The 41,092-nt window shown below is 65.9% G+C and carries 43 protein-coding genes and 1 tRNA gene; 24 read left to right on the top strand and 20 right to left on the bottom strand.

Annotation, left to right across the window (positions count from 1 at the left end; genetic code table 11):
• The 4 genes from RWO33_RS06995 to RWO33_RS07010 form a co-directional block, all read right to left on the bottom strand.
• On the bottom strand, positions 1–732 hold a 732-nt coding region (locus RWO33_RS06995; RefSeq protein WP_314103595.1), incomplete at its 3' end, for a PH domain-containing protein.
• Positions 729–1,250: a PH domain-containing protein gene (locus RWO33_RS07000; protein WP_314103597.1), complete on the bottom strand. Its 522-nt coding sequence runs from the start codon at positions 1,248–1,250 to the stop codon at positions 729–731. The genes RWO33_RS07000 and RWO33_RS06995, both read right to left, overlap by 4 nt.
• Before the next feature lie 87 nt (positions 1,251–1,337).
• Entirely contained in the window at positions 1,338–2,474 is a 1,137-nt protein-coding gene (ribA, locus tag RWO33_RS07005; protein ID WP_145479060.1) for a GTP cyclohydrolase II RibA, read from the bottom strand.
• A 107-nt stretch (positions 2,475–2,581) separates the two neighbouring features.
• Positions 2,582–3,499: a lauroyl acyltransferase gene (locus RWO33_RS07010; RefSeq protein ID WP_314103601.1), complete on the bottom strand. Its 918-nt coding sequence runs from the start codon at positions 3,497–3,499 to the stop codon at positions 2,582–2,584.
• Between the two features lie 73 nt (positions 3,500–3,572).
• Here RWO33_RS07010 and dtd point away from each other — a divergent pair, with 73 nt between their 5' ends.
• The 6 genes from dtd to RWO33_RS07040 all read left to right on the top strand — a co-directional run bounded on the left by dtd (position 3,573) and on the right by RWO33_RS07040 (position 9,163).
• Positions 3,573–4,013 (top strand): D-aminoacyl-tRNA deacylase, encoded by a 441-nt coding sequence (gene dtd, locus RWO33_RS07015; protein ID WP_314103603.1) that lies wholly within the window; start codon positions 3,573–3,575, stop codon positions 4,011–4,013.
• Positions 4,014–4,103: 90 nt separating this feature from the next.
• Entirely contained in the window at positions 4,104–5,954 is a 1,851-nt protein-coding gene (gene rpoD, locus RWO33_RS07020; protein ID WP_145479063.1) for an RNA polymerase sigma factor RpoD, read from the top strand.
• 398 nt (positions 5,955–6,352) lie between these two features.
• Positions 6,353–6,428: transfer RNA gene (locus RWO33_RS07025), tRNA-Ile, on the top strand.
• Positions 6,429–6,512: 84 nt separating this feature from the next.
• Positions 6,513–6,887 carry an RHS repeat-associated core domain-containing protein gene (locus RWO33_RS07030; RefSeq protein WP_314103606.1) on the top strand — a complete coding sequence of 125 codons (375 nt, stop codon included), beginning with the start codon at positions 6,513–6,515 and terminating at the stop codon, positions 6,885–6,887.
• Between the two features lie 3 nt (positions 6,888–6,890).
• The gene (locus RWO33_RS07035) at positions 6,891–7,232 is read left to right on the top strand and encodes a hypothetical protein (RefSeq protein WP_314103608.1); all 342 of its coding nucleotides are present in this window, start codon (positions 6,891–6,893) and stop codon (positions 7,230–7,232) included.
• A 971-nt stretch (positions 7,233–8,203) separates the two neighbouring features.
• Positions 8,204–9,163, top strand: a complete 960-nt coding sequence (locus tag RWO33_RS07040) for a hypothetical protein (protein ID WP_314103610.1) — start codon at positions 8,204–8,206, stop codon at positions 9,161–9,163.
• Between the two features lie 144 nt (positions 9,164–9,307).
• Here the strand turns inward: RWO33_RS07040 and dmeF are convergent, their stop codons facing one another.
• Positions 9,308–10,276 (bottom strand): CDF family Co(II)/Ni(II) efflux transporter DmeF, encoded by a 969-nt coding sequence (gene dmeF / locus RWO33_RS07045; RefSeq protein ID WP_314103613.1) that lies wholly within the window; start codon positions 10,274–10,276, stop codon positions 9,308–9,310.
• Positions 10,277–10,325: 49 nt separating this feature from the next.
• On the opposite strand from dmeF, the gene RWO33_RS07050 reads away from it, so the two are divergent.
• On the top strand, positions 10,326–10,598 hold the full coding sequence (locus tag RWO33_RS07050) for a metal/formaldehyde-sensitive transcriptional repressor (protein WP_314103616.1): 273 nt from the start codon (positions 10,326–10,328) through the stop codon (positions 10,596–10,598).
• A 156-nt stretch (positions 10,599–10,754) separates the two neighbouring features.
• Here the strand turns inward: RWO33_RS07050 and RWO33_RS07055 are convergent, their stop codons facing one another.
• Entirely contained in the window at positions 10,755–11,228 is a 474-nt protein-coding gene (locus RWO33_RS07055) for a DUF2442 domain-containing protein (protein WP_314103618.1), read from the bottom strand.
• Between the two features lie 758 nt (positions 11,229–11,986).
• On the opposite strand from RWO33_RS07055, the gene RWO33_RS07060 reads away from it, so the two are divergent.
• Together RWO33_RS07060 and RWO33_RS07065 are read left to right on the top strand one after the other, a co-directional pair.
• Positions 11,987–12,466, top strand: coding sequence for a hypothetical protein (locus RWO33_RS07060; RefSeq protein WP_314103620.1), 480 nt, complete (start codon positions 11,987–11,989; stop codon positions 12,464–12,466).
• Between the two features lie 188 nt (positions 12,467–12,654).
• Complete coding sequence (locus RWO33_RS07065; RefSeq protein ID WP_314103623.1) at positions 12,655–12,924, top strand: DUF333 domain-containing protein; 270 nt, start codon at positions 12,655–12,657, stop codon at positions 12,922–12,924.
• A 92-nt stretch (positions 12,925–13,016) separates the two neighbouring features.
• Here the strand turns inward: RWO33_RS07065 and RWO33_RS07070 are convergent, their stop codons facing one another.
• The 3 genes from RWO33_RS07070 to RWO33_RS07080 form a co-directional block, all read right to left on the bottom strand.
• Positions 13,017–13,796 (bottom strand): alpha/beta hydrolase, encoded by a 780-nt coding sequence (locus RWO33_RS07070; protein ID WP_314103624.1) that lies wholly within the window; start codon positions 13,794–13,796, stop codon positions 13,017–13,019.
• Between the two features lie 138 nt (positions 13,797–13,934).
• Entirely contained in the window at positions 13,935–14,717 is a 783-nt protein-coding gene (locus RWO33_RS07075; RefSeq protein ID WP_314103627.1) for an SDR family oxidoreductase, read from the bottom strand.
• Positions 14,714–15,043 (bottom strand): nuclear transport factor 2 family protein, encoded by a 330-nt coding sequence (locus tag RWO33_RS07080; protein WP_314103630.1) that lies wholly within the window; start codon positions 15,041–15,043, stop codon positions 14,714–14,716. Before RWO33_RS07080 ends, RWO33_RS07075 begins: the two co-directional genes overlap by 4 nt.
• A gap of 101 nt (positions 15,044–15,144) precedes the next feature.
• Here RWO33_RS07080 and RWO33_RS07085 point away from each other — a divergent pair, with 101 nt between their 5' ends.
• Both RWO33_RS07085 and RWO33_RS07090 read left to right on the top strand, forming a co-directional pair.
• Positions 15,145–16,089, top strand: coding sequence for a LysR family transcriptional regulator (locus tag RWO33_RS07085; protein ID WP_314103632.1), 945 nt, complete (start codon positions 15,145–15,147; stop codon positions 16,087–16,089).
• Positions 16,086–17,051, top strand: a complete 966-nt coding sequence (locus tag RWO33_RS07090) for a hypothetical protein (protein WP_314103635.1) — start codon at positions 16,086–16,088, stop codon at positions 17,049–17,051. Before RWO33_RS07085 ends, RWO33_RS07090 begins: the two co-directional genes overlap by 4 nt.
• On the opposite strand, the gene RWO33_RS07095 is transcribed toward RWO33_RS07090, so the two are convergent.
• From RWO33_RS07095 to RWO33_RS07105, 3 genes are all read right to left on the bottom strand, one after another.
• A complete protein-coding gene (locus RWO33_RS07095) occupies positions 17,042–17,968 on the bottom strand; it encodes a hypothetical protein (RefSeq protein ID WP_314103638.1) in 927 nt (308 codons plus the stop codon). The genes RWO33_RS07090 and RWO33_RS07095 overlap by 10 nt on opposite strands.
• A 150-nt stretch (positions 17,969–18,118) precedes the next feature.
• Positions 18,119–19,072 carry an alpha/beta hydrolase gene (locus RWO33_RS07100; RefSeq protein ID WP_314103640.1) on the bottom strand — a complete coding sequence of 318 codons (954 nt, stop codon included), beginning with the start codon at positions 19,070–19,072 and terminating at the stop codon, positions 18,119–18,121.
• 122 nt (positions 19,073–19,194) lie between these two features.
• A complete protein-coding gene (locus tag RWO33_RS07105) occupies positions 19,195–20,115 on the bottom strand; it encodes an MBL fold metallo-hydrolase (protein ID WP_314103643.1) in 921 nt (306 codons plus the stop codon).
• A 196-nt stretch (positions 20,116–20,311) separates the two neighbouring features.
• On the opposite strand from RWO33_RS07105, the gene RWO33_RS07110 reads away from it, so the two are divergent.
• Positions 20,312–21,082 (top strand): oxygenase MpaB family protein, encoded by a 771-nt coding sequence (locus tag RWO33_RS07110; RefSeq protein ID WP_314103645.1) that lies wholly within the window; start codon positions 20,312–20,314, stop codon positions 21,080–21,082.
• Positions 21,083–21,486: 404 nt separating this feature from the next.
• On the opposite strand, the gene RWO33_RS07115 is transcribed toward RWO33_RS07110, so the two are convergent.
• On the bottom strand, positions 21,487–24,042 hold the full coding sequence (locus tag RWO33_RS07115) for a TonB-dependent receptor (RefSeq protein WP_314103648.1): 2,556 nt from the start codon (positions 24,040–24,042) through the stop codon (positions 21,487–21,489).
• 311 nt (positions 24,043–24,353) lie between these two features.
• Between RWO33_RS07115 and RWO33_RS07120 the strand changes: the two genes are divergently transcribed.
• The gene (locus RWO33_RS07120) at positions 24,354–25,505 is read left to right on the top strand and encodes a Fic family protein (RefSeq protein ID WP_314103650.1); all 1,152 of its coding nucleotides are present in this window, start codon (positions 24,354–24,356) and stop codon (positions 25,503–25,505) included.
• A gap of 3 nt (positions 25,506–25,508) precedes the next feature.
• Here the strand turns inward: RWO33_RS07120 and RWO33_RS07125 are convergent, their stop codons facing one another.
• Positions 25,509–25,703 carry a hypothetical protein gene (locus RWO33_RS07125; RefSeq protein ID WP_145479082.1) on the bottom strand — a complete coding sequence of 65 codons (195 nt, stop codon included), beginning with the start codon at positions 25,701–25,703 and terminating at the stop codon, positions 25,509–25,511.
• 58 nt (positions 25,704–25,761) lie between these two features.
• Positions 25,762–26,424, bottom strand: coding sequence for a helix-turn-helix domain-containing protein (locus RWO33_RS07130; protein WP_314103653.1), 663 nt, complete (start codon positions 26,422–26,424; stop codon positions 25,762–25,764).
• Positions 26,425–26,552: 128 nt separating this feature from the next.
• Here RWO33_RS07130 and RWO33_RS07135 point away from each other — a divergent pair, with 128 nt between their 5' ends.
• Both RWO33_RS07135 and RWO33_RS07140 read left to right on the top strand, forming a co-directional pair.
• Positions 26,553–28,835: a TonB-dependent receptor gene (locus tag RWO33_RS07135; protein ID WP_314103655.1), complete on the top strand. Its 2,283-nt coding sequence runs from the start codon at positions 26,553–26,555 to the stop codon at positions 28,833–28,835.
• A 16-nt stretch (positions 28,836–28,851) separates the two neighbouring features.
• On the top strand, positions 28,852–29,769 hold the full coding sequence (locus RWO33_RS07140) for a tyrosine-protein phosphatase (RefSeq protein WP_314103657.1): 918 nt from the start codon (positions 28,852–28,854) through the stop codon (positions 29,767–29,769).
• Between the two features lie 59 nt (positions 29,770–29,828).
• On the opposite strand, the gene RWO33_RS07145 is transcribed toward RWO33_RS07140, so the two are convergent.
• The 5 genes from RWO33_RS07145 to RWO33_RS07165 all read right to left on the bottom strand — a co-directional run bounded on the left by RWO33_RS07145 (position 29,829) and on the right by RWO33_RS07165 (position 35,254).
• Complete coding sequence (locus RWO33_RS07145) at positions 29,829–32,231, bottom strand: PAS domain-containing protein (protein WP_314103659.1); 2,403 nt, start codon at positions 32,229–32,231, stop codon at positions 29,829–29,831.
• Positions 32,224–32,697, bottom strand: a complete 474-nt coding sequence (locus tag RWO33_RS07150; RefSeq protein ID WP_145479084.1) for a response regulator — start codon at positions 32,695–32,697, stop codon at positions 32,224–32,226. The genes RWO33_RS07145 and RWO33_RS07150 overlap by 8 nt, the downstream gene beginning before the upstream one ends.
• Positions 32,694–33,314: an ATP-binding protein gene (locus RWO33_RS07155; protein ID WP_343229907.1), complete on the bottom strand. Its 621-nt coding sequence runs from the start codon at positions 33,312–33,314 to the stop codon at positions 32,694–32,696. Before RWO33_RS07155 ends, RWO33_RS07150 begins: the two co-directional genes overlap by 4 nt.
• Positions 33,202–34,839, bottom strand: a complete 1,638-nt coding sequence (locus RWO33_RS07160) for a GAF domain-containing protein (protein ID WP_314103664.1) — start codon at positions 34,837–34,839, stop codon at positions 33,202–33,204. The genes RWO33_RS07155 and RWO33_RS07160 overlap by 113 nt, the downstream gene beginning before the upstream one ends.
• Before the next feature lie 253 nt (positions 34,840–35,092).
• Positions 35,093–35,254, bottom strand: coding sequence for a hypothetical protein (locus RWO33_RS07165; RefSeq protein ID WP_314103666.1), 162 nt, complete (start codon positions 35,252–35,254; stop codon positions 35,093–35,095).
• A 168-nt stretch (positions 35,255–35,422) separates the two neighbouring features.
• Here RWO33_RS07165 and RWO33_RS07170 point away from each other — a divergent pair, with 168 nt between their 5' ends.
• The 9 genes from RWO33_RS07170 to RWO33_RS07210 all read left to right on the top strand — a co-directional run.
• The gene (locus RWO33_RS07170; RefSeq protein WP_145479086.1) at positions 35,423–36,385 is read left to right on the top strand and encodes an acyl-CoA dehydrogenase family protein; all 963 of its coding nucleotides are present in this window, start codon (positions 35,423–35,425) and stop codon (positions 36,383–36,385) included.
• Positions 36,373–37,131: a PIG-L family deacetylase gene (locus tag RWO33_RS07175; RefSeq protein ID WP_314103669.1), complete on the top strand. Its 759-nt coding sequence runs from the start codon at positions 36,373–36,375 to the stop codon at positions 37,129–37,131. The genes RWO33_RS07170 and RWO33_RS07175 overlap by 13 nt, the downstream gene beginning before the upstream one ends.
• Positions 37,128–37,715, top strand: a complete 588-nt coding sequence (locus tag RWO33_RS07180; protein WP_314103672.1) for an SAM-dependent methyltransferase — start codon at positions 37,128–37,130, stop codon at positions 37,713–37,715. The genes RWO33_RS07175 and RWO33_RS07180 overlap by 4 nt, the downstream gene beginning before the upstream one ends.
• A complete protein-coding gene (locus tag RWO33_RS07185) occupies positions 37,712–38,413 on the top strand; it encodes a glycosyltransferase family 2 protein (RefSeq protein ID WP_314103675.1) in 702 nt (233 codons plus the stop codon). The genes RWO33_RS07180 and RWO33_RS07185 overlap by 4 nt, the downstream gene beginning before the upstream one ends.
• On the top strand, positions 38,413–38,715 hold the full coding sequence (locus RWO33_RS07190; RefSeq protein ID WP_145479090.1) for a PQ-loop repeat-containing protein: 303 nt from the start codon (positions 38,413–38,415) through the stop codon (positions 38,713–38,715). Before RWO33_RS07185 ends, RWO33_RS07190 begins: the two co-directional genes overlap by 1 nt.
• Before the next feature lie 148 nt (positions 38,716–38,863).
• Positions 38,864–39,721: an STAS domain-containing protein gene (locus RWO33_RS07195; RefSeq protein WP_314103677.1), complete on the top strand. Its 858-nt coding sequence runs from the start codon at positions 38,864–38,866 to the stop codon at positions 39,719–39,721.
• Between the two features lies 1 nt (position 39,722).
• Positions 39,723–40,091, top strand: a complete 369-nt coding sequence (locus RWO33_RS07200) for an STAS domain-containing protein (protein ID WP_314103680.1) — start codon at positions 39,723–39,725, stop codon at positions 40,089–40,091.
• On the top strand, positions 40,088–40,489 hold the full coding sequence (locus RWO33_RS07205; protein WP_145479093.1) for an ATP-binding protein: 402 nt from the start codon (positions 40,088–40,090) through the stop codon (positions 40,487–40,489). The genes RWO33_RS07200 and RWO33_RS07205 overlap by 4 nt, the downstream gene beginning before the upstream one ends.
• On the top strand, positions 40,480–41,092 hold a 613-nt coding region (locus RWO33_RS07210; RefSeq protein ID WP_314103682.1), incomplete at its 3' end, for an ATP-binding protein. The genes RWO33_RS07205 and RWO33_RS07210, both read left to right, overlap by 10 nt.

Genomic DNA, 41,092 nt, shown 5'->3' on the forward strand with positions numbered 1-41,092 from the left:
CCAGGTCGCCGGATGCAGCGTGTTGGCGTAGCCGAAGGCCTGGCGCCCGCCGTACTTGATCGCGTCATCCACCGCGCCGCGCGGGAACAGCTGGTACGAGGCACCGATCGCGGCCAGGACCACCACCCAGCCCCGGTTGGAAAGCAGTCCGATCCGGACCACGTCGGCGGTACCCAGCTGCAGCAGCACGGTGTCGGCCGGCGCTGCGGTGGGCGGGGCATCGGCGCCGCTGGCAGCCTCGTCGCCACTGGCAACCGCCTGCTGCCCGCGTTGCCGCACCAGCTGTTCCAGCGCCAGCGCCTGGTCCAGCCGCAGCACGCGCATTTCCGCTTCCGGGCGATTGCCGCCGGCCGATTCCAGGCGCAGCTCGGCCACGCCGAACAGCCGATGCAGCGGGTTCTGGTGCACTACCACGTTGTGGATGCGTGCGAAGGGGATCTCGCGACGGTTGCGCGCGATCACCCCGCTGCGCACGCTGATCGCATCGCGGCCGATCCGGTAATGGTAGGTGAGGTACTGCAGGATCGAGCTCGCCACCAGCACCACGATCACCACCAGCGCGGCCAGGTTCGACCACATCTCCTCGCTGTCGCTGTCACCCCGGCCGCCGAACACCAGCAGTGCCACCAGCGGCAGCAGGAACTGGCGCAGCTGCATCAGCAGCACGAACAGCCACGACCACGGATGCAGGCGCTGGTCGGGCGCGGCGTCGTCAGCTACCGGCGTACTCACAGCGCGTCGTCGTCCTGGTCCAGCTGGCGGCCCAGCGTATCGCGCAGGCGCTCGGCGTCGGCCTGGTCCAGTCCCGCCAGCGACACCGCGCTGAAGCGGCTGCCGGCGGTGTGCACCACCAGCGTGGCCAGCCCGGCGGTGCGCTCGATCGGGCCGCGGCGCAGGTCCAGGTGCTGCACGCGCGACAGCGGCACCCGCGTTTCCAGCTGCCACATGAGGTCACGGCGCACGCCCAGGCCCTGTGCGTCCAGTCGCCACCAGGTGCGGCGCTGCCGGCGGTAGCCGAAGAAGGCGCCGACCAGCGCGCCGGGCAGCAGCATCGCTACCGCCCCCAACCAGCGCATCGGCATGTCCAGCACCACCCACAGTGTTCCCAGCACGCCGCCGATCATGATCGCGCCGGTGATCGCGCCGGCGATGCCGGCCAGCGTGGCCGCGCGGCCCGGCAGGGGCTGCCAGTCGCCCGGCGCGGGCAGCGGTGGGGGCAAGGGCGAAGACGTATCGGCGAGGTCGGACAAGGCGGGTGCTCGGCAGGAGGAAACATGCCGGGCGCTTACGTCAGCTCGGCTGCGCCCGTCGCGCAGACGGTAGCAGGTTGGCGCGGGCTATTGCGCCGCCTGGATCAGCGCGTCCACGTCCAGCAGGTGGCCGGCACGTTCGGCCTTGGTGCGCAGGTAATGCTCGTTTTCGGCGGTGATGTCGCCGGTCACCGGCACGCAGTCCACCACCTCGATGCCGGCGTGGCGCAGGCGCTGGGCCTTGGTCGGGTTGTTGCTGAGCAGCTGCACGCGCTGCACGCCCAGGCCCTGCAGCATCGCCACCGCGCTGCCATAGCGGCGCTCGTCGGCGCCGAAGCCCAGCTGCGCGTCGGCATCGATGGTATCCAGCCCGTCGTGCTGGTAACCGTACGCGCGCATCTTGGCCGCGATGCCGGTGCCGCGGCCTTCCTGGTCCAGGTACAGCAGCACGCCGCCACCCAGCTCCTTGAGCTTGCGCAGGCCGCGCCGCAGCTGGTCGCCGCAGTCGCACTTGAGCGAACCGAACAGGTCACCGGTCAGGCAGGAGGAGTGCACGCGCACCGGTACCACCCCGGCAAGGTCGGGGGTGCCGACGATGATCGCGACCTGGTCGCGCTGCGCCACCCCGCCGCGGAACACCGCAAATTCGGTCATGCCGACCTCGCGCAGCGGCACCGGCGAGCGTGCCACCAGCTCGTAGGCGTGCGCGGCCTGTTCGGCGCCCTGCGCAAGGTCGCACAGCGAGACCTGCGCGCAGCTGTCGAAGCGGCTGTCCCCGGGAGCCAGCAGCACCCCGACCATGGCCGGCAGCAGCAGGCCCAACCGGGCGATCTCCACCGCGCCATCGTCCAGCGCCTGGCCGGCGGTCCACCCGGCCGGCATCGGCTCGGGCTCGCGCAGGTAGCTCAGCGAAGGCAGGGCATCGAAGTCGATCCCGGCCAGCGGCACCCGCGCGCCGTGTTCGGCGGCCACCCCCAGCACCCGCGCGCGGGTGGCGGTGAGGAACAGGTAATGCTGCCCCGCGGCGACCTCGGCAAACGCGCTGTAGCTGCTGCGGGTACTGCTGTCCAGGGCGATGAAGGCCAGGCGCTGGCCATGGCTGTCGTCGATCACCACCGGGCGACCGGCGCGCAGTTCGGCTACCGCGCGCTCGCAGCGGATCGCGGCCGGATCGCCGAACGGGGAAGAAGCAGCTGGGGACATGGCAGGGGCCGTGGGGGACATCGTGGTTTCACAGTGGGGTCGGAAGGCGCCGAATCAATCGCGGCCGGCGCGACGCAGCGTCGCGCTCCGGTTTTCAATCGATGTGGCGGCTCTTGATGAGGCGGCACCTAATGAGGATGTTCCTCGGTAGCGTACGGGTCCACTTCGTCGCTCTGCGGCGGGCGCAGCGTGTAACGCTTGTAGGTCCACTGGTACTGGGCCGGATCGCGGCGGGCGATCGCCTCGATCCCGGCATTGAGCGCACTGGCCGCCGTGCGCGGGTCAGGATCGGCCACGGCGGCGTCGGCTGGCGTGATGTGCAGGGCGAACTGCATGCCCGGGCCGGTGCGCTCGCACCAGCCGTACAGCACGGTGGCGCCGGTGCGCTCGGCCAGCCGGTTGACCAGGGTCATGGTCAGCGCCTCCACCCCGAAGAACGGGGCGAACATGCCATCGCCGGCCTTGGGCTGCTGGTCCGGCAGGATCCCGGTGGCGCCGCCGTCCTTGAGTACCTTGAACAGCTGGCGCACGGCCGGCCCTTCGGCCCGCACCTGCTGCACGTTGCTGCCGCCGCGCACCAGCTGCAGGAATTCGTCGCCCACGGCCTCGTCAGGCGCCTTGTAGACGATGGCGATCGGCCCGCGCGAGGCCAGCCACTGGTTCAGCAGCTCCCAGTTGCCATAGTGCGGGGCGGCCACGATTACCCCCTTGCCGCTGGCCAGCGCCGCGTCGTACAGCGCCTCGCCGTGGCGCTCGGTGAGCAGGGCCAGGTTCTGCTCGCGCGGGCGGGTCCACAGGCGCAGGGTTTCCACCGCCTGCAGGGCGGTCGAGCGCAGTACCGCCCTGTGCAGGGCCGATCGCGCCTCGGCCGACAGCTCGGGGTAGGCCAGTTCCAGGTTGCGCCGGGTCACCCGGCTCTCGCGGGCGTCCAGGCGGATCCAAAGCCAGGCCAGCGCGTGGGCGAAGCCGCGCAGCCAGGACCAGGGCAGGCGGGTGAACAGGGCAGCGGCGCGGTAGGCCAGGCGGGCGGTGGTTTGCGGTTTCATCGGGGCAAAGTCTAGCCGGTGCGCGGCCCCAACCCCTAAGGTAGGCCGCCTCCCCCTACCGGAACCGTCCGCCATGCTCGTCCTCATCCAGCGTGTCACCCAGGCCAGCGTCCGCGTGGACGAGGCCATCGTCGGCCAGATCGGGCCGGGGCTGCTGGCCCTGGTGGGCATGGAGCCGGGGGACACCGAGGCGCAGATCCGGCGGATGGCCGATCGGTTGCTGGGTTACCGTGTGTTTGCTGATGAGAGCGGGAAAATGAACCGATCCCTGGGGGAGACAGGGGGCGGCCTGCTGCTGGTCAGCCAGTTCACCCTGGCCGCCGATACCTCCAGTGGCATGCGACCGGGTTTCAGTACCGCCGCGCCGCCCGCCGAGGCTGAACGTGGATTCAACAGATTGGTGGAGATCTGTCGTCAAAAACATGTTTTTGGGGTGGAAACCGGCCAGTTTGGCGCCCATATGGTTGTCAGCCTGGTCAACGATGGTCCAGTGACTTTCCTGCTCAGACCCTGACCCCGGGACCACCGCCCGGGCCAGAAGGGGAGCTGGGCTGGTATAATGCTAGGTTCTATTCCCTATCCCTGCCGGTGGCGCGAGCACTACATGGCCAACGAACGTCCTGCCCAGCAAAACGACATCAAGCTTCTGATCAGCAAGGGCCTGGAACAGGGCTACCTGACCTACGCCGAAGTCAATGACCACCTGCCCGACGACATTGTCGACCCGGAGCAGATCGAAGACATCATCGGCATGATCAACGGCATGGGCATCGATGTCCATGAAGTGGCGCCCGATGCCGAAACCCTGCTGCTCAACGACGGCAACACCGGTAACCGCGAAGTCGATGACACCGCGGCCGAAGAAGCTGCCGCCGCGCTGAGCGCGCTCGACACCGAAGGTGGTCGCACCACCGACCCGGTGCGCATGTACATGCGCGAAATGGGTACCGTCGAGCTGCTGACCCGCGAAGGCGAAATCGCCATCGCCAAGCGTATCGAAGAAGGCCTGGGCCAGGTCCAGGCCGCGCTCGGCACCTTCCCGGTGTCGGTCGAATCGCTGCTGTCCGATTACGAAGCCCACAAGGAAGGCAAGAAGCGCCTGGCCGAAGTGATCGTCGGCTTCAACGACCTGGTGGAAGAAGTCCCGGCCCCGGTCGTGGCTGAAGACACCAGCGATGACGCCGATGCCGACGAAGACGCCGACGAAGAAGACGGCGACGACGTCGAGGAAGAAGCCGGCCCGACCGGTCCGGATCCGGAAGAAGTCGCCCGTCGCATGGCCGACCTGGCTGCGGCCTACGCCGCCTTCAAGAAGGCGGCCGCCAAGGCCGACCGCAAGCCGTTGGCCAAGCTGCGCGATGACATGGCCGCGATCTTCGTCACCTTGAAGCTGCCGTTGCCGCTGACCGACGTGCTGGTCAAGCAGCTGCGCGACGTCATGGCCGACATCAAGGGCCACGAGCGCCGCGTGCTGAACCTGGCCACGGTCACCGCCCGCATGCCGCGCAAGGACTTCATCCGTTCCTGGGAAGGCAACCAGACCAACCTGGAATGGGTGGAAGACGCACTCAAGCGCAAGCAGAAGTGGTCCTCGGCACTGCGTGACGTGAAGGACCAGATCATTGCCGAACAGCAGTCCACCATCGACATCGAGAAGAGCACCTCGCTGGAGCTGGAAGAGCTGAAGGAAATCAGCCGGGCCATGGCCTACGGCGAAGCCAAGGCGCGCAAGGCCAAGAAGGAAATGGTCGAGGCCAACCTGCGCCTGGTGATCTCCATCGCCAAGAAGTACACCAACCGTGGCCTGCAGTTCCTCGACCTGATCCAGGAAGGCAACATCGGCCTGATGAAGGCCGTGGACAAGTTCGAGTACCGCCGCGGCTACAAGTTCTCCACGTATGCGACCTGGTGGATCCGCCAGGCCATCACCCGTTCGATCGCCGACCAGGCGCGCACCATCCGTATTCCGGTGCACATGATCGAAACGATCAACAAGTTGAACCGCATTTCCCGCCAGATGCTCCAGCAGTACGGCCGCGAGGCCACGCCGGAGGAGCTGGCCAAGGAAATGGACATGCCGGAAGACAAGATCCGCAAGGTGATGAAGATCGCCAAGGAGCCGATCTCGATGGAAACCCCGATCGGCGACGACGAGGATTCCCATCTGGGCGACTTCATCGAGGACACCAACGTGGAGTCCCCGATCGAGAACACCACCAACATCAACCTGTCGGAAACCGTGCGTGACGTGCTGGCTGGCCTCACCCCGAGGGAAGCCAAGGTGCTGCGCATGCGCTTCGGCATCGACATGAACACCGACCACACCCTCGAGGAAGTGGGCAAGCAGTTCGACGTCACCCGCGAGCGCATCCGCCAGATCGAAGCCAAGGCGCTGCGCAAGCTGCGCCACCCGAGCCGCTCCGAGCAGCTGCGCAGCTTCCTGGACATCGATTGATTTCCAGGCAGTCGCGTAAATGATAAAACCCCGCTTCGGCGGGGTTTTTTCATGTGCTGCCGCCAGCGACGGACGGATCGGGCTTGCAGTATCGCGCCGGCGCGGCGCGCCGGTCGGGGCACGCAATACGCTCAATGGGTAGGGTCGGTTCCCAAACGACCGCCGACCTCGCCCATCGGCACGGTAACGCATGACCCCAGCCGAAGATCGCTCTTTGCCCGCCCCGGCGCCTTGCCGCGCTGATCAGGCCATTGGCGCCATGTCGCACTGGCTACCTCAAGCGTTCCACGGGCCCGAACGCCTGCCAAAGGCCCTGAAGTGGGGCGTAGCACGCCCTGCTTCCGCCCGTCCCCAGTAGCAAGCCCTGCTTCGCCTCCACTACACTGTGCAACCGCAGAGGGCCTATAGCTCAACGGTTAGAGCAGAGGACTCATAATCCTTTGGTTCCAGGTTCGAATCCTGGTGGGCCCACCACATCCGATCTCTGATAGCGATGTGTGTTCCTTGAACCACGAGATGGCCGCTTTGGCCAACTTATGATTCTCAAAGAACCAAAATATGTCCGACTGGAAGCCGGACCTAGCGCCTGCTCTGAAATCGAATTTGGCCGCGGACCTGGCTTTGAGGCAATTTGCTGGGAGAGAGCTGGATGCGAGTGGGCTCTACTTCTATCGCGCGCGGTACTATCATCCAAGCATGGGGCGTTTCATCTCGGAAGATCCGTTGCACCTGAATGGTGGCCTGAGCTTCTATGCTTATGTTGGCGGCGACCCAATCAACAGGGTCGATCCGCTGGGTCTGGTGGAAGTACATTATCAAGGCAATGTCGATGCCTCTGGTCGGTGCGGATTCAATGACCAATGCCTGCCGATCCGATCCGGTAAAGTGCGCAGAGCTTATCGAGGATCTTGGTGCGCCGTCGTGGGGTGTTGACTGATGGATATCAGGAAGTATCTGGATCTCATGCAGTTCGACCCCAAGTGGATGGAGTATGGGTTGGTGCCACTCGATCATTTGGCTGAGCTCATGGCCACCTACCAGCCTGGGATGGAAGAGGCCTCCGAACACGACAGAAATAGCGTGTTCCATTGGTGGTTGATGCGCTCTCCTTCCAAGGAGACGCTTATCAGATTGGTGGAACTCTCATTTCTCGATTCTGACCAGGTGATGGCCTCTGATATCAGACTGCGTATTGTCGGTAGCGCATGCTTTGACCAGGACGTGGAGCAATCTATCCGAGAAGGTCTGGAGCTATCGGGGTCAGTGCGCGGGGGCTGATGTAAGGGCTTGCGCGTCTGGCAGATGTGCGGCCAGCATTTTGCCGAAGAGGTTTCGATCCATGGTTTCGTCATCAGTTGTTGCGCCATTGCAATCGATGCCGGTCGATACCATCGACGCGGCCAGGCGCTCCTAAGCAAGCAGCGCCAATGCGTCTGCGCGAAGCCCATTCGCGAGGCAACACGGGAAATGGAGGTCCAGCCGTAGACCCGGACGTGTCCGGGCGCGGCATGCGGGCCTTGCCGGTCAACGGAAAGGTCGCGAGGCCTGACAGATGGGAGTGCGCTGTGATGGAAGCACAGGTGGAGCGCGGTGTTGGCTCTGTCCAGGGTCAATCGGAGAGGAAGGCGCGGCGATGATGCGTGCGCCATCGAGGTGGAGTTGGCTGCTCTTGACTGCGTGGATAGTGCTGCCGGCAATGCTCTGGTGGTGCGCGACGCTGCTGGATAACCTGCACTTGCTCATACTCCACCAGGCGTACTATCTGCCGCTTGGGAGTTGGATGGGTGAGCCTTTCTTCCGGCCTGACTCCGAAGTAATTTTCTTCGTAATGCCTGCAGGTCGGTTATTGACGGCTCTCGTTTACGCGGGCATCGCGTGGATGTTGATGGTGGTCTGGCGACGCTGGCGAAGGCGTCGCCGCTAACGGCCACGAGGGCACGGGTCTCCCCATGACCCGCGGCCGCACTGACCGCCGCCATGCTCGCGTCCGCCTGCAGCGAAGCGGCGTTGCCGACGCCAGCGACCGCCTGCCGGCGCACAGTCAAGGCAATGGGCTGGGGCCCCTGCCGATGGTCACGTTGTGGAACCTCCGACGCCATGCTCGAATCGGGCAAATCGTTCGTCACGGAGCATGTCGGATGTCCTTCAGATCCAACGCCACACACTTGGTGTACATCGCGATTCTCCTACTGGTGCCACAGTGGGCCACCGGTCAGCCAGGCGGACCGACGCGTCAGGCGCCTCCGTTGGTGACCGTGAGCTATGAGGAAGCGTTCGATCTGTTCAATCTGCTGGACAACCTTCCTGATTGGCTGCCGGGGTACACCAACGCGATCTACCAGCAGGACTGGGAGCGCAGGTTTGGGCTGGACGTGGAGGATCGTGCCGCGCTCGCGGCTTATGGGCAGTTTCGCCAACGAACTTCCCCCATGGCCCGGAATGACGACGGAGAGCGGCCCTTGGCTGATCGCCTCCTCGCTGGGAGCGATACACGCATCGGCGACCCATATACCGCTTACTTCCAGAACGCGGCGTCATTCACCGCCGCCACCGAGGCCGCCATCGCCGCGCAGGCCCCGGGTGAGCAGGCGTTGTTACGGCGCTACTACGCCCGCTTTGCGCCCCACGCGCGGGAGGTGTTGGCCGGGGAGGATCGTTTCAGCCGGCAACAGGAGGCGTTGACCAGGGAACTGGCGGCACCGGAGGCCGCTGCCTTTGCCACTCGGATGCGCACCTTCTACGGCGCCAATTCCGCGCCCGTCTTCAATGCGAGATTCGTGTGGTGGCCGTACTCGAACCGCACCCAGGCCAAGCTGCGCGGTGGCTCCATCGTGCTGTTCTCGGACTGGGCCGTTGAAGACGACTGGGCGCCGATAGTGCTGCATGAGTACGCGCACTTTCTGTCGGCTGGTCAGCCCGCGGCCAGCCGCGAGGCGTTGGCTGCAGGGTTCGCGCGGCTATGTCCCGGTGCCTTGGCCCTGCCCAACCCGTTGAACGCACTCGAAGAGCCGTTGGCCATCTACTGGGGCCAGTACCGGTTCGAACAGGAAGTGCATGGAAAGGCCCTCTCCAGCGACTCGTCGTGGTATTTCCAGCCCCATGCCGACCGCGCCGCCAAAGCCATTGCCGCCGCGTTTCCAGCTGACCAACCAGCACCGATGCTTGCCGTTGGGCCGTTATTGGAGGCCGCCGCATCTACCTGCGAATAGGATCACCGGCAGGGGTCGCTCACCGCTGCGGTCGGCGGCGGTGTCAAGCGATAGGCCATGGTGGTGCATCCAGGTAACGGCCTGCCGATGTGGGTAGCCACCTGCCTGCTCAGGTGAAGGAGCAACGCTTCGTGCATGGGGTGTTCATGATCTGAGCCTGACTTCTATGGTCACGTGCACGAGCTCTTCGTGAATGCTCAGCGCGCTCCTGAAGTAGTCGGCAGATACCGGCGACTCCGTCACCAGCGCCAGAATGCAGGCGTAGTGATTGCGGCCCACACGCCAAACGTGGATGTCCTCGATCTGTGCAGGGATCTGCGACTCGGCAATGACCTCCCGCACCTCATCGACAACGTCGGCGTCCATTTCCGCGTCCAGCAGCACCTTGCCTGAGTCCCGCAGCAGTCCGACCGCCCAGACGGTGACGAGCACCGCGCCCGCAATGCCCATCACTGGGTCCAGCCAGGACGCACCCCAGAGCTTGCCGCCAAACAGCGCAACGATGGCCAGCACGGAGGTAGCCGCGTCTGCCACAACATGGATGTAGGCAGAGCGCAGATTCAGGTCGTGCGCATGGCCGCCGTGATCATGATCGTGGGCGTGGTGTTGCCCATGGCCGTGCCCGTGCCCGTGATCATGTCCATGATCGTGATTGTCCTTCAGCAGCCAGGCGCAGATCAGGTTCACCGCCAGACCGACGAAGGCGATCGCGATGGCCTGGTTGTAATGAATTTCGGTCGGAGCCAGCAGGCGGTTGACCGATTCGAACGCCATGATCCCAGCCACGCCCAGCAGCAGGATCGCGCTGGTGTAGCCGCCCAGCACTTCGACCTTCCAGGTACCAAAGGCAAAGCGCGGGTTGCTCGCATGCTTGCGTGCGAAGGCATAGGCAAACGCCGACAGGCCCAGGGCCAAAGCATGGGAGCTCATGTGCCAGCCGTCGGCTAGCACTGCCATCGAGTTGTACCACCAGCCGCCGAGGATCTCTACGACCATCATGACCGCCGTGAGCCAGAAGGCCCGGCGGGTGTTCAGTTCCGCAAGGGGGTTGCCTGTTCCGAACTGATGGGTGTGATTCCGCGAGGGGTGGATGCTGCCGGTCGATTCGTTCATAGGGGAGGGGGGTATGCACGGGTACCCCTGCAGGGTATACCATTTATGCATGTCGCATATCCACGCCAACCCCAAAAAGCTTCTTGCCCGCGTCCGGCGCATCGGCGGGCAGGTCGCTGCCCTGGAACAGAGTCTGATGAACGGTGCTGAGTGCGTGGATGTGCTTACGCAGATCGCCGCAGCCCGGGGAGCTATGCACGGCTTGATGCTGGAGGTGCTGAACGACCACCTTCATGCGCACATCGCCGATGAGCCGGAACAGGCTGCGCGCACTGCCGAGATAGAAGCGGTTACCCAGCTGATGAAGACCTACTTCAAGTAGCTCCCCAACCCTCTCCGGTTTAGAACGGCCCCGCCAACGCTGCTTGCCGTGGGGCCGCTATTGGAGGCCGCCGCGTCGACCTGCGAATAGGATCACTGGCAGGCTGCCGCTCTGGCCACGGGAGAGCCACAGACATCCGGGAGCATGCGTCACCTCTTACGCAACCTTATCGTACGCGTCCAAGTGGTGACCGCACTCCTGAGCCTCCCATCCCAGCATCGCCAGCCCTACCGTCTTCGGAATGGGGCGCTCACCACTGCGGTAGTACGCCAGCATGCGGCGACTGATGCCAAGCGCGTCGGCGGCGGTGTCAAGCGACAGGCCATGGTGGTGCATCCAGGTAACGACCTGCTGATGTGAGTAGCCACCTGCCTGCTCAATTGCCATTGCACGCAGGTTGTCGCTGGCCAGAGTCAGATCATCGTCACCGGCGAAGATTACGCCGCGGTTCCACTCATCAGGCGACACGGCACGGAATATGTTCGGATCGGCAAGCCTCGCAAGCGAGGGATGCTTGTTGATTACCTCTCGGAGATCAACAACTACATCAATGCCGTCACCAAACTGCAGCCCGAGGCGACCAGGTGCCAAGGCAGTGACGTTTCGAATCACAAATTGTGGCTGGCTCATGGATTCAACTCCTCCCACTTGGCGCTGAGAACTTGCAGGTTTGCCCCAGCCCACGCGAGGGCTTCGGCTAGTTCGCGAGGCTTGATGGAGCCGGACATTCCCGAATGGCCTGCCTGCGGCCACTGTCCATGAAGCGGGCTCTGGCGGCAGCCGATCATCTGGTACGCAATCCATTCGCGTAAGAGTGCCTCGTTCGTGGACGAACCGGCATCAAGGCATGCTAGGTTGAGGTCGTTGTCCAGCAATTCCAATCACGCAGTACACAGCGTATTTGTATGTAAACCTGAGGGCGGTGCAATGCAAAGTATTGAATCGTACGGCGTAAATGCATGGTACTTGCCTTCGGCTGACGGGGTGAGGCTCTTGCCGATCTAACCTCCGATCTGACCACCATGGAGCCATGACTTTTTCCGTATGCGGAGCTTCTTGGTGGAAAACGTATGCCTGCAGGCCGCGTAAAATTTATGCTTCTACGAACAGCCTCCCCTGCATACGTCTATCGCGTGGAGAGTTGTGGCAAGCCGCATGTCGCGAAAGGCCGGCGACGACAGTGCACGCTTCACATTTCGTGCGGGCCGCTGATACCCCGCGCACAGATCGATGTCCGCCGCGTTGACGCGCGGTCCTCTCAAGAACCAGAATGGCATCGTCACCGCAAAATCGGCGACCGGGATTTGCAGCCCGAAGAGTGAGGCGCATCAGCGTCCCCCCCCCCCGTTGCAGGGCGCTGGATCTCAACTGAACTGAGGAATCCCGCCATGTCATCCGAAAATCTGACCGCGCCTACGCGCACATCCGTCGACTTCACCCACTACTTCGGCCAGATCGCCGATACCCTGGAGTGGGGGAGCTCCGCCTGGCTTACGCTTGAAGAGCATCTGACTGCCAACGACACGCCGTTCGAGTCGCTTGCGCTCAGCGATGTCATTGGTGCCATTCACTCTACCCGCAGCGCACACCCTCACGCACCGGGTACCTTGGTCAACCGGTTGATCGGCGTGGACGATGTATCCAGAACGGATCTGTTCCGGGTCATCCGCGAGCTGCTGCGCATCTATGATCTGCGCATCGTGGAACTGCTGGCACTGATCGACATCCTGGAGCACTGCCCGGGAACCGTGGAAGACCTGACCATCAGGAACCTGCTGGCGTTGATCTCCGTCGTGGATGTCTACAACTCGCCGCTTACGCCTGCGGCTGTTACGGAAGCCACCAAGGCGGCTGCGGCGGTGCACTAGTGCCCTGGAGGTGTCCGCGACTGCCCAGCTGGGGCGCGGATGATGGAAATGCGGCCTGCGCAGGTTGTCGCGGGCTATGTGGAGAGTCGCCGGACCAACGGTCCGGCGCTACCGGTGTTGCTGCTACAGAGCGTTCACAACTCCGGTTCCACACTCCTGAGCCACTAGGGCAGTTCTGGAGATGGCTCATGCGTCGTATCAATGTCGCCTTGCTCGCTGCTGCCATCGCGGTTGCCGGAGCAGCAGGGTGTTCCCAGCAGAACCAGGAGGCACGCGAGAATGGTGTTCCTGTTGGCATGGCCAACCCGGCATCCGAGTACTGCGTGAAGCGCGGTGGCAAGGTCATGATCGAGAAGGACCGGGATGGCAACGAGCGGGGTATCTGCCACTTGCCGGACGGCAAACGGATCGAGGAATGGGAGTTGTTCCGGCGGGACGCTCCGAAGAAGCCGAGCTAGAGCTTTGCGCCGCCGAGCGGAAGGGTAGCTGGCTTCAGCCGGACCAACGGTCCGGCGCTACCCGTGCCTCACAGCTGAAGATCGTGAGCGGCCTACTTGATGTTCTTCCCGACTTCTTTGGCCGCACGATCAATCGTATCGGCCACCACCTTCGGCTGGGTCATGAAGACGGCATGGCTCGCAGGCACCTTGGTGATCTGCGCGTTGATGCGTTCGGCCATGTGGATCAGCATCGCCTGATCAAACGCCTTGTCTTCAGTGGCGATCACCGCCCAGCTCGGCTTGGTGCGCCACGCGGCATGCGTGAGCCTCGTACCGAACGCCGACATGTTGATCGGCACCTGCGAATCGCGCAGGAATGCCGCGTCCCCATCGGTGGTGTCATGCGCAAAGCCTGCCTTGAACTTGTCGGGCTTGATGAAGCCAAAACCGTCGCTGCCGGTTTCGATCACGAACTCAGGCGTGGGCGCAAAACCGGTGTACAGCTGCGCCGTGGTCTCGCCCGCATCCGGCGCCAGCGCCGAGACGTAGACCAGCCCGGCAACGTTGTCGTGCACACCCGCTTCGGTAATCACGGTGCCGCCCCACGAATGCCCGACCAGGATGGCCGGCCCATCCTGACGATCCAGCACGCGCTGGGTGGCCTTCACGTCGTCAGCGAGCGAGGTCAGCGGGTTCTGCACAATCGACACGTGGTAGCCACGCGCGGTCAGGTCGTCGTACACCCCGCGCCAGCCGCTGCCATCGGCGAATGCGCCATGCACCAGCACGACGTTGTGCACCGGTTGGCCGCGAACGGCGTCGCTGGCCTGGGCGGGGGAGAGGGCGGCCGCCAGGGCGACCGCGAACACTGCAGGGATGAGCTTGAACATGGACGACTCCTCGGGACGGTGGGATTGCGTGGGCGGCGTTGGCCGGCAGGGCTACTTTGCCGGCCACGCGCGCACGATCAGTCGAATAAAGTCCTGATAACTTGATCCTGAGTCCAAATCTCCCCGGGCCTGCGTGCCTCACACCGTAGGCACTGTCCCGCCGTCGATGGTGTACTCCGTGCCCGAAATCGAAGCCGCGCGTGGCGAGACCAGGAACGCGATGAGGTCGGCCACTTCGCGGGGCTGCGCCGGTCGCCCCAGCGGGATGCCGCCCAGCCCGTCCATGACCCGTTTCCTGCCGCCTTCGTAATCGGTCTGTGCTTCGGCCGCGATACGTTCGACGAAGGCGACCGAGGCTTCGGTTTCAATCCAGCCCGGCGCGACCCGCACCACCCGCACCCCCTTCGGCGTGACTTCCTTGGACAGTGCCTTGCTGTAGGTGGACAGGGCGGCCTTCGCGGCGGCATAGGCGGTGGTCGCCTCGGGCAGCGGCAGAGTGCGCTGGATCGAAGTGACGTGCAGGATCACGCCGGACCCCTGCGTGATCATCGCCGGCAGCAGTGCGCGATCCAGCCGCACGGCAGGCATCAGATTGAGGTCCAGCGCGTTGGCCCATTCGGCATCGTCCAGCGCGGCGAACCCGCCGGCAGGTGCCGATGAGCCGCCCACCACGTTGATCAGCACGTCGATGCCGCCGAGGTGATGCAGTGTTGCCCCGCCGGCCTGGCGGGCGCCTTCAGCGCTGGCGAGATCTGCTTCCATGTAATGCACACCCTTGATGGGCGCGTGCGGCAAGGTACGCGCTGTTGCCACCACGCGTGCGCCCAGTCCCGCCAGCAGCTCGACCACCGCCGCGCCAAGCCCGCGCGTGCCGCCGGTAACCAGCACGCGCTTCCCGGTCAGTTGCAGATCGAAGTTCATGCCCCGATCTCCAGCCGGGCGATTTTTCCGCGCTCCAGGGTGAAGGCGTAGCGCAGGTCCAGCGGGCTGCCGGGGAAATTGCCGGCCACGGTGCTGGTGACCAGGTAGCTGCGGGCATGCTGCTCCAGCGCGTGCGGCGTGGCGGTGTAGCTGTAGCGGGCGGCGGCATCGGTCTTCCACGCCTCGATGGCCGCAGGCCCGGCATGGGTATGGCCCTCGTCCAGCACCACCCCGTCGCGGGTGAAGCAGCGGGCCACGGCCGCTGCGCCCTGGCTGTCGGCGTGGAAGTAGGCGGCTATCGGCTCGGGCAGGTTCAGGTCTTTCATGGCAGTGCTCCAGTGGGTTCGGGGTGGAGCAAGCGTGAGCCGATCTGGAGGGTAAGAGAATCGCCTATGATCGGATCAGACCATGTAGGGAACAGTGCACAATGCGCGGCGCTGAATTCACGGAACTCAAGGCCTTCGTGGCGGTGGTGGATCGCGCCAGCTTCGCCCGGGCGGCCGATCACCTGGGCCTGTCCCGGTCTGCCCTGAGCCAGGTCATCCGCCAGCTGGAATCCCGCCTGGGCGTTCGGCTGTTGAACCGCACCACCCGCAGCGTGTCGCCGACCGAAGCCGGGCGCCGGTTGCATGAGCGCATAGCGCCGATGCTGCGCGACATGGACCAGGCGGTGGCCGAAGCGGTCGGTGCCAATGCGCGCGCGGCGGGCACGCTGCGCATCAATACGCTGAGCATGGCGGCGAAGAAGGTGATTGCCCCGCGCTTGGGCCGGTTTGCGCAGGCGCATCCGGAGGTGGTGCTGGACATCGTGATCGACGATGGCCTGGCCGATATCGCCGGTGAGGGCTTCGACGCCGGGATCCGGGTGGGTGGGCGCCTGCAGAAGGACATGGTGGCGGTGCGGCTGACGCCGGACATCGAATTGCTGGCGGTGGCGTCGCCCGACTACCTCGCCAGGTCTGGTGAGCCCAGGACACCGGATGACCTAGGTAATCACGCCTGCATCAACTGGCGTTTCCCGGGCAGCGGAAAGGTGGCGGGATGGGAATTCATCAAGCGCGGCAAGCGCGCCGAGTACGTCGGCGAGGGCCCGCTGATCTCCAACCATCAGGACATCGTGGTACCTGCTGCCCTGCAGGGGCTCGGTATCCTGTACGCCTACAATGACGACGGGATCGCCGAGGCCCTGCGCGATGGACGGCTGCGGCGCGTGCTGGCCGACTGGTCGACTACGGTGCCGGGCCTGTATCTGTACTATTCCAGCAGGCGTTACCTGCGTCCTGCGCTGCGCGCCTTCATCGACTGCCTGCTCGACCGCGACCTTGGCAGCGACGATCATGCCTTGCCTTCCCAGCCCCCCGGAGTTCCATGAGCGCCAGCATCAGCGCGTTGTCGCGCATGGCCACACTTCTCGTTGCCGTTCCGCTGCTCCTGGGAGCGTGCGGAAGGACCAGCCGCGAGACCGTTTTATCCGCCGATCCGCTGAAGGTCGTGGCGGTGACGCAGAGCACGCTGGACATCAATGTCAGCGAATACCGGAAGTACACCCGCTATGACCTGTACGTGGATGGCAAGAAGCTGTCCGACGCTGGCTTTGCAGCGCTGCTGCGGGACCCGGAAGCACTGAAGGATCCGGTCGTGCACAGCGACGTGGTGGTGCTGGATGCATCCTCCATCCTGCTGGCATCGCACAACGACACCGGTGCGCGCTGCTGGGCGACGCGGCTCTACGCCAGTGGCGGTGAGGTGCATCTTCAGAAGATCATGAAAAGCAGCATCGACTGCGCGCCCGACCCGGCGCCGCCGGGATGGTCGGCGTTTTACGATGAGGGCAGCAATCTGCTGCTGGTTCGCCACAGGCCCTTCCATGTCTACCCGATCGCAGGGTACTGGTACGTGCTCTGGATCCAGGGCGACGTCGTCGCCGTTTACCAGAAGGACCGAGAGCACGAGCGCCTGGTCGTGAGGCTGGTACGCATGTCGTCCCAACAGGCGCTGGCCGAGCAGATATTGCCGATGGACACCTACGCCGAGCCCGACTTGATGAATGCGTCACCGCAACTACGGCAGCAGTGGCTGATGGATAACTTCGCCGTGGCCACGGCACCCGCCGTGTCGCTGCAGCTGCGCGCGGACAATCGGCTCGAAACCATATCGCCGGAGACGTGGGCCGGGTACAAGGAGCTCGATCGCCTCAACCGCGAGGAGGACGCGCGCGACCAGGCCGCCGCCGCAGCCCGCGAACGGGCGTTTTACGAGGAAGTGCTGAAGGAAGAAGCGGCGAGGCAGAAGCCCACAGTGAATACACCACCCGAATTGCCGACTCAGCGCTGAGCCTTCTGCATGCCAGGCAGCGCAATCTGGTTTGCCGCACGGCGATGCTCGATCACGCGGATCACCTCATAGTCGGTCTTGGCGCCGTGCTGGGTGTGCCACTGGGTGACCTTCACCTCGCAGATCAGCACGTCACCTTTCGAGAACGACGCCTCATTGGCGTCCACGGCGGAGTGGAACGCTGCATCGGAGATTCTGGCATTGATGGTGTGATTCCCATCTGACAGCCGCCATTTGTTGTCTTCCTTGAAGGCCAGCGAGACGATGGAGAACGCCATCGTCCGGGTGTCTTCCAGGAGTGGCTCGTCTGGACCGGTCGGCGCGCAGAAGTACCTGCGTTCTTCCTCCCGCACGATCAACGCGAATGAGTGGTCGTCACCCGCAGCGAATGTGTCGATTCCTTCCCGGTCCAGCGGGGCAAGAACACGGTCGAAGGCCTGGCGGACCGGAATATCGGGTAGCAGCACCAACACCGGGTACTCCACCACAACGGCGTCCTCACCCGAATGCAGCGTGACCTGTCCTTCTTCCGTCATCTCTACGTGGGTGATCCGGCGCCCGCGCAGCCATTGCAGCACCTGGGCGACGCCGGTGTATCCGGTCTTCGCCGCCAGGCCCAGTGCGGTCAGCACAGCAGTGGCGTTGGCAATGGCGGTCATGCCCTCGCCAGCAAAGATGTCCTTCGCGGCCTGCAGCAAGCTGACGGAGGTCGTGAAGTCGACACTGAAGCTGCCTGTCTTGAAAGAGCCCTTTACATTGATCTGTGCCTTGGCGCGATCACCCTGGAGTGCGCGAACGCTGGTGTCCAGAAGGTCTGCCATCGCCATCAAGGCAGGGGCCAGTTCCCTGGCGTCCATCTCGTATGCAGCGAGCGCCGGGCCGTCATAGGTGATGCGTATCTGTGCCATGTCGTCCATGGTATCGCCCGGATTTCTGTCGGGTCACTCTGGGACGAGCGCGCCAGCATTGCCATAAGCGCTTACCCTGCGTGTGCGTAGGCAAAAAGAAGGCGCCGGACCTGCATCCGGCGCCTTGCGCAACACGGCGGCCGTTGGCCGAACGCGACATTACTTCTGCTGCAGGAACGCCAGCAGGTCCTGGTTGACCTTGTCCTTGTGGGTCTCGGTCAGCCCGTGCGGCGCACCCGGATACACGATCAGTTTGGCGCCGGGGATCAGCTTGGCCGACATGCGGCCGCCCACGTTGATCGGCACCACCTGGTCATCATCGCCATGGATGACCAGGGTCGGCACGTTGAAGCGCTTCAGGTCGCCGCGGAAGTCGGTGGCCGAGAACGCCGCGATCGAGTCATAGGTGTTCTTCTGCCCGCCCTGCATGCCCTGTACCCACCACGCGTCGATCATGGCCTGGTTGGGTTTGGCACCGGGGCGGTTGAAGCCGTAGAACGGACCGCTGGGAACGTCCTTGTAGAACTGCGCGCGGTTTTCCAGCTGCGCCTTGCGCATGCCGTCGAAGACCTCGATCGGCACGCCGCCCGGGTTGTCGGCCGTCTTCAGCATGAACGGCGGCACCGCGCTGATCAGCACGGCCTTCTTGACCCGACCGGTGCCGTGGCGGCCGATGTAGCGCGCCACTTCACCACCGCCGGTGGAGAAGCCGACCAGGGTCACGTCCTTCAGGTCGAGGGTGTTGATCACCGTGGCCAAGTCGTCGGCGTAGTGGTCCATGTCGTTGCCGTCCCACGGCTGGCTGGAGCGCCCGTGACCGCGGCGGTCGTGCGCGACCACGCGGTAGCCGTGCTCGGCCAGGAACATCATCTGCGCGTCCCAGCTGTCCGAGTTCAGCGGCCAGCCGTGGCTGAAGGTCACCACCGGGCCATCTTTCGGGCCCCAGTCCTTGTAGTAAAGCTGTACGCCATCGGCGGTGGTGAGGTAGTTGGGCGTGCGCGCGGTGCTGGCAACGGCGGTCGGGCGCGCCGGCTCGGCGGCGAGTGCGGTGGCGCTGATCTGGACGGCGAGGGCAAGCGCTGTTGCGGCTAGCGCACGGTTGAGGGTGTTCATGGGGTGGTTACCTGCGAAGAGTGGGGAGGGATGCGACAGGCGCTACTTTGGACCCCGCGGCTGGACGCGGAATGGCTGGGAGTCCTTCAAACTTGACCGCGGGTCCAATCCAGCAGGCGGGCTCAGAAGTCCCAGAACACCGGCACCCAGCGGAACGCGTCGCCGTCCACTGAAACGCGGCCGATCGACGGGAACGGAAGATGGGTAGCCACCAGCATTTCTCCGGTGCCGGCCAGGTCGTTCAACAGCTTCAGGCGAACGTGGGCCGCTTCTTCCGGGTCGTGTTCAAAACCGTTGTACCAATTCGGCTGGTCGAAGCCGACGGCGAAGATGGCATCGCCGGCGAAGGTCAGTGCGTTGCCGGCGGACGCCACCCGCACGATGCTGTGGCCCGGGGTGTGGCCGCCGGTGCGAACCACCGTCACGCCCGTTGCGATCTCCTGCTGGTCGTCGAAGGTACGCAGGTAGTCGCCGTACTCCGCCAGGAAGTGCAGGGCAGTGGCGCGCAGCGCGTCCGGGAAGCCCGGGGGCATGTTGGTGCGGCTGAAGTCGGGCGACTTCCAGAACTCCACTTCCGACGCTGCAACGTGGATCCGCAGGTCGGGCCGCAGCCGTTCCTTCACCCCGTCCACCAGCAGGCCGCCGATGTGGTCCATGTGCAGGTGAGTGATCACCACATCGGTGATTTCATCCAGGGCGATGCCGGCCGCGCCGAGGCGGCGGATCAGTTGGCCGGCGCGGGGCAGGTTGAGGTCCGGATCCATGCCCAGGCCGGCGTCGATCAGGATGCTGCGTTCGCCGCTGTGAACCACCATCACGTTCAACGCCCAGTCCAGCGCGTCGGCTGGCAGGTACATGTGTTCAAACCACGGCGCGCGTTCGGCGGCGCTGACGTTGTGGCCCAGCATCTGGGTGGGCAACGGCAGCACGCCGTCACTGACCACCAGTACCTCGATATCGCCCACCTTGAGCGCATAGCGCGAGGGAACCAGTTCATCGAGGGCGGGGGCGGGCGGCGCTACGGGGGTGTCGAGCGTAAACATGGGGGATTCTCCGGGAAGCGGCTGGCGGGCAGGGGTATTGAGGACAGCCACGGCGACAGGCCGGCAATACCAGCCTAGGCAGGCCGGGGCTGGCGCAGTAGATCCGCACGCGGGACCACGGTGTTGCCGATCAGGCAGCAATGCGGCGGAAGACCTATCCACACCCGTACCACGTGCGGCTGACTAGACTCGGCGCATGCCCACCCCGCCCTCCGTCCGCCTGGCCGACATCAACATCGAGTCCTACATCTACTTCGGTGCAGGTGCGGCCGTGGCGTGGCAGCTCGCCCATCCAGGTGTGGGGCGTGGCGTGGCGCGGCACAGCCAGACACTGCGACGCCCGTTTTCGCGGTTGCGCGCCACGATGAGCTACATCTATGCGGTGTCGCTGGGCACGGACGAAGACCGGGCCACGATTGCCCGCCACGTCAACCGCGCTCACGTACCGGTGCAGGGCGACGGTTACAACGCATTCAACCGTGATCTTCAGCTGTGGGTGGCGGCCACGCTGTACCGGGGCGGGCTTGAGATGCATGAACTGTTCGTCGGCCCGATTCCTGCGGCCAGCCGCGAGCCGCTGTATCGGGAGGCGTGGGCCTTCGGACGCACCCTGCAGGTGACGGACGAGCAGTGGCCGGCCACGGCGGATGCGTTCGACGCGTGGTGGGAGAGCCGGCAGGCGGAGCTGTGCGTGGATGAGGAAGTGCGTACCTACCTGCATGCCGTGCTGGGCAACGGTGCGCCGTGGTACCTGCGCCCGGCGCTGCCGCTGCAGGCGTTCGTCACCCGCGCCCTGTTGCCGCCGCAGGTCAGGCAGATGTTCGCGCTGCCGTGGACCGCGAAGGACGAGCGGCGCTGGGCGCGCTTCCGGCGCTGGGCGCCGCGGCTGTACTGGCTGCAGCCACGCTGGTTGCGACACCTTCCGGCGCGTTACTTCCTCGGTGAGCTGCGCCGGCAGACAGCATGAGCGAAATCTGAAAGCAGCACCGGTCACTGCATCTTCAAATACGCCTTCGCCGTGTGTGGCGAGAAACCCCGAATGCAGTCGTTGGCAACGGGTTATGGCTGTATGAAGCAGAGAGGATGCGTTGCGGACGCGGGTTCGATTCCCGCCAGCTCCACCACCTGTGCACCGCTGCGGTGCCCAGCTGAAGGGGCTGCACTGGTTTCGACGTGGCGAGCAGTCAATGTGGACAGCCCGAGAGGCGACCGACGTAATCGGCGCAAAAACTGTAATCGCCAATGCTGATTACTACGATCAGAGCGAACAGGACACCCTGCTCGCAGCGTGATTCACGCAAGCGCACGTGATTACCGAACGCGCAACCACCCCGCCGGCAACGGCGGGGTGGCTTTTCTGCGACAGGCGCCCTAGAACTTCCAGCCCACCCGCGCGTAATAGAACCCGCCGTTGAAGCCGTAGGGCGAATGCACCGGGTACTCCGCGCCGGCCACGCCGGACCACGGGTTCTTGGACGGTGTGCGGTCGAACAGGTTCTGCGCGCCCAGGCTGAAGTACAGGCCGGAATCGAACTTCCAGCCCACTTCGGCATCCACGATCAACGCGCTGCCGCCGTAGATCGGCAGGCCGCCGTCCGCCGCGGAGATCACGCCGCTGTCCAGGTGATCCTCATACCACGAGCTGTAGTAGTTGAAACGCAGGTTGGCGTTGAAGATCTGGCGCTGGTGATGGACGCTGAAATAGCCCTTGGTCTTGGGCAGCGATTTCTCCAGTTTGTACACGCGCGCTTCGTCGATGAAGTCCGGGTCGAAGCGGTCGACCTCGGTGCGGTTCCAGTTGGCGGCCAGCGAGTAAGTAGTGTCGCCCCCGAAGTGGGTGCTCTTGAAGCTGGTGACCAGGTCGACACCGGTGGTGGTGGTATCAAACGCATTGCCGAAGTAGGTCACCTGCGAGATCGAGGCCGCTTCCGGATTGCCGCCGGCCACCAGTGCCGCGCGTTCTTCCGGGGTGACCGCGAAGCTGGTGCTCAGCGCGATGCGGTCTTCGACCTTGATCTGGTAACCGTCCAGGGTGATCAGCCAATCGCCTTCGGTCCACACCGCACCCAGCGAGACGTTCTTCGATTCTTCCGGGGTCAGCGGCTGGGCGCCCTTGAGCTGGGCGATGGGATTGGTCGGCGGCAGGGTGGCGATGTCTTCCAGCGCGGTGCCACCGAACACGGTGCTGATCTGGCTGATGTTCGCCTGGCCGGGGGTCGGGGCACGGAAGCCGGTGTTGTAGGCGCCGCGCAGCGCGAAGTTCTCGTTGAAGTCGAAGCGCGCGGTGACCTTGCCGTTGGTGGTGCTGCCGAACGAATCGAAGTCTTCGAAGCGCAGCGCGCCGGCCAGCAGCAGGCGCTCGGTGACCTGCGCTTCCAGGTCCGCATAGGCGGCCCAGTTGCGGCGGTCGAAGGTGCCGGCGGTACGCGTGCTGAAGCCGTTGAAGCCGTTGGAGCCCAGCGCGAAGCCCTGCTCGGTCAGCGGCCCGATCGCGGTCGACGGACCATCGCCGGGACTGATTTCGAAACTCTCCTCGCGCCACTCGGCACCCATGGCCAGGCGCAGCGGCTGGCTGGTGAAGCTGGTGGCGATATCGCGGCTCACGTCGATGTTGGCGCTCTTCTCGGTCTGCGTGTTGCCGCCGGGGCGGAAGTACAGGCCGGCCGGCTGGTCCGGTCCAAGCGAGGCATTGACGGTGTTGTAGATGATGAACTCGATATCGTTGCGGCCCCAGGACCCGCTCACGTCCCAGTACCACTCGCCCCAGTTGCCCTTGGCACCGGCGTAGATGGAGCTGTCTTCCAGCTTGCCGCCGAAGCGCGGGGTGAAACCGCCCGGCAGGCTGGACAGGAAGGTGTAGCAGTTGGCGGGCAGGGCAGCGACCGCGCCGCTCACCGTGCTGTACGGCAGCAGGTTGCCACCGCCGTCGCGCAGCGCGATGGTCGGGCAGGCGCCGGCCCCGGTGAGGTTGCCGACCAGCAGCGTCTCGCCGCCGTCGTTGGAATAGACGCCCGAACGCGCGGTGGGATCGCGGAAGTAGAACCCGCCGTCCACATCGCGCTTGGCGTAGTTGCCGAACAGGTAGAAGTCCACGCTGTCGGTGGTGAGGCCCAGGTTGGCGACCAGCTTGAGGTCATCGTCCACCTTCGGCGATCCCCAGACCTGCGCCGGCTCACCGACACCCGGGTATCCGGCTGCGATGGCGGCCGCCGCGTCATCGCGCTGCACGCTGCGCGAGGTGTCGTCGACCTTGCGCCACTCGGCGGTCAGCGTGGCGAAGCCGCGCTCGGTCAGGGGCAGGCCGATCTGCGCCGAGTACTGGGTGGTGAGTCCGTCGCCCTCGTAATACTTGCCGGTGAACACTTCGGCGGTGCCACCTTCGCGCAGCTTCTTCAGCCCGAAGTTGATCACCCCCGCGATCGCATCGGAACCATACTGTGCCGCAGCGCCGTCGCGCAGCACGTCCACCTGCTCCAGCGCGAGCGAGGGGAACACCGAGAGATCGGGACCCTGCGAGCCATCGGACAGGCCATGGCCAAGGAACGTGATGACCGCCGCGCGGTGGAAGCGCTTGCCGTTGACCAGCAGCAGGGTGTTGTCCGGCGGCAACCCGCGCAGGTTGGCCGGGCGGATGAGGCTGGCTGCGTCGTCGATGGGAATGGTGCTGACGTTGAAGGAGGGCACCAGCACCTTCAGCTGGTCCAAGGCGTCGGTCGCGCCCTGGTTGCGGAATTCTTCGCCGCTGATGATGTCGATCGGAACCGCGGAAGAAGAGACGGTGCGGGGCTTGGTGCGGCTGCCCAGAACCGAGACAGTGTCCAGGGTCGATGTCTCAGGTGTTGCCGGCGGGGTGCTGTCCTGGGCCACCGCGATGGAACTGGTGAGCAGCAGCGCGGCGGCCAGTGCCGCCTTTACTGCAGATGCCAAGGGCGAGATTGCGGTTGGAGCGTGAACACACTTGCCAATGCCGTCGTTCATGCATGCACCTTGCAGTCGGGTTGTAGGTCGGTGATCTCGTCAGGTCTTCATTTGGTTGGTGCTCCTTGCGTGCCAGAGGGCCTGGTGCGCTGCACAAAGAATTAACAGAACGTAAACAGTACTGCAACGTATCTTTCGTTTTGACGTCATATCCGAGACGCAGGGCACGTCATGAGGCGAATATGTGGACTATTCGCCTCATCCAATGAGGCGAATAGGTGGTTTAATCGACTCAGTACGCTGAATAGGGTGGTCGGAACATGACGACGATGTGGATCTGGCAGCGACCGGATTGGCCAACGTTCCGCTGGGAGCAGGCGTCGCTGGCGCCACTGCTTCGGGCCTGCGTGCAGGCGCAGGGTCACCTGGTCGGATTGGCCAGCGCCGAAAGCGAGCCTGAGCGCGCCGACGACGCGCTCGACACGCTGCTGGCCAGTGTCATCACTTCATCGGCGATCGAGGGCGAGCGCTTGAACGTAGCCTCGGTACGCTCCTCGCTTGCACGACGCCTTGGCATGGATGCACCGGTGGCGATCAGCGCGCGCAGCGAGGGCCTTGCCGACCTGACCCTGGATGCCATCACCCAGCACGACCAACCGCTGGACCTGCAACGCCTGCTCCAATGGCACCGCTGGTTGTTCCCCGCGGATGACAGCTTTCTTCCGTCCCGGATCCGGGTTGGAACCTTGCGGGGCACCGAGCCCATGCAGCTTGTTTCGGGGCGCATCGATCGGCCCACGGTCCACTTCGAGGCGCCGCCCCGGGAGGGCCTGGACGCACAGGTGGAGACCTTCTTGGCGTGGTTCGCCGCGAGCCGTGATGACGCAACCCTGGATCCGCTGCTGCGAGCAGGTATCGCGCACTTCTGGTTGATCACCCTGCATCCCTTCGACGATGGAAATGGTCGCCTCAGCCGCGCGGTGACCGATCTCGCACTGGCGCAGGCCCAGCCGCAGGTGATCCGGTTCCACGCACTGTCGGCGAGCATCCTGCACGACCGGGCTGGCTATTACCGGGTCCTTGAAGCCGCTCAGAAGGGCGATCTGGACATCACCGCCTGGCTGGAGTGGTTCCTGTCCACCCTGCAGCACAGCCTGGTGCAGGCGATCCATCGCATCGATGCGGTGCTCGCCAAGGCGCGGTTCTGGCGGCAGCATCGCCAGCTGGTGCTGTCTGCCGCGCAGATGAAGGTCCTCAACCGCCTGCTTGATGGCGGCGAACGCGGATTCGAAGGCGGAATCAACAGCAGTCAGTATCAGGCGGTGGCGAAGGTCTCGCGCGCAACCGCCTCGCGGCACCTTGCGGAACTGGTGGAACTGGGATGCCTGCGGCGCCTGCCGGGAGGCGGGCGCAGCACCCGTTACCAGATCAGCGACCGCCCGTTGGCCGAGTCCGTGTCGCAGGAACGCTGAGGCTCAGGGCGTTTCCAGCGACGCCTGCAGCGCGGTTGCCAGCGCGGCATCGCCGTTTACCAGTGCTTCCCAGCGCAGGTCCAACCCCTTGCGGTGCCCTTTGCGGACCAGCTTCAGGCCTTCCGGATCCACCGTGAGCGTGTAGCTCTCGTCGCCGATCAGGACTTCGCGGCGCAGCGGTTTGTCGAGGGGCGTCATGGCAGCCGGCACGAGGGGAGGGTGGCCCAAGCGTAGCGCCGGCCGTGTGTGACGGGCGTTACGCGGCGGACGCCGAGGCGACGCCAACGACGTGCGCGATGGCGCGCTCCAGCAGGCCGCGCACGGCACCGGCAGACAGATCGGGATCGCGTACCGCGCGCATGGCCAGCCCCTCCACGGTGATCCGGAACAACAGGGTGCGTGCCTGCAGGTCGGCTTCATCGATGGAAACGCCGCGGGCCTGGTCGTGCTGTCTCAGCCAGGCACGGATGTTCTCCGTGGCAGCCTTGTCATGCCGGCGCAGGACCTCTGCCACCAGCGGGTCGCGCTGCGCCTCGGCAGTGATTTCCGCGTACAGCGCAACATTGGCGATGGCCGTGTCGTGACGCCCGATCGACTCGCCGCGTGCCCACAGCTGGTAGCACGTGAGCAGCGCATCGACCAAGCTCAGCGATGCCGGCATGTGCCCGATGGAATGGCGGTCCGCTTCCAGCTGGCGCTCGATGAGCGCCAGGATCATGCCGCGCTTGTTCTCGAAATAGCGGTACATCAGGCCTTGGCTGATCCCCGCCTGCACCGCGATGGTACTGATCGAAGCAGCATGGAACCCATGCGCGATGAAGCAGTGTTGCGCGGCATCGAGAATGCGCGTGCGCTGGCTTTCGGCGCGGGCCTGGGCGGCGGTGGGGGCATCGGAACGGGGAGGATCGGTCGGCGTCATTGTCGGTTGGTGTGGTCGTCCATCTCTACAGGGTAGACCATCGCCAGTGAGAATGAACGGTCATTCATTTGTCATTCGGGGTGCGCAGACTGCGCCGGCTGGCCCACCCCTCACATGACCGGACCCCCATGCGTCTCTCCCTCACCCGTGTCGCCCTGCGTCGGCAGGTGCTTGCCCTCTCCATCGCTGCGGTGCTGCCGTCGCTGGCCTTCGCCGACGCGACCGTGCCGACCGATGCCACTGCCGACGTGGTCGCGCTGGACCAGGTGGTGGTCACCGCCCAGAAGCGCGCGACCAACCTGCAGGAAACACCGATCTCGGTGACCGTGTTTGATGCGGGCATGCTGAAGGACCGCAGCGCCATTTCGCTGGGCAGCCTCGCCGATGGCTCGATTCCATCGCTGCGCGTGACCCCGTTCGCTACCCGCAGTTCGGCACTCAACATCGGCATCCGTGGCATCGGTGCATCCAGCGACGCCAACCAGCCCGCGCGCGACGCGGGCGTGGGTGTCTACGTGGACGGCGTGTTCCTGGGCCGTTCGCAGGGCCTGGGCACCATGCTTTACGACGTGGAGCGCATCGAGGTGCTGAAGGGGCCGCAGGGCACGCTGTTCGGCCGCAACACCGAAGGTGGCGCGATCAGCATCGTCACCAAGGCGCCGACCGGCGAATTCGGCGGCACGGTCAGCGCCGGCGTGTCCAACTACAGCGGCTACAACAGCGGCCTGCACCTGGACCTGCCCAAGGTCGGCGATGTCAGCGTCAAGATCGATGCAGTACAGGCCAAGCGCGGCGGCACCACCGACAACCCCATGCGCGGCGAACAGGACTTCAACAGCTACGACAAGCGCGGTGCGCGCATCAGCGCGATGTGGGAGCCCAGCGACAGGTTCTCGGCGCTGTACGCGTTCGATCGCTCGTATGACGCGACCACGCCGTACCACACCCAGGTGCTGGTGCCCGGCGCCTACCTGAGCCCGCTGCAGAAAGCCGGTGCCAGCGAAGACCGTCGCGACAGTTCGATCCTTGGTGGGCCGCAGGAGGACAACATCGGTCGCACCAGCGGCCACCTGCTCAACATGAGCTGGGCGCTGAGCGACAGCCTGGACCTCCGCTCGATCAGCTCCTACCGCGAACTGGAGCAGGGGCAGTTCGACATGGGCCTGGTGGATGCCATCTCCGCCTATGGCGGCGCCAACACGCCGTTCGGTCGCTACAGCCTGGCCCAGGTGTACCAGCACCAGTACAGCCAGGAGTTCCAGCTGGTCGGCAATACCGCGCAGGTGCAGTACCTGGTCGGCGCGTTCTACTACCACGAGACCGCCGGCGACAACGCGCAGACGCCCAACATGCTGCTGTGGGGGCCGGGCGGCAACAGCTACACGCTCAATCCGGCGACCAATCCGCTGAACCTGGCCAACGTGCGCATCGACCGCGCCAGCAAGGCGTGGACCGACAGCCTGGGCATCTTCGGGCAGGCAACCTGGACGCCTGCCGCGCTGGACAAGCTGCACCTCACCGCTGGTGGCCGCTACACCCGCGATGACAAGAACGGCAGCCTGTACATCGTCAACGGTGCGGCCACCGCACTGACCTTCGACGATGCCTGGGGCCGCTTCGACCCGATGCTCAACGTGGCCTATGACCTGGGCGACAGCAGCATGGTGTATGCCAAGTACAGCACCGGCTTCAAGGCCGGCGGCGCGAACTCGCGTTCCACCACCTACACCGCTTTCGATCCGGAAGAGGTCACCGCGCTCGAGCTGGGCTTCAAGTCGCAGTTCTGGGACAACCGCGCGCGGCTGAACCTGGCGCTGTTCGACTCCAGGATCGAACACAAGCAGATGGACTTCACCCTGCCTTTCGACCCCAACAGTGGCGAAACCCGCACCACCATGGTGACCACCAACGCGCAGGGCAGGAGCACCTCGCGCGGCGCCGAGCTTGAATTCAGCATCATGCCGGTGGACAACCTCACCCTCGGTTTCACCCACGCGTATACCGACATCGACGCGCTGACCACCACCGACCCGTTCGGTGCCGGGGTGGAGGTGACGGTGCAGCCGCTGTTGGCGCCCCAACATGCGAGCAGCGCGTCGGTGGACTACTGGGTGCCGTTCGCCAACGCCTCGGCGCTGAAACTCCACGTCGATGGCAACTGGTCGGATGGGTACTACACCAGCGAGTACGACCAGATGCTCACCGACAGCTCGTTCGTTGTGAATGCCCGCGTGGCCCTGGTGGACATGCCGCTCAACGCCGACGGCGCGAGCCTGGACGTTTCGCTGTGGGCGCGCAACCTGCTCGACGAGGAACACCTGTTCTACAAGCTCAACAACGCCGCGCTGGGCCAGTCCGGCATCTTCAACGACCCGCGCACCTACGGCCTGGAACTGGCCGTGCACTTCTGATCCCCGGAGCCCACAGATGAATGCCATGAACCCGTACACCCTGAGCCTGGCCGTCGCACTGGCGCTGTCGCCGCTGCTGGCTACCGCCGCGGCACCGGTCGCCGCCGACAAGGCTGCGCCTGCTGTCGGCGCGCCGCGTTCGACCGCACCGGCCAACGTCACCCCGCGAGCCGAGGACGCGCAGCGCGTACTGCCGCTGGAAGGCGCATGGAACGTGCGCACCTTCGCTGGCCTGCAGGGACGCAACGGTCCCATTCCAGCGATGGCCTTCGTCCGCACCGCCGACCTGAGCCGGCTGACCGCCGCCGACCGCGACCGGCTGGCTGCGGCCGGGGTGAAGCTGGACATCGATCTGCGCACCGGCGACGAGGAACAGCAGTCGCCCGACGTGCTGGCCCGGGACCCGCGCTTCGACTACCAGCGCATCTCGCTGATGGGTACCGAGAAAATGGACCTGGGCAGGATGATGACCAGCTTCCCGGATACCCTCGGCGAAGCCTACGTGCAGTGGCTGGACAGCAACAAGCCGCAGTTCCTGCAGGTATTCCAGCGCATTGCCGCGCAGCAGGACGGTGCCGTGCTGTACCACTGCACTGCAGGCAAGGACCGCACCGGCGTCATCTCCGGCATCCTGCTCGACCTGGCCGGCGTGCCGCGCGCGGACATCGTGCACAACTACGCGGTGTCGGCGCATTACCTGGAAGGCCAGCCCAAGGACAGCGCGATGAACGCGCAGATGCAGGCGCTGATGCAGCAGCACCCGGACATCGCCAGGAAGATGGCCGGGATGGGCGGTACCGCACCGGCCAACATGGAGATGTTCCTGGATGCGCTGCACGCGCAGTACGGCGGCGCGCAGGGGTTCCTCAAGGCGGTCGGGCTCAGCGATGCCGAGATCCACAATCTGCAGGTGCGGCTGGGCCAGGCCGGCTGAGATCCCGTTGCATTGCAGGCGTGCGGCCCCGGGGATGCCGGGGCCGCGGATCGCTCCGCTCAGCTGCGGGGCAATTCCTGCAGCGACTGTCGGATCGATCCGGCCAGGTCGCTGCGGGTGAACGGCTTGGACAGGATGGCGACGTTGCGACCGACCGCCCCGCTGGCGTCGATATCGCGCGGATAGCCCGAGGTGAACAGCACGCGCAGCCCCGGCTGGTGCACCAACGCGCGCCGGGCCAGCTCCCAACCGGACATGCCCGGCATCACGATGTCCGAGAACAGCAGGTCGACCTCGACGTCGGTACGTTCCAGCAGGCGCATTGCCGATGCGCCATCGTGCGCTTCCAGCACGCGATAGCCCAACTGCCGAAGTGTATCCACGGTGTAGGCGCGGACGTCGTCGTTGTCTTCGGCCACCAGTACAGTGGCCTCGTCCTGCGCTTCGTAGCCGCCCAGCGCCGATCCCTCGGCGAGCGGCTGGCTCGGCAGCGCGGCGGTCGACCGCGGGAACAGCAGGGTGATCGAGGTGCCGACACCGACCACCGAGTCCAGCACCACGTGGCCGCCGGACTGCTTGGCAAAGCCGTACACCATGGACAGGCCCAGCCCGGTGCCGCGGCCGACTTCCTTGGTGGTGAAGAAGGGCTCGAACACCCGCGCCATCACCTCGGCCGACATGCCCTCGCCGTTGTCGCGCACGCGCAGCATCACGTACTGGCCGGCGGGCACGTCGGGGTTCTGGGTGGTGAAGTCCTCGTCCAGGTGGGCGTTGTCGACCTCGATGGTCAGTCGGCCGCCATGCGGCATCGCATCGCGGGCGTTGACCGCAAGGTTGAGTACCGACGCCTCCAGCTGGCTGGGGTCGATCTCCACGCACCACAGGTCCGGGCTGTGCACCACTTCCAGCTGCACCAGCTCGCCGAGCGCGCGCCGCAGCATGTCCTGCATGTCGCGCAGCTGCAGGTTGAGGTCCACCGGCACGCTCTTGAGCGGCTGGCGGCGCGAAAAGGCGAGCAGCCGTTGGGTCACGTTGGCCGCACGCATCACGCCCTTCAGCGCGTTGTCCAGCGCGCGCGCGGAATTGCCGGCCGCATCGCCCAGCCGGTCGGTGAGCAGTTTGGCGTATTCGACGTTGCCGGCGATCACGGTCAGGATGTTGTTGAAGTCGTGCGCGATGCCGCCGGTGAGCTGGCCGACCGCTTCGATCTTCTGGCTCTGGCGCAGAGCTTCCTCGGCCTGGCGGCGCGCGGTGGTTTCGACCGCTTCGGACACCACCGCGGTGATCGCGCCCTGGTGGTCGAGCAGCGGCCGGAACGAAAATTCGAAGGTGCGCACGCCGGTCGGCAGGCGCAGTTCCAGTTCGTGGCGGGACGCATTGCCGGCGGCCGCCTCGAGCACGGCCTGGCAGACGATGGCTGGCACGCCGTCGGTATCGGCGAACCAGGCCGACTCGCAATAAACGGCGCCCCGCACCTCGTCCTTGCTGGCCAGGATGGCGGCCAGCGAAGCGGAGTTGGTGTCGATGATGCGACCGTCCAGGGTCAGCAGGTTCTGATGCTGGAAGCTGGACTCGAACAGGGCCTGCAGCCGGCTTTCGCTGCGGTGCAGGGCAGAGGTGCGTTCGCTTACCTGCCGCTCCAGCGATTCGTTGCTCGCCTTCAGCAACGCCTGGGCGTGTTTGAGCTCGGTGATGTCGCGCGCCATGGCGTAGTAGCCCATGACCGACCCGTCGGCATCCAGCTCGGGAACGAAGTCCACCTGGGCGTGGCGCGGGGCGCCTGCGCGGCGGTGGGTGAGGGCCTCGAAGCTGACCTTCTGGCCGGACAGCACCTTGTCGAAGTGCTCCTGCAGCAGCTGGAAGCCGTCGTCCCCGACCAGGTCGCGGGCATGCAGGCCGACCACGTCTTCCGGTGCCATGCCATGCCATTCGACGTAGGCTTGGTTGGCGAACCGGTAACGGTGCCCGCGGTCCAGGTACGCGATCAGGGCCGGCAGCGAATCGGTGATGAGGCGCAGGCGCTGGCTGCTTTCCTGCAGTTCGCTCTCCACCCGGCGCAGGCGGCGGCGCTCCTGGGCTTCCCTGATCGCGCGCAGCACAGCTTCGGGCAGTCGCTGCAGCCGCGACTTGACCACGTAATCGCGCGCGCCGCGCTTGAGCGCTTCCACCGCCAACTCTTCGGTCAAGGTGCCGGAGACGAAGATGAAAGGCACTTCAGGGGCCAGCTCGCCCGCCAGCACCAGGGCCAGGTCGCCACTGAAACCGGGCAGCACATGGTCGGCCAGGATCACGTCGAACTGCTGCGTGGCCAGTGCATCGCGCATGCCCTGGTCGGACCAGGTGCGTTCGACCGTGAACGGCAGGCCGGCACGGCTGAGCTGCAGGGTGATCAGCTCTGCATCCAGCGCGCTGTCTTCCACCATCAGGATGCGGATCGACCTGCCGGTTGCATCCTCAGCCATCTTTTCGACTCTTGGCGCCGAACAGCGTGCCATGCGGCGGCGGTTGGTTGGTGATGCCCCAGAACATGCCCAGGCCCTGGATGGCTTCCAGGAATTCCTTGAAGTCGACCGGCTTGACCACGAATGCGTTTACCCCCAGTTCGTAACTGCGGATAAGGTCCTGCTCCTCGCGCGAAGAGGTGAGCATCACCACCGGCGTGCTGCTGATTGCCGCATCGGCGCGGATTTCCCGCAGTACTTCCAGCCCATTGAGCTTGGGCAGTTTCAGGTCCAGCAGGACCACCACCGGCCCCCCGTGCATGGCGCCCTCGTATCGGCCCTCCGCACGCAGGTACTCCAGTGCTTCCACACCGTCCCGCACATGGGTGACATCGTTCAGCAGCTGGCAACGGGCTAGTGCAGCCAACGTCAGCTCAGCGTCCTTCGGATTGTCTTCCACGAGCAGAATCGGCCGCAGATCTCTCATACTTTGTCTCCACTAGCAAAGGGAATGCTGAAATAGAATTTGGCGCCCACGCCTACCTGTCCTTCCGCCCAGGTCCTGCCGCCGTGGCGGGTGATGATGCGGTGCACGTTGGCCAGGCCGATGCCGGTGCCTTCGTACTCGTCGGCATGGTGCAGGCGCTGGAACACGCCGAAGAGCTTGTCCACGTAGCGCATGTCGAAACCGCAGCCGTTGTCCTGCACGTAGAACACGTTCTCGGTGTCGGTGCGGTAGCAGCCGACTTCAATGACCGGGTCGGCCGTATCGCGGGTGAACTTGATCGCGTTGGACAGCAGGTTCTGCCAGACCAGGCGCAGCATGCCCGGGTCGGCCTGAACGCGCGGCAGATGGGGCACCACCCAGCGAATGGTGCGGCCGCTGTACTCCATGTCCAGTTTGTGGCGGACGTCCTCGACCAGGGCGGTCATGTCCATTGCGATCTGACCCATCGTGGACCTGCCCATCTGCGAGAAGCTGAGCAGGTCGTCAACCAGTGTTCCCGCCGATTGTGCCGATTCGACGATGGTGTCGAGAAATCTCTTTTCTGAATCGTTTAGTCTTTCGCCGGCCGACGCCCACAGCAGCTCCGAATACCCCACGATGTGGCGGAAGGGCGGCACGCAGGTCATGGCTGACCGAATAGGAGAAGGCTTCCAGCTCCTTGTTGCTGCGCAGGAGCTGTTCATTGAGTGCGGCGAGTTCTTCTGCCTTGCGCAGCACGATATCGACGATGGCGGTACGCAGTTCCAGTGCGGCGTCGCGGTCCACATCGTTCCACGGCAACGACTGGCGCTGCACGGTTTCCTTCCAGCCCTCGAACGACGTGCGCGGCGACAGCGGCAGGCCGGTGTCTTCCTTGCGCGGGTCGCCGCCCCAGCGCACGGTGCGCACCACCTCGGGCCGGAACCAGAGCACGTAGCTGTCATGGATCTGGGAAATGGAAATGGCAAGCACGCCGCTGGCAACATCGGCGAAGGCCTCGGCGGGTTGCCAGTCCAGCGGCAAGCGGTCGGTGCAGACCAGGTCACCCTCATGCTGCTGCGCGGCCAGCCACTGCACCAGCGACATCACCTGCTGCTCGGTCGGGCACTCACCATGCAGGATGCATTCGCCGCGATGCACGATCGCCGCACCCGCGGACTGGGTCAGCGCCAGCAGGCTCTGCTGGTCGCGTCCGAGTGCGGCCATGAAATCCTGGTCGCCGGCCATGCGCCCGAGCAGGCGTACCTGGAACGCGCGACGGCCGATGCGCTCTTCGACCATGGCCGCGCGTTCCTTCAGCGCGATCTGCAGCGACAGGATCTGGCCGATGAACTCGCAGGCCGTGCGCACGTGGTACGCCACGCGCTTGGGTGCCTGGTTGTGGCAGGAAATCAGCCCCCACAACTCGCCTTCGCGCAGCAGCGATACCGACATCGACGCGCCGGTGCCCATGTTGCGCATGTACTGCAGGTGCACCGGCGAGACACTGCGCAGCATCGAAGGAGAAAGATCGGTCGGCGGCGCATCGGCGTGGGCGGCCTCGCGCTCCAGCGGAACGGCCTGGTAATCGCTGTCGGCGATCAGGCGGACCCGGTTCTGCCGGTACAGCTCACGGGCCTGCGCGGGAATGTCCGATTCGGGGAAGCGCAGGTCGAGATAGCTGGGCAGGACCCCGTTGCCATCCTCGGCCACCACCGCGCCGTTCCACTCCTTGTCGAACTGGTACACCAGGGTGCGGTCGAAGCCGGTCAGCTCGCGGATCTGCACCGCGGCCAGCTCGCACAGTTCCTGGGTACTGCCGACCCGCTCGATGGCGCCCATGAAGCGGCGGATCGCCGGGTACAGGTCTTCCAGCGATCCCGGTTCCCCGGCCACGGGGGCTTCCAGCTCGATGATGAGGTCGTTGCCGTGCCGGTGCGCGAGCGCGTGGTGCCTGCCGTGGTCACCGACCGGGTGGGAGCCGAGGAACTGCGAGGTACCCGGCGCCAGCGCCTGGATGACCGGGCGGCAGGCCGCCAGCGTGCCGCCCAGTACGACCTCCACCGGCTGGCCGAGGGGGTCGCCGAAACGTTCGATCAGGTCCGGATGCGAAAGCGCACGCTCTTTGACCAGCAGGCTTGAAGGGTCCAGGACGAGCAACACGCCGTAGGGTTGGATGGCGCCCGGCGTCCGAATCGGCTCTCTGGCACAGCTGTTGAGATCCAACGCGGGTTCACTCACTTTCCAGGACGACATTCGTTGACCCCCATCGGGTACCGTTACCAAGAGATGCTGCTCAAACACCGCAGGCCCCGTGCACCGGGCGTGGTGGTCACGCCGCGGTTCGAGGCTCGCCCATATAGCTTCGCATATCAGTGCGCCCCGCTCCGTGAGGGACGACGGCGCGAGCGCTCCCTCAGGGCTTGGGGCGCTCGTAGTCCTGCGGCTTGGCGGTGGTGTCCTGCTCCGGCATGTCCTTGTCCTTCCACTTCGCCTCGTCGTTGCGAAGCTTGTCCGGCGTATGCGCCTTCTGCTGGTCGTCCTTGCCTTCCAGCGGGTTGGTGTCGGGGGCGGTCATGGAAAGCCTCTTGCAGTGACGGGAAGGCCTGCAGCTTGGGCTCGCCAAGGTGAGGGCGGCGTCCGCGGCCGCTGCACGGTGCGGACACATCGCGGTCACCGTCCGGCCACGCCGGGGGAGGTATCCCTTGCTGGACCCGCCCCAAGACCACGGTCGCACGCTTTCTACATGGATCAGATTTCCGAACATGCAGCGCCGGCGCTGGCGTCGGCGGCACGCGAGGTGTTGGCCCGCCAGCCCACGCTGCCGCTTCCCGGACGCGGGCATACCCTGGAGCGTTGGCGTGCGCTGGCGGCCATCGCCGGCCGCGACCTGTGCGTGGCGAAGGTGATGGAGGCGCACTACGACGCCCAGGCCATCCTGGCCGACCTGCACCAGACCGCGCTGGGCGCGGGAACGCTTGCCGCGGTCTGGGCGGCGGAAGGCCCCCAGGCGACGTTGTGCTATGACGAGGAGACCGGCACGGTCAGCGGCGCCAAGCCGTGGTGCTCGGGTGCCGGCCTGGTCGACGTGGCGCTGGTCACGGCGCGCTGTGGCGACGGTTCCCGGTTGGTCTGCCTGCGCACCGATGCTCCGGGCGTGCTGCTGCAGCCGCAGAGCTGGCATGCGACCGGCATGCGCGGGATTCCAAGCGGCACGGTGCAGTTCGACCAGGTACGCGCCGAGCCGGTGGGCGCACCCGGCGCTTATCTGGCGCGCCCGGGCTTCTGGCACGGGGGCGCCGGCATCGCAGCCTGCTGGTATGGCGCCGCCGTGGCGTTGGCGGCCCCGCTGCAACGCTCGCCGCGCGTGGAAGACGACGCCCAGGCGGCCGCGCTGCTGGGCCAGGTGGACATGGCGCTGCAGTCGTCGGCGGCACTGCTGCGCGAACTGGCGGCGTGGATCGATGCGATGCCTTCGCAGCCGCATCGATTCGATGTCATACGTGCGCGCAGCGTGGTCGAGCGCGCGTGCATGCAGGTACTGGACGCGGTGGGTCGTGCGCTGGGCCCTGCCCCCATGTGCCTGGACCCGGGCCACGCCCAGCGCTGGGCCGACCTCACCGTGTTCATCCGCCAGAGCCACGCCGATCGCGACTGGGCCGACCTGGGACGGGCGATCCAGCGCCAGGAGGGCCCATGGACGCTGTAGCCGTGCGCATCGAGGGTCGTGGCACGCCCGAATCGGCGTGGCAGGGCTGCGCTTGGCTGTCCGCATTGCCGCTGGTCGAGGCCGCGGCGGTGTTGCGCGATGCCCGGTGCCTGGTGGTGGTCTCGCCACACCCGGATGACGAGGTGCTGGGCTGTGGCGGCCTCATGCAGGCAGCGATGGCGCTGGGCTGCATCGTGCACGTGGTCTCCGTCAGCGACGGCGAAGCCTGTTATCCCGATCATCCAACGTGGCCGGCGGCGCGTCTGCGCGATGCCCGGCGGCGTGAACTGGCCAGCGCCATGCAGGCACTGGGCATGGACGCCACCCACGCCACCGCGCTTGGCCTGCCGGACGGCGGCATCGCGGCGCACGAAACGGAGCTGGTGTCCCACCTCGTTGCACGGCTGTCGCCCGGCGCCGTGGTGGTAGCGCCATGGGTGCACGACGCCCACCCCGACCACGAAGCGGCCGGCCGCGCTGCCCGCGAGGCGGCCGCCCGCGCCGGGGCGCGGTTCCTGCAGTACCCGGTATGGGCCTGGCACTGGCTGGATCCGGCCGCATCCGCAGCGCCGTGGCCAAACGCCCAGCGCATCGCGCTGGACGCGGATGCACAGGCGCGCAAGCAGCGGGCGATGGCGGCCTTTGCCACGCAGACGGGTGAAGTGCCCGGGCTGGACTGCGATCCGGTGTTGCCCGGCCACGTCTTGGCCCGGTTCAGGCGCCCCTTCGAGGTACTGATCGGATGAACACCGCCGCCTACTTCGAGCAGATCTACCAGCGCCCCGATCCGTTCCAGTACCGCAACCGCTGGTATGAAGCACGCAAGCGCGCGCTTACCCTGGCCTGCCTGACGCGTCAGCGTTACCGGAATGCCTGGGAACTGGGCTGTTCGAATGGCGTGCTGACCGCCGAACTGGCCGTGCGCTGCGATGCCCTGCTGGCCACCGACCTCAGCGCAGCGGCACTGGCCGAGGCCGCGGTGTCGACGCAGGCGCACGCCCACGTCCGGCTCGAGCAGGCCAGCCACCCCGCCCAATGGCCGCAGGGCCGCTTCGACCTGATCGTGGTCAGCGAAGTGGGCTACTACCTGGCGCCGCAGGACGTGGTGACCATGGCCGCGAAGCTGCGCGCCAGCCTGGCCGACGATGGGCTGCTGCTGGCCTGCCACTGGGTGCACCCGTTCGCGGAGGCGCTCACCCCTGCCGCGCAGGTACACCGCGCCTTTGCCCGGGGCCTGGAAGAGGCCTTCTGCTACCAGGACGCCGACATGCTGCTGCAGGGCTGGAGTGCCGATCCGATCAGCGTGGCGCGCCGGGAGGGACTGCGATGATCGCCGTGATCGTTCCCGCACACGACGAAGCGCATGCCATCGGGCGCTGCCTGGCGTCCATCGCCATCGCGGCGGCGGACCCCCGGCTGCGCGGCGAAGCCGTTCTCACCGTGGTGGCGTTGGATGCCTGCACCGACGACACCGCTGCGGTGTGCGCCGCGCACGGTGCGGTGACGCTGGAAGTGGCCGCCCGCTGCGTGGGCACCGCGCGCGCGGCCGCGGTCGAGCACGCGCTGGCGCGCGGTGCACGCTGGATCGCCAGTACCGACGCCGACACCGAAGTGCCGCCGGACTGGCTGTGGCGGCAGCTCAGCTGCGGCGCCGACGCGTTCTGTGGCGTGGTGGAGGTCACCGACTGGCTCGACTATCCCGAGGGGGTGCGTCGTGCATTTTCCCGCCGCGAGGTGATGCAGGACGGCCACCGCCATGTGCACGGCGCCAACCTCGGCCTGAGTGCCGCAGCGTACCGCGCCGTCGGCGGTTTTCCGGCGCTCAGCACCGGTGAGGATGTCGCGTTGGTGGAGGCGCTGGCCGGCAGCGGTGCCCGCATTGCCTGGCTGGCGCGGCCGGTGGTCGCCACCAGCGCTCGTCGCAGCGCCCGTGCGCCGCATGGCTTCAGCAGTTTCCTGCGCGCGCTCGAGCGTGAGGTACTGGGGGCGGGTGGTCCGCTGCGCCCCACCCAGCTGGTGCCGGAGTGATGCAACAGCCGGCCGATCTGCTGGGCTGGGCCGCCACCGTGGTGCTGATCGCCACGCTGGTCCGGCAGATCGTCAAGCAGCACCAGGCCGGCTCGGTGGAGGGCGTCTCGACCTGGTTGTTCGTTGGCCAGATCACCGCCTCGGTATTGTTCATCGCCTACAGCGCGTTGCTGGGATCGGTCGTGTTCGTGGTCACGAATTCGCTGATCCTGTTGACCGCCGTGGTGGGGCAGGTACTGGCCGTGCGGCGGCGCAGGTCCGCCGCGGCCCGCGAAGGCACCCAGGACCGGGCCGCTGGCTGAACCAGTCAGGGTCGTGCACCCGGCCTTCACACGACATCCGGTGTCGTGATGGTCCGTCTACCTGAATTCATTTAAGCTCAGGTGAAACCAAGCCCCGTCACGTCCTCGTGGCGGGGCTTTCCCACCTTCCCACCAGGAAACCACTCCCATGGCGGCTTTGCAGCAGCGCACGATCGACCTCATCCGCAGCCACCAGGACGCCGTCGTGGCGCAGTGGGTGGAACAGCTTGCCGCAACCGGCCAGAGCCAGGACAGCCGCTTGTCTGCCCGTGAGGTCGACACCCAGGTGCGCGAGTTCTGGCGCCTGTTCCAGGCGGCGCTGACCACCTCCGGTGCCGGCGTGGCCGGCAGCGAATGGCAGGAGCTTCGCCATTTCCTCGAACAGCTTTCGCGCGAACGCGTGCTCAAGGGCTTCAGCTCGGCCGAAACCGCCAGCTTCCTGTTCTCGCTCAAGCGTCCCCTGTTCGAGCTGGCCCAGCAGCAGCTGGCCGATGACCCGAAGGTGTTGGGCGACCAGCTGTGGGCGATCTCCGAATTGATCGACGGCCTGGGCCTGCATAGCGTCAAGGTGTACCAGAAGACCCGCGAAGACGTGATCCAGCGCCAGCAGGAAGAAATGCTGGAACTGTCCACCCCGGTGGTGAAGCTGTGGGAAGGCGTGCTGGCGCTGCCGATGATCGGCACGCTGGATTCGCAGCGCACCCAGGTGGTGATGGAATCGCTGCTGCAGCGGATCGTCGATACCGGGTCGGAAATCGCCATCATCGACATCACCGGCGTCCCCACCGTGGACACGCTGGTGGCCCAGCACCTGCTCAAGACGGTGACCGCCATCCGCCTGATGGGCGCCGACGCGATCATCAGCGGCGTACGTCCGCAGATCGCGCAGACCATCGTCCACCTGGGCCTGGACCTGCAGGGCATCGTCACCAAGGCCAACCTGGCCGACGCACTGGCACTGGCGCTCAAGCGCACCGGCCAGACGGTCACCAAGGCCGCCGTCTGAAATGGATCGTATCCCGATCCTGCAGATGGGCGATCTGCTCCTGGTGACCATCCAGGTGGACATGCATGACCAGCTTGCGCTGACCCTGCAGGACGACCTGAGCGACCGTATCCAGAAGACCTCGGCGCGTGGCGTGCTGATCGACATCTCGGCGCTGGACATCGTCGACTCGTTCATCGGCCGAATGATCTCCACCATTTCCGCGCTGGCCAGCATCATGGACGCCAGGACCGTGGTGGTCGGCATGCAGCCGGCCGTGGCGATCACCCTGGTGGAACTGGGCCTGACCCTGGCCAATGTGCAGACCGCGCTCAATGTCGAGCGCGGCATGAAGCTGCTGCAGCAGCGCAACGACGAAGACGCGCCATGACCGCCGTGCAGGGGTCGCTGCCGATCCTGGTCGAACAGGACGTGGTGCTGGCACGCCAGGCCGCCCGCCAGGCCGCGGTGGCATGCAAGCTGCGCCTGATCGACCAGACCAAGCTGGTCACCGCCGCCAGTGAACTGGCCCGCAATGCGGTCATCTATGGCGGTGGCGGCAGCATGGAGTGGAGTGTGGTGGAGTCGGGCCTGCGTCGTGGCCTGCGCCTGGTCTTCATCGACCATGGTCCGGGCATCCCCGATACCGCGCAGGCGCTGACCGATGGCTGGTCCTCCGGCAGTGGCATGGGCCTGGGCCTGTCCGGCTCGCGGCGGCTGGTGGACGAATTCGAACTGGACAGTGCGCCCGGCAAGGGCACGCGGGTTGCCATCACCAAATGGATCTGAATTTCTCCGGCCGCGTCACCCGGGTCGTGGTCGTGGAAGAAGTCTCGCAGGTGGGGCAGGCCCGGCGCGAAGCGCTTGGCATGGCCGACGCCATCGGATTCGATGCCATGGACGCCGGCCGCGTAGCCCTGGCCGCCACCGAGCTGGCCACCAATGTGATCAAGCACGGGCGCGGCGGACGCATGTACCTGTCGGTGGTGTGCGGCCGCGGCGGCGAGGGCATCGAGCTGGTCACGCTGGATGCCGGGCCGGGCTTTTCGCTGGCCCAGGCCCTGCCGGACGGTTACTCCACCGGCGGCACCCAGGGCCTCGGGCTCGGTGCCATCCAGCGCCAGGCCGGCGTGCTCGAGGTATGGTCCGACGACAAGGGCTGCGTGGTGGTCGCCCGGATCTACCCGAGCCGCGCCGCGCGCGACGTGGATGTTCCCTACGGCGCGCTGCGGCTGGCCATGCACCATGAAGATGCCTGCGGCGACGCCTGGCACCTGCGTGCGGACGCGCAGTCGGTAGGGGTGACCCTGATCGACGGCCTGGGCCACGGGCTGCCGGCAGCGGACGCCTCCCAGGCCGGTACGGCAGCGGCCGCCCAGCGCGGTGCCGCCG

Source organism: uncultured Stenotrophomonas sp., from assembly GCF_963519925.1.
Taxonomy (GTDB): Bacteria; Pseudomonadota; Gammaproteobacteria; order Xanthomonadales; family Xanthomonadaceae; genus Stenotrophomonas; species Stenotrophomonas maltophilia_AE.

Bases quoted from the DNA above. Each gene is read 5' to 3' on its own strand.
- RWO33_RS07060 (WP_314103620.1), top strand. From the start codon at position 11,987: ATGTCATCCGAAAATCTGACCGCGCCTACGCGCACATCCGTCGACTTC.
- RWO33_RS07120 (WP_314103650.1), top strand. From the start codon at position 24,354: ATGACGACGATGTGGATCTGGCAGCGACCGGATTGGCCAACGTTCCGC.
- RWO33_RS07190 (WP_145479090.1), top strand. From the start codon at position 38,413: ATGCAACAGCCGGCCGATCTGCTGGGCTGGGCCGCCACCGTGGTGCTG.
- RWO33_RS07090 (WP_314103635.1), top strand. From the start codon at position 16,086: ATGAGCGCCAGCATCAGCGCGTTGTCGCGCATGGCCACACTTCTCGTT.
- RWO33_RS07140 (WP_314103657.1), top strand. From the start codon at position 28,852: ATGAATGCCATGAACCCGTACACCCTGAGCCTGGCCGTCGCACTGGCG.
- RWO33_RS07205 (WP_145479093.1), top strand. From the start codon at position 40,088: ATGACCGCCGTGCAGGGGTCGCTGCCGATCCTGGTCGAACAGGACGTG.
- RWO33_RS07185 (WP_314103675.1), top strand. From the start codon at position 37,712: ATGATCGCCGTGATCGTTCCCGCACACGACGAAGCGCATGCCATCGGG.
- RWO33_RS07145 (WP_314103659.1), bottom strand. From the start codon at position 32,231: ATGGCTGAGGATGCAACCGGCAGGTCGATCCGCATCCTGATGGTGGAA.
- RWO33_RS07085 (WP_314103632.1), top strand. From the start codon at position 15,145: ATGCGCGGCGCTGAATTCACGGAACTCAAGGCCTTCGTGGCGGTGGTG.
- RWO33_RS07055 (WP_314103618.1), bottom strand. From the start codon at position 11,228: ATGAGCCAGCCACAATTTGTGATTCGAAACGTCACTGCCTTGGCACCT.
- dmeF (WP_314103613.1), bottom strand. From the start codon at position 10,276: ATGAACGAATCGACCGGCAGCATCCACCCCTCGCGGAATCACACCCAT.
- RWO33_RS07070 (WP_314103624.1), bottom strand. From the start codon at position 13,796: ATGTTCAAGCTCATCCCTGCAGTGTTCGCGGTCGCCCTGGCGGCCGCC.
- RWO33_RS07165 (WP_314103666.1), bottom strand. From the start codon at position 35,254: ATGACCGCCCCCGACACCAACCCGCTGGAAGGCAAGGACGACCAGCAG.
- RWO33_RS07135 (WP_314103655.1), top strand. From the start codon at position 26,553: ATGCGTCTCTCCCTCACCCGTGTCGCCCTGCGTCGGCAGGTGCTTGCC.
- RWO33_RS07200 (WP_314103680.1), top strand. From the start codon at position 39,723: ATGGATCGTATCCCGATCCTGCAGATGGGCGATCTGCTCCTGGTGACC.
- ribA (WP_145479060.1), bottom strand. From the start codon at position 2,474: ATGTCCCCCACGGCCCCTGCCATGTCCCCAGCTGCTTCTTCCCCGTTC.
- RWO33_RS07050 (WP_314103616.1), top strand. From the start codon at position 10,326: ATGTCGCATATCCACGCCAACCCCAAAAAGCTTCTTGCCCGCGTCCGG.
- RWO33_RS07110 (WP_314103645.1), top strand. From the start codon at position 20,312: ATGCCCACCCCGCCCTCCGTCCGCCTGGCCGACATCAACATCGAGTCC.
- RWO33_RS07100 (WP_314103640.1), bottom strand. From the start codon at position 19,072: ATGAACACCCTCAACCGTGCGCTAGCCGCAACAGCGCTTGCCCTCGCC.
- RWO33_RS07030 (WP_314103606.1), top strand. From the start codon at position 6,513: ATGTCCGACTGGAAGCCGGACCTAGCGCCTGCTCTGAAATCGAATTTG.
- RWO33_RS07195 (WP_314103677.1), top strand. From the start codon at position 38,864: ATGGCGGCTTTGCAGCAGCGCACGATCGACCTCATCCGCAGCCACCAG.
- RWO33_RS07175 (WP_314103669.1), top strand. From the start codon at position 36,373: ATGGACGCTGTAGCCGTGCGCATCGAGGGTCGTGGCACGCCCGAATCG.
- RWO33_RS07105 (WP_314103643.1), bottom strand. From the start codon at position 20,115: ATGTTTACGCTCGACACCCCCGTAGCGCCGCCCGCCCCCGCCCTCGAT.
- RWO33_RS07170 (WP_145479086.1), top strand. From the start codon at position 35,423: ATGGATCAGATTTCCGAACATGCAGCGCCGGCGCTGGCGTCGGCGGCA.
- rpoD (WP_145479063.1), top strand. From the start codon at position 4,104: ATGGCCAACGAACGTCCTGCCCAGCAAAACGACATCAAGCTTCTGATC.
- RWO33_RS07125 (WP_145479082.1), bottom strand. From the start codon at position 25,703: ATGACGCCCCTCGACAAACCGCTGCGCCGCGAAGTCCTGATCGGCGAC.
- RWO33_RS07130 (WP_314103653.1), bottom strand. From the start codon at position 26,424: ATGACGCCGACCGATCCTCCCCGTTCCGATGCCCCCACCGCCGCCCAG.
- RWO33_RS07095 (WP_314103638.1), bottom strand. From the start codon at position 17,968: ATGGACGACATGGCACAGATACGCATCACCTATGACGGCCCGGCGCTC.
- RWO33_RS07075 (WP_314103627.1), bottom strand. From the start codon at position 14,717: ATGAACTTCGATCTGCAACTGACCGGGAAGCGCGTGCTGGTTACCGGC.
- RWO33_RS07065 (WP_314103623.1), top strand. From the start codon at position 12,655: ATGCGTCGTATCAATGTCGCCTTGCTCGCTGCTGCCATCGCGGTTGCC.
- RWO33_RS07080 (WP_314103630.1), bottom strand. From the start codon at position 15,043: ATGAAAGACCTGAACCTGCCCGAGCCGATAGCCGCCTACTTCCACGCC.
- dtd (WP_314103603.1), top strand. From the start codon at position 3,573: ATGCTCGTCCTCATCCAGCGTGTCACCCAGGCCAGCGTCCGCGTGGAC.
- RWO33_RS07180 (WP_314103672.1), top strand. From the start codon at position 37,128: ATGAACACCGCCGCCTACTTCGAGCAGATCTACCAGCGCCCCGATCCG.
- RWO33_RS07035 (WP_314103608.1), top strand. From the start codon at position 6,891: ATGGATATCAGGAAGTATCTGGATCTCATGCAGTTCGACCCCAAGTGG.
- RWO33_RS07150 (WP_145479084.1), bottom strand. From the start codon at position 32,697: ATGAGAGATCTGCGGCCGATTCTGCTCGTGGAAGACAATCCGAAGGAC.
- RWO33_RS07010 (WP_314103601.1), bottom strand. From the start codon at position 3,499: ATGAAACCGCAAACCACCGCCCGCCTGGCCTACCGCGCCGCTGCCCTG.